We start from the raw sequence: 57671 nt of genomic DNA, 5'->3' as shown, positions 1-57671 counted from the left end.
GCACGCCACCCCCACCACCCTGGCCGGGCTGCGGCGGGGGCAGCCCAGCCGGCTCGCCACCGCGCTCGTGGTGCGGGAGGAGTCCCTCACCCTGTTCGGCTTCGCCAACGACGAGGAACGCGAGCTCTTCGGGCTGCTACAGACGGTCAGCGGCATCGGACCGCGCACGGCACTTGCCACCCTCGCCGTGCTCGCACCGGACGTGCTCCGCCGCGCGCTCGTCGACGGTGACCTGACCACGATCACCCGCGTCCCCGGCATCGGGCGCAAGGGTGCGGAGCGCCTGGTGCTGGAGCTGCGCGACAAGGTGGTGGCGTCGCCGGCCGCGCCGGCCGCGGTCGCCTCGGCGGCGCTGAACGGTGCGAACCCGCGTCGTGACCAGGTGGTGGAGGCCCTCGTCGGGCTCGGGTTCACCGCGAAGCCCGCGGAGCTGGCGGTGGACGCGGTGTTGGCCGGTGAGGCCGATGCCGACGCGAGCACGCTCCTGCGGGCGGCGCTGACCCGCCTGGGCAGGTCCCGATGAAGACAACGATATGGACACATATCGCTGATCGGCCCGCGCTCCGAACAGCGACACGTGTCCATGTCGCGCTCTCGGGCGGGAGGGTTCGGTGAACGACGTCGCGCTCACCCCGGGACCTGAGCCCGAAGACCTCGAGGTCGACGCCAGCCTGCGGCCTCGCACCCTCACCGAGTTCATCGGGCAGCCGCGGGTCCGCGAGCAGCTGGAGCTGGTGCTGGAGGGGGCGCGGCGGCGCGGTGACCCACCCGACCACATCCTGCTCTCGGGACCGCCCGGGCTGGGGAAGACGAGCCTCGCGCTGATCGTCGCTGCCGAGATGGGCGCCGCGATCCGGCTGACGTCGGGCCCGGCGCTGGAACGCGCTGGCGACCTCGCCGCCATGCTGTCCAACCTCGAGGCAGGCGACGTCCTCTTCATCGACGAGATCCACCGGATCGCCCGTCCTGCTGAGGAGATGCTCTACCTCGCGATGGAGGACTTCCGGGTCGACGTGGTGGTGGGGAAGGGCCCGGGCGCCACGTCCATCCCGCTGGAGATCGCACCGTTCACGCTGGTCGGGGCCACCACCCGGTCCGGGGCGCTCACCGGTCCGCTGCGCGACAGGTTCGGTTTCACCGCCCACATGGAGTTCTACGAGCCTGCGGAACTGGAGCTCGTGCTGCGCCGCGCCGCGGTGATCCTCGACGTCGACCTGCGCCCTGACGGCGCCCACGAGATCGCGGGCAGGTCCCGGGGCACCCCGCGTATCGCCAACCGCCTCCTACGGCGCGTGCGGGACTTCGCCCAGGTGCGCGCCGACGGTGCCGTCACCAGGGAGGTGGCCCAGGACGCCCTGGCCGTCTACGACGTCGACGAGCTGGGGCTCGACCGGCTGGACCGCGCCGTCCTCGGGGCGCTGGTCCGGTCGTTCGGCGGCGGGCCCGTGGGCGTTTCGACGCTTGCTGTCGCAGTCGGCGAGGAACCCGGTACCGTCGAAGAGGTCTGCGAGCCGTACCTGGTACGGGCCGGAATGCTGGCCCGCACCCCCCGGGGCCGGGTTGCCACGGCGGCGGCCTGGTCACATCTGGGCATCGCTGCGCCGCCGGACGTCACCCCGGGTGGCCCTCCCGCGTTGTTCTGAGCGGGGGCTGGCAGACTCTGGTGGCTCTCGACGTGCGGAGATACGGAGACCATGGACCTCTCGCTGCTGTTCCCACTACTCATCCTGCTGCTGTTCATCCCGATCTTCCTGTCCGGCAGGCGCCAGCGCCGGCAGGTCGCGGAGACGCAGGCGCTTCAGCAGTCGCTGGAGAACGGCGACGTGGTCGTGACCACGTCCGGTCTCCGCGGCACGGTCATCGACGCCTCCTACGAGGACACCGTCGACCTGGAGATCGCCGACGGCGTGGTCACCACCTGGCTGCGGGCCGCGATCCGGGAGAAGGTCACCCACCACGACCCGGTGGAGGAGCCGACCGTGATCGACGCTCCGCCGGCCCCGGTGGCCCCGGCCGATCCGGCGCCCGATGCGTCGCCGTCGCTGGACAAGGCGCCATCGCTGGAGAAGGACGACTCCGCGAACGGCTCCTCCCGCAACTGACGATGCGGACGCACTGACAGGAAGAGATCTGAAGCAGTGGCAACCACCCCGGGTCGAATTCGTCCTTGGCGCTACCTCGCAGCGTTCCTCGGCATCGTCGTCGTGCTCTACGCACTGGTGTTCTTCACCGGGGACGGCCGGGCCACACCAAAGCTCGGCATCGACCTGCAGGGTGGCACGCGTGTCACCCTGCAGGCGCGCACCGAGACCGGCGCCGAGCCGCCTCGGGAGCAGCTCCTGCAGGCCCAGTCGATCATCGAGGATCGCGTCAACGGCCTCGGCGTCAGCGGCGCCGAGGTGGTGCTCGACGGCAGCAACCTCACCATCACGGTCCCCGGCCAGGAGGGGGACCAGGCCCGCGACCTCGGTCAGACCGCGCAGCTGAGATTCCGCGAGGTCGTCGGTGGCCCGGTGGCGGCCACCCCGCCTGCGCCCCCCGGCGGAGCTCCCGCCGCGCCGGGCGGGGTCGCACCCGCACCGGGCGCCCCTGGCGCTCCTCCTCCCGCCGCACCTGCGCCGGGTAACCCTGCGGCTCCTCCGCCTGCCGCACCCCCGCCGAACCCTGCCCAGCAGCCGCAGGGCGCGGCCGACCCGTCGGCGCCCGTCGAGCGTGGCGTCGCTCCGGTCGCCTTCACACAGCCGCTGCAGAACCCCACGCCTCCGCCAACGCCCGCGCCGCCCCCTCCGCCCGCTACGGCACCCGCTGCGCCGGCCCCCGGATCGGCCACCCCGTCGGCCCCGGCCGACCCGCAGCTCGCGGCCGAGATCAACCAGGCCCGCCAACTCCGTCAGAGCACCGACCCTGCTGTCCAGCAGATGGCGCTGGCCAGCCTCAACTGCAACGTGCGTGACCCTCTGAAGGGTTACGACGACCCGACGCTCCCGCTGGTCGCCTGCAGCCAGGACCGCGCCGAGAAGTACGTCCTCGGCCCTGCCTTCCTCGAGGGCACCGAGATCGACAACGCCATCGCGCAGCAGAACACCCAGGGCGCCGGCTGGGTCATCAGCCTCACGTTCAAGAGCCAGGGTGCCGCGACCTGGGGCCAGTACACCTCGCAGAACATCGGCAAGAGCGCGGCGTTCGTGCTCGACGGCGAGGTCGTCTCGGCGCCCACGATCCAGAGCGCGATCTACGGCCCCACCGAGATCTCCGGACAGTTCAACCAGGAGTCCGCCCAGCGGCTCGCGGGCGTCCTGCGGTACGGCTCGCTGCCGCTGTCGTTCGCGTCGTCGGAGGCCCAGACGGTCTCGGCCACGCTCGGGCTGGCCTCGCTGGAGGCGGGTCTGATCGCAGGCGCACTGGGGCTCGCCCTGGTGTTCGTCTACTGCCTCTTCTACTACCGGATCCTCGGGGTGCTGACGATCCTGTCGCTGGTGCTCTCCGGAGTGATCGTCTACGGCGTGCTGGTGCTGCTCGGGCGGTGGATCGGGTTCACGCTCGACCTGGCCGGTGTCGCCGGGTTCATCGTCGCCATCGGCATCACCGCCGACTCGTTCGTGATCTTCTTCGAACGGCTCAAGGACGAGATGCGTGAGGGCCGCACCTTCCGGTCGGCGGTCCCACGCGGCTGGGTCCGGGCCCGGCGGACGATCCTGTCGGCCGACGCGGTGAGCTTCCTGGCTTCGGCCGTGCTGTACCTGCTCGCGCTGGGCCAGGTGAAGGGCTTCGCATTCACCCTGGGTCTGTCCACCGTGCTCGACCTGGTCGTCGTGTTCCTGGTGACCCATCCGCTGGTGGCGCTCGCGTCCAGCTCCCGGCTGTTCAGCAGTCCCACGCTGTCCGGCCTGGGCGCGGTGGCGCGGATCGGTGCCGATCGCAAGCGGGCCGCAGCCGCGGCCGGCGCATCGAAGGGAGCCTGAGGGATGGCCACCACCCCTTCCCGGAAGCGGGGCCGCCTGTCCGGCCTCTACACCGGCACCGGCTCGTTCGACATCGTCGGGCGCAGGCGCGTGTGGTACACCGTGTTCGGGCTGTTCATGCTCATCTGTATCGGGTCGATCATCTTCCGGGGCTTCAACCTCGGCATCGACTTCACCGGCGGCACGCAGATTCAGTTCTCCGCGTCTGGCACGGCCGTGCCGGCCGATGTACAAGCGGTCGGCGGGGTCTACGAGCGGGTCACCGGGCACGAGGCCGCCGCCGTGCAGACGGTCGGCACCGGCAACTCGGCCTCGGTGCTCATCCGCTCCGAGCCTCTGAACCCCACCCAGCTCGTGCAGCTCAAGCAGGCGCTGTTCGACACCTTCAAACCGATCGGGCCCACCGGGGCGCCCTCGCCGCAGGCGATCAGTGACAGCGACGTCAGCGGGAGCTGGGGCGGCCAGATCACCCGGCAGGCGATCATCGCGCTGGCGGTGTTCCTCGTGCTGGTGACGATCTTCCTGGCTTTCTACTTCGAACGCGCGATGGCGATCGCAGCGCTGATCGCCCTCGCGCACGACGTGATCGTCACGGCGGGCGTGTACTCGATCGTCGGGTTCGAGGTCAGCCCGGCCACGGTGATCGGCCTGCTGACGATCCTGGGCTTCTCGCTCTACGACACGGTGGTCGTGTTCGACAAGGTCAAGGAGAACACGCGTGGCCTGCTCGGGCTGACCAGGCGCACGTACCCCGAGGCGGCGAACCTCGCGCTCAACCAGACGCTGATGCGCTCGATCAACACGTCGCTGATCGCGGTGCTGCCGGTGGTCGGGCTGATGGTGGTCGGCGTGGGCCTGCTCGGCGTCGGCACGCTGGCCGACCTCGCGCTGGTGCAGATGGTCGGCATCATCGCGGGCGCGCTGTCGTCGCTGTTGCTCGCCACTCCGCTGCTGGTCGACATCAAGATGCGCGACCGCAGGTTCAAGCAGCAGGCGGCGCGGGTTGTGGCCCGTCGCCAGCGGGCGGCGTCCGCACTCGCCGGTGAGCCGGAGGGGCAGCCCGATGGTGACCCGGACCTGTCGGACGACGGGGTGCTCGCCACCGAGCTACGCCGGGAGCGGGCGATGGCCGCGGCGGCGAGCCGCCCGGCCCGGCCCGGCAAGTCGGTGGAGCAGCGCGGCGGACGCCCGGCCCGGCCCACAGGCAAGGCGTCGAGGCCCACTGGCAAGAGGCGGGGATGAGTGAGCCAGCTCGCGAGCGAAGGATCGATACGGTGCGAGCTTGCGAGTGGATCATTGATACCGCGCGAGGTTGTGAGCGAATCCGTCGGTACAGCGTCTGCGCGCAGCGCTGACCGAACGTAGCGAAGGACGGCGATGAGCCAGCTGGACGTGTCCGATGCGGAGGCGGAGGCCGCGCTCGAGCGCGTGGCTGCGCTCGTCCGTGACGTCCCTGATTACCCGGCACCCGGCGTCCTCTTCCGGGACATCACGCCTGTGCTGGCCGACCCGGAGGCGTTCGCGACGGTCACCACCGAGCTGGCGTCGCTGGTCGGTGATGCCGATGTCGTGGTCGGGGTGGAAGCTCGTGGGTTCCTGATCGGTGCGGCGGTGGCCGTCGTCGCCGGCACCGGTGTGGTGCCGGTCCGTAAGGCCGGGAAGCTGCCGCGGGTGGCGGCCTCACGCACCTACGACCTCGAGTACGGCACCGCCACTCTGGAGCTGTCGGCCGACACGGTGGCGCCGGGGGCGAAGGTCTTCATCGTCGACGACGTGCTGGCCACCGGGGGCACGGGGGTCGCGGCGTACAAGCTGCTGGCCGACGCGGGCGCCGACGTGATCGGGTTCGCCGTCCTGCTGGAGCTGGAGGCGCTCGGGGGCCGCGAGCAGCTCGCCCCGATCCCGGTGCACGCCCTGCTGAAGCTCTGAGCGGGCACCTGGTTCGAGCGCTACCGCCAGCAGGGGGATCAGCCCAGCCGCTCCGCCGGCACGGGACTATCCTCCATCGGGTGGAGCGCGATATCGCATGACGGAGGTTCAGCCGGTCGCGCCGCCGCTCCCTGGTCCGGAGAGCCCGGTGGCGACCACGTCGAGGCCGTCGGCCACGCGGAGGGTGCGCGCCCGGATCGCCCGCCGGATGACGCCGCAGCGCGTTGCCGTCGTCGCCCCCGTCCTCGAGCCGCTGGCCAGCGTGCACCGCGCGCTGCACCCCAAGGCCGACCTCGCCCTGCTGCAGCGCGCCTACGACGTGGCCGAATCGAAGCACGACGGCCAGAAGCGCAAGTCCGGTGACCCGTACATCACCCACCCGCTGGCCGTTGCCACCATCCTGGCCGAGCTGGGCATGGACACCACCACCCTCGTGGCGGCGCTACTGCACGACACGGTGGAGGACACCGACTATCCGCTCGACCGGTTGCGCGCCGACTTCGGCGAAGAGGTGGCGCATCTCGTCGACGGGGTGACGAAGCTCGACAGGGTCGAGCTGGGCACCGCCGCCGAGGCGGAGACGATCCGCAAGATGGTGGTCGCGATGGCCCGTGACCCCCGGGTGCTCGTGATCAAGCTGTCCGACCGGTTGCACAACATGCGCACGATGCGCTTCCTGCCGCCGGAGAAGCAGGCCAAGAAGGCCCGCGAGACGCTCGAGGTGCTCGCGCCGCTGGCCCACCGGCTCGGGATGGCCACGGTCAAGTGGGAGCTCGAGGACCTGTCCTTCGCGATCCTGCACCCGAAGAAGTACTCCGAGATCGTCCGGCTGGTCGCCACACGGGCGCCGTCCCGCGACACCTACCTCAAGCAGGTCATCGACGAGGTGATGCAGCAGCTCGACGCCGCCCGCATCGCCGCCACCGTCGAGGGCAGGCCGAAGCACTACTACTCGATCTACCGGAAGATGATCGTCAAGGGCCGGGACTTCGACGACATCCACGACCTGGTGGGCGTGCGTGTCCTGGTCGACGAGGTGCGCGACTGCTATGCCGCGATGGGCATGGTGCACGCGCTGTGGCAGCCGATGCCGGGACGGTTCAAGGACTACGTCGCCCAGCCGCGGTTCGGGGTGTACCAGTCGCTGCACACCACCGTGATCGGGCCGGACGGCAAGCCCCTCGAGGTGCAGATCCGCACCCACGACATGCACCGCACCGCGGAGTACGGCATCGCGGCGCACTGGCGCTACAAGGAGAGCCCCCGCAACCAGAACGGCGCGAACTGGTCCACGGCCGCCGTCGAGGTCGACGAGATGTCCTGGATGCGCCAGCTGCTCGACTGGCAGCGGGAGGCGGCGGACCCCGGCGACTTCCTGGAGTCGCTGCGCTTCGACCTCGCCTCGCAGGAGATCTTCGTCTTCACCCCCAAGGGCGACGTCATCACGTTGCCCACCGGATCCACTCCCGTCGACCTGGCGTACGCGGTGCACACCGAGGTCGGCAACCGGTGTATCGGGTCGCGCGTCAACGGCCGGCTCGTCGCGCTGGAGCGCAAGCTCGAGTCGGGCGACGTCGTCGAGATCTTCACGTCGAAGGCCGAGGGCGCGGGCCCGAGCCGCGACTGGCTCGCGTTCGTCGCGTCTCCGCGCGCCAAGACCAAGATCAAGCAGTGGTTCGCCAAGGAGCGCCGCGAGGAGGCGATCGAGGCGGGCAAGGAGGCGATCGCCCGGGAGGCGCGGCGCACCTCGATGCCGCTGCAGCGGCTCGTCTCCGCCGACGCGATGGCGGCGCTGTCGCGCGAGCTGCACTTCCCCGACCTCTCCGGGCTCTACGCCGCGGTCGGTGAGGGCCACGCGAGCGCACGTCACGTCGTCCAGCGTCTCGTCGCGCTGCTCGGCGGTGTGGAGCAGGCAGAGGAGGATCTCGCCGAGCGCGCCACGCCGTCCACCGTGCGGCAGCGGCGCACCGGTGGCGACGCCGGCGTGGTGGTGCGCGGCGACGACAGCATCACCGGCGGGGATCTCTCCGACCTGTACACCAAGCTCGCGCGCTGCTGCACCCCCGTGCCCGGCGACGACATCCTCGGGTTCGTCACGCGGGGCGGCGGCATCTCCGTGCACCGCACCGACTGCACCAACGCCTCCGACCTGCAGAACCGCTCGGAACGGCTGGTCGAGGTCACGTGGGCGGTCTCGCCGGGCTCGGTGTTCCTCGTGGCGATCCAGGTGGAGGCGCTGGACCGCCACCGCCTGCTCTCCGACATCACGAAGGTGCTGGCCGACGAGAAGGTCAACATCCTGTCGGCCTCGGTGACGACGTCGCGCGACCGTGTGGCGGTGTCGCGCTTCAGCTTCGAGATGGGCGACCCGAAGCATCTCGGCCACGTGTTGCGCGCAGTGCGCAACGTGGAGGGCGTCTACGACGTGTACCGGGTCACGAGCGCGAGCTAGCCGGGTCGCATGCGGCGGTGCCCGGGGAAGCGCATGCCGGGGATCAGCTCAGGTCCCAGAGGCCACAGTTGTGCGCCGCCGCGAACTCGGCGGCCGGGTGCACTTCGGTGCCGTGCCCGGCGCCGGTGATCGTCAGTATCGAGCCCGCGCCCGCCCACCGAGGCCAGACCGGGCCGCCGCCGCCGTTGGGATTGCCCGTTGCGGCGAACCGCGCCCACGCGGCCACCATCTCCTTGGCCAGTGCCTGCTGTTCTGGCGTGAGCGCGGGCTGAGCGGGCACGAGGTCGAACAGGTAGGGCATCTCGGCCCCGTGGGTGACGCCGGTGGCGAGGTGGGGCGGCAGCGCGACGAACGGTGAGGGCGCCGTGGGGTCGGCGAACTCGTAGGCGTAGAGCGGTGCCCGGGGACCGAGGATGCGCTGGGTGGCGAGCATCGTGCATGCATAGCCGCGGTCGGTGATGACGTCCGACCAGACCCGGCCCGGTGACCGGCCGGTGAGCGGGTAGGTGAGCATCGCGGCGGCGGTGCGCGTTCCGGCCGCCGCAGTGAGCAGCGTGCGGAAGCCGGCTGCGGTGAGCGGGGCGCCCGCCTGGTCGAAGAACACGGCGCTGAAGAGAGTGCCCTCGTCCCGCGTGATCCCGGCGAGCACCGGTACGGCACGCAGGTCGCGGTCCACCACGATGTCCGACGGGCGGCGCGGCAGCGCCGGGGTGCCCGTCGCAGGGCTCCAATACACGCCGGCTCCCGCGACGAGCCGGTCGGTGGACACGGCACGCAGGCAGGCGACGGTCGGGGCAGGGGTCCGGCCGCGGTCGGGGCACCCGAACTCGTTCGCGACGGCCTCCCCGGCGGCCTCCACCAGGGGAAGTGGCTTCCAGGTGTCGCCACCGGGCCCGCTGCCGGGCCGGATGACGTCGACGATGTTCGCGGTGCTGCAGCCGCCGCTCTGCAGGATCACGCGGTGGAACAGGCCCACCGCGCCGGGTGATGCGAGTTGTGCGCAGACGCTGTCGGCACCTGCAGACTCGCCGGCCAGCGTGACGGAACCGGGGTTGCCACCGAAGGCGGCGATGTTGCGACGCACCCATTGCAGGGCCGCCTGCTGGTCGAGGAGCCCGAACGTCCCGGAGCCGCTCAGCCCGGGCAGGCCGAAGAAGCCGAAGATGCCCAGCCGGTAGTTGACCGTGACGACCACCAGCGGCCCGGCCCTGACGAGGCGCCGCGGGTCGACGTCGGAGCCGGCACCGGCGTTGAAGCCGCCACCGTGGATCCAGACGAGCACCGGCAGCTGCGATCTCGGAGTGGTGCCGGCCGGAACCGTGACGTTGAGCGTGAGGCAGTCCTCGCTCGTGCTGCCGGCGGTGGCGAGGGGGGTGGCCGGGGCCGCCGCGAGCTGGGCGCACCGGCTGCCCGGGCTGGTGGCGTTCCGCGTGCCGGTCCAGGACGGCGGCGGCTGCGGAGGCTCCCAGCGCAGCTCCCCGACGGGCGGCTCCGCGTAGGGGATGCCCTGGTAGCGCAGCACGTTGCCGTCGGTGGTGCCGAGAAGCTCGCCCTGCTCGATCCTGACCTGGTCGCCGAGCGGGGCCGCCGAGGGCTCGGGGGCCGAGGAACAGCCGGTCAGCACGGCCGCCGCGGCCAGCACGACGACCGCTACGCGGCCCCCTCGGAACACCCGCCGGCTCAGCCGACGGTGACGGTCTGGATCTGGACGGGAGTGACGGGCTTGCCGTCACCGGTGCCGTTCGAGTTGTCCGACCCGGCCTTGGCCACGTTGTCCAGGGTGGCGAGACCGGGGGCGCCGATCGTGCCGAAGACGGTGTAGTCCGGCGGGAGGGTGGAGTCGGCGTAGACGAGGAAGAACTGGCTGCCCCCGGAGTTGGGAGCGGAGGTCTTCGCCATCGCCACGGTGCCCCGTGGGTAGACCACGGAGCCGCCGGCGGCCGGCGCCAGTCCGGTGGGCGGCTCGTCGTTGATCGTGTAACCGGGCCCGCCCGAGCCGGTGCCGGTGGGGTCACCGCACTGCAGCACCTTCAGGCCCTCGGTGGTGGTGAGCCGGTGGCACGGCGTGTTGTTGTAGAAGCCCGCCTTCGCGAGGCTCATGAAGTTCTCCACGGCGCACGGGCCAGTGGCGCGGTCCAGCGTCAGCGGGATCGGCCCCTTGTCGGTCTGGATCGTGGCCGGCACGGTGCCGCTGGTGCTCGCTTCGGTCAGGGTCGGGACGGGGACGGGCTTCGCGGCGGGATCCTGCGGCGTGGGCGTGAACGCGCAGTGGCCCAGCGCGGCGGGCGTGGCGGGAGCCGGGGTCGGAGTCGGAGGGGCGGCGGCCGGGGCCGGTGCGGAATCGCGGCCCATGGTGGAGAGCAGCACCACACCCACGACGACCACCACGACGACGGCGACCGATGTGATGATGGCGATCCGCTGACGACGTTTGGCCCGCGCGGCCCGTCGCTGCTGCTGGTTCGCCAGCTTCCGCTTGGCCGCATCGCGCCGCATCTGGTTCGTCGCCACTCGGTACTCCCTCGCCTTCGTTGCCCGGGCCGCAGGATAACGACTGTTCCTGTGAGGTTTCGGAGTGGTCACCAGCGCGTACGGGGAGCGAGGCTCCGTGCGGGGTAAACCGCGTGACCTGCGGTGTCGGACAGGTCCTAGTCTGGTGGCGTGCTCGTCGCAGGATTTCCCGCCGGTTCGTTCCAGACCAACTGCTATGTCGTGGCAGCGGCTGCGGGCGAGGCGTGCGTGGTGGTCGATCCCGGCCAGGACGCCGTCGAGCCCCTGGAGGAGCTGCTCGCCGAGCATCGCCTCACGCCGGTGGCCGTGCTGCTGACCCATGGCCACTTCGACCACACATACAGCGTCGCGCCCGTGTGCGACGGTCATGACATCCCGGCCTGGATCCACCCGGAGGACCGGGAGATGCTCGCCGACCCGATGAAGGGCATCTCGGCGGACGCGGCGGCGTTCTTCGGTGGCCGGTTGGAGCTGCGCGAACCCCGCGAGGTCCGCGAGCTCGCCGACGGCAGCGCCCTCGACATCGCCGGGCTCACGCTGCGCGTCGACCACACACCGGGCCACACCCGTGGCTCCGTCGTCTTCACCACCCCCACCGAGGAGGGGATCGAGGTGATCCTTGCCGGCGACACGCTCTTCGCGGGTTCGATCGGTCGCACCGATCTCCCCGGCGGAGACCACGCGCAGATGATGGCGAGCCTGCGCGACAAGCTCCTCACCCGTGACGACTCTGCCGTCGTCCTGCCCGGGCACGGGCCCACCACCACCGTCGGGCGGGAGCGGGCCTCCAACCCGTTCCTGCAGGGGCTGGACCTGCCGACCACGGGGCGCGGGCTGTGACGGCCGCGCGCAGCGAGGAACGGGCCGCCGCGGTGGAACAGCGTCCTGCCGCGTTCGCCGCACCCAAGGGCATCCCGGAGTACGTGCCGCCGGACTCGGCTGGTTTCGAGCACGTCCGCAACACGCTCGTCGCCGCTGCCGACCGTGCCGGGTACGGGCTCATCGAGCTTCCGGTGTTCGAGGAGACCGGTCTGTACGCCCGCGGGGTCGGCGAGTCCACCGACGTCGTGAGCAAGGAGATGTACACGTTCGCCGACCGCGGTGACCGGTCGGTGACACTGCGCCCGGAGGGCACGGCCGGTGTCGTGCGCTCGGTGATCGAGCACGGGCTCGACCGCGCAGGGCTACCGGTGAAGCTGCGCTACGCGGGCCCGTTCTTCCGCTACGAGCGTCCGCAGGCCGGGCGCTACCGGCAGCTGCAGCAGGTGGGCATCGAGGCGATCGGCGTGGACGACCCGGCGCTCGACGCCGAGGTCATCGCCATCGCCGACGAGGGGTTTCGCGCGCTCGGCCTCACCGGCTACCGCCTGGAGATCACCTCGCTCGGCGACGCCGAGTCCCGCCCGGCCTACCGGGCGTTGCTGCAGGAGTTCCTGGCCGGGCTCCCGCTCGACGAGGCCACCCGCAAGCGGGCGGCGATCAACCCGCTGCGAGTGCTCGACGACAAGCGCGCCGACGTGCGCGCTCTGCTGGCCGACGCCCCGTTGCTCGTCGACCACCTCTCGGCCGCCTCCGCCGAGCACCACGCCGCGGTCAAGCAGCACCTCGACGACCTCGGCGTGGCCTACGTCGAGACCCCGCGGATGGTGCGGGGCCTGGACTACTACACGAAGACGACCTTCGAGTTCGTGCACGACGGTCTCGGCGCCCAGTCCGGGATCGGCGGCGGCGGGCGCTACGACGGTCTGATGGCCACGCTCGGCGGGCAGCCGCTGTCGGGCGTCGGCTACGGCATCGGTGTGGACCGCACGCTTCTCGCCTGCCGCGCGGAGGGCGTCGCGCCGTGGTCCGAGGCACGCTGCGAGGTCTTCGGCGTGCCGCTGGGCGACGCGGCGAAGCGACGGCTAGTGGTGCTGGCCGCGCAGCTGCGCCGCGCCGGCGTCCGGGTCGACCTGGCCTACGGCGGCCGTGGGCTCAAGGGTGCGATGAAGGCCGCCGACCGGTCCGGCGCACGTTTTGCGCTGGTGCTCGGGGAACGCGACCTCGAGGCGGGCACCGTGGGTCTCAAGGACCTGCTGTCGGGGGAGCAGCAGGACGTCGAGCTGGCGGTCGCGACCGACGAGGTGCTCGCCCGGCTGCGCGCCTAGGCCCACGTCCGTGACCAGGGAAGATCGCGACCGGTGGGACGCGCGGCACCGGGCGGTCGCAGCAGCGGGTGCGCCGGCCGTGCCCACGCCGCCGGATGCGCTGCGTGGCCGTGAGCATCTGCTTCCGGCCGGAGGCCGCGCGCTCGATGTGGCCTGCGGCCGCGGCACGGTGGCCGTGTGGCTCGCGGAGCGTGGGTTCGGCGTCGACGCGGTCGACGTCTCGGAGCCGGCGCTGGCGGCGGGCGCAGCGCTCGCGGCCGACCGCGGGGTCGGCGAGCAGGTGCGCTGGTGGGCCCACGACCTCGACGAGGGGCTGCCCGACGGGTGCGCCGGGCCGTACGACGTGGTCGTGTGCCAGCGGTTTCGCGATCCCACCCTGTACCCGGTGCTCGCGCACCGCCTCGCTCCCGGCGGACTGCTCGTGGTGACGGTGTTGTCGGTGGTCGGGGACGAGGGTGGCCCGTTTCGCGCCGACGCCGGTGAGCTGCCCGCCGCCTTCGGCGGCCTGACCAGGCTGGATCACACCGAGCGCGACGGCGAGGCGAGCCTGCTGGCGCGCCGCCCCTGACGTGGGCGGCCGGCACCGCGCGGGCACTACGGCTCGACGTCGGCCTCCCGGCTGGCCACCACTGCCGCGAGCGCCGTGGTGATCGGAACGGAGGCCACCAGCCCGATGCTGCCCACCAGCGTGCGCACCACTTCGGTGGCCACGTCCTGCGTGGTCACCACGTCGCCGAGCGCGCGGCCGGACAGCGTGAACAGCAGCAGCAGCGGCAGTGACGCTCCCGCGTAGGCCAGCACCAGCGTGTTGACGGCGGAGGACACGTGGTCGCGCCCGATCCGCATCGCCGCCGCGAAGAGGCCGGGTGCCCCCAGCTCCGGGTTGGCGCGGCGCAGTTCCCACACCGCGCTGGTCTGGGTGACGGTGACGTCGTCGAGCACGCCGAGGGCGCCGATCACCACACCGGCGAGCAGGAGACCGCGCGCGTCGACGCCCGTGCCGAGCGTGGCGATCAGGTTGCTGGTCTGGTCGTCGAGTCCGGTGAGCCGGGCGGCCACGGAGAACGCGGCGCCCAGGCCGCCGATCACGGCGAGCGACAACAGCGTGCCGAGGACGGCCGTGGATGTGCGCGCCGACGGGCCGTGGGTGAGGTAGAGCACCACGAACATGATCAGGCAGGAACCGACGACGGCCACGGCGAGCGGGTTGTGGCCGTCCAGGATCGCAGGCAGGACGAACATCAGCAGCACCACGAAGCTCAGCGCGAGAGCCACGAGCGCGGCGAGCCCACGCCAGCGCCCGAGCAGGAGCACCGCGCCCGCGAAGATCGCTGCGAGCCAGACGAGCGGCGTTCCGCGCTGGAAGTCGACGACCTGGTAGGAGCCGGGGTCGTTCGGGTCGCCCCCCGAGAAGCCGAGCACCACCGGGTCGCCGACAGTGAACGTCGGCGAGCCGGGTTCGACCGGAACCACCTGCACGAGGTCGCGCCCGGGCAACGGTCCGTCGGCCATCTTGAGAACGAGCCCGAGGCACTGGCCGTCGCCCGAGCCCGGGCTGCAGTCGGCCTTGCTGGTGGCGGTGACCTCGGCGTGCACGGGCTGCTGGGCGACGGGCTGGGCCGTGGGCGGCGGTCCGCCGCTCGGCCACAGCAGCACGATGCCGACGAGCGTGGCCACTGCGCACGGGACGAGCAGCGCAGCGATGAAGATGCGTACCCGGCGTCCCGCCGGCGGGGCAGGCGAGTGGCCGTGGCCGTGGCCGTGCCCGCCGTGGTCCACGGGCACCGCGCGCCGCCGCGCGTGCGTCCTCGGGGCGGGGCCGGGATCCTCGTCCCCCCGCCGGTGTCCCACCGCCGGGATGCCGATGGGCGAGGTCGGGGCGTCGGCGTCGCGGTCGGCCGGCTCCTCGCGCTCCTGCGGCGAGGCGCGCGTGGCGGATCGGGACGGGCGGTCCGCGCGCTCCGACGGTCCGCGTCCGCCGGGCTCCGGTCGCGGGGAGTCAGGCGGAGATCCGGGTGGACGACCGATCAGCGGAGCAGGCTGTTGAGCGATCGGGATGCCGGATCGCCCGTGCCGGCGAGGCGCCCCCGACTGACCGCGCGCCCCGGGCTCGTCGATCGGCACGCGATCATCCTGTCTACGGTTCGGCGGTTGGTGTGGGCCCATTCACGCACATCACGAGGACGATGCCGGGCGGTCCGGCTTGTCGCCGGAGGGCCGGTCGGCAGGCAGCACGATGTCGTCGCCCAGTTGCGCCAGTACCCGTTCGGCGACGGCCGCGGGGTCGCCCGTGGTCTCGACCTCGATCCCCGGCTCGTCGGGCTGGAGGGGCTCCAGTGTTGCGAGCTGGCTCTCGAGCAGGGACGGCGGCATGTAGTGGTTGCGGCGGGCGGTGATCCTGGCCGAGATCAGCTCCGGCGGCGCGAGCAGATGCACGAACCGCTCGGAGGGGTGCCCGTCGCGCAGCAGGTCGCGGTACGCGCGCTTGAGGGCCGAGCAGGTGACCACGGCGTTGCGGCCCGCGGCCTCTTGCTCCCCGATCCACGCGGCAACCCGGCGCAGCCACGGCCGGCGGTCGTCGTCGTCGAGCGGAATGCCGCTGGCCATCTTCGCGCGGTTGCTCTCGGGATGCAGGTCGTCGCCCTCGACGAACACCCATCCCGTGCGCCCGACGAGCTCGGCGGCCACGGAACTCTTGCCGACGCCCGACACACCCATCACCACCAGCGTCATCGTCATGAGCGGATCCTGGTCATGGAGCCAGACTGGCGTATGCCCCCGACCCCGCCTTGCCCTGGGTGTCGAACACGTGTTCGAATGATGGCATGCGGTGGAGCGGACAGCAGGTGCTCGACGAGGGAATCGGGGCGGAGGCGGCGCTACCGGGGATGCGCGGGCTCCTGCGATCGGTGCGCACCCCGGAGTTCGCGGGCACGGTCTTCCACGAGGTCGAGGCCAAGTCGGTGCTCAACCGCGTGCCGGGCAGCTCGCCGGTTCCGTTCCGGTGGACGGTCAATCCGTACCGCGGGTGCTCACACGCCTGCGTGTACTGCCTGGCGGGCCCCACCCGCGTCCTGCTGGCCGACGGGCGCGTCCGGCCGATCGCGCAACTGCGCGTCGGCGACGCCGTGATGGGCACGGAGGTCGTCGGGGGGCAGCGACGGTACGTGCCCACCACCGTGCTGGCGCACTGGTCCACCAGCAAGCCCGCCTTTCGGGTCCGCCTCGCGGGAGGCACCGAGCTCGTCGCCAGTGGGGAGCACCGGTTCCTCAGTGATCGCGGCTGGCGCCATGTGAGCGGCGGCTGGTGTCGCTCCGGACTGCGGCCACGGCTACGCCCGGGTGCAGGCCTGCTCGGGCCCGGCCCGGAGACGACGGCCGGGTGGGGGCAGCGCCCGCACACCGCCGCCTACCGGCAGGGCTACCTGTGCGGGCTCGTCCGGGCCGACGGTCCGGTGGTCGGCGATGTCCCGGGGCGCGGGGTGGATCACTGCGACGTCGACCACTCCGGTGGCTTCCCGTCCCACCACCTGGAGCTCGAGGCCCTGGGCCGGGCCCACCACTTCCTCGCCGAGGCGGCCCAGCACGTCGTCGAGCTTCCGGTGGCGGTGCCGGCCGGAGGCTGGGAGCCGGGCCGCATCCCCGCACCCGCACGCCGCGGCGCAATCGCGCCGATCACCGACGTGGTGCGTTGGCCGGAGAACCCTGGCGTCGACTGGAACGCCGGGTTCCTCGCAGGGGTGATCGACGCCCGCGGCACGGTCGAGGGCGGGGAACTGCGGATCCGCCCCGTCGCCCCCGAGATCGTCGGGCGGGTCACGAGCGCACTGCGGCGCCTCGGTCTGCGGCACGCGGTCCACACCGAGTGCGGCGCGGAAGGCAGGCGGAGTGCGGTCCGGACGGTCCGACTGCTCGGTGGGGCCGGTGCGTTGCTGCGGCTGTTGCGGCTTGCCGACCCCGCGGTCAGCACGCTGCGCGATCTGGGCGGCGCGCCCGTCACCGGCGGGGCGGAGCTGGCGGTGGAGTCGGTGCAGGCGCTCGGTGTGGAGATGCCGATGTACGACATCACCACCGGCACCGGCGACTTCGTGGCGGAGGGTGTGATCAGCCACAACTGCTTCGCCCGCAACACCCACACCTATCTCGAGTTCGACGCCGGCGCCGATTTCGACAGCCAGATCGTCGTGAAGGTCAACGTCGCGCGTGTGCTGGAGCGTGAGCTGCGGTCGCCGCGGTGGGGTCGCGAGCCCGTTGCCATGGGCACCAACACCGACCCGTACCAACGCGCCGAAGGGCGCTACCAGCTCATGCCCGGCGTGATCCGGGCGCTGGCAGGCTCCGGCACCCCGTTCTCGCTGCTCACCAAGGGCACGGTGCTCACCCGCGACCTTCCGCTCATCGCAGCGGCGGCAGCCGACGTCCCGGTGGGGCTCGGCGTGTCCATCGCCCTCGTCGACCGATCCCTGCAGTCCCGGCTCGAGCCGGGCACCCCGTCACCGGCCGCGCGGCTCGACCTCGTCCGGCGGATCACCGACGCCGGGCTGTCCTGCGGCGTGATGGTGGCGCCGGTGCTGCCGTTGCTCACCGACTCGGCGGAGGCGCTCGACGCGCTGCTCACGCAGGTGAAGGAGGCTGGGGCCACGGGCGCCACGGTGCTGGCCCTTCATCTGCGGCCAGGCACTCGCGAGTGGTTCCTGGGCTGGCTGGCGCGCGAGCACCCGAAGCTGGTCGAGCCGTATGCGCGGTTGTACCGCCGGGGCGCCTACATCGACCCCGCGTACCGCCACGCCCTCGCCGAGCGCGTCGCACCGTTGCTGCGCCGCCACGGCCTGGCCGGTGCCGCCACCACCGTGCGCCGGCACGCTCGGTCCGCGGACCACGCCACAGCCACCCCGCCGTCGTCCGGGGAACAGCTCCGACTGCTGTGACAGGTTCGTCGTGGTCATCCCATTGCGCATCGCGAACTCTGCGATGGGCAGCGTGCCCTGATCGCTCGTGCGCTCAACACTATTGCTGCCGCATTCGGGCGGCGACCCGAAACATTTACGCCGGTGAAACAATTGCTGTGACAACGCGTTGAGCGCCGGTCGGGAAGAACCCATGGCGCGCCGTTTGGTTCGGCGCCGACGATCGTACCCGCAGGTAAAGAACGTGTATCGCTGCGGTATGCCGTTCCCCTGGCATCGCGTCGAGGCACTTCAGGGGAGCACGTACGGGAGGCCGATCGGGTTGAACCGAACGGCATGACGCTTGCCTCAGTGCTCCGGTTGACCACGCCACCCGATCCCGGCCGTGTGAGAAGTACAAGGCCAGTTTCAGGAGAGCGACCGCTCTCGGTCGGGAGGACGGAATGAATCGCATCATGGGTCGGCGGGTACTGGGAGCCGCCGCCGCCGGTATGGCGATCGTCGGTTTGGTATTTGTCGGAACGAACGGCGACGCGCTCGCCGCCCAGCCCGCCCCTGCGCCCGCTGCGCCGAACGGTGGCACGACGGCGAGCCCACCGATGTCGATGTCGATGCCGATGCCGATGAACATGGCGATGCCGACTGACTCGATCGGCAAGTACGACGTCAAGAACCAGAGCGATGCGATGTTCTTCGGCACGGTTATGCGAGGGAGCAACGAGGTTCCGAGCAAGATGCAGCCGGCAGGAGGCGACAAGAACGGCAGCGGCACCTCCCTGGTCCGCATCCAGGGCAACCAGGTGTCGTACGCCTTCACCTGGACCGGAATCGGAGCGCCGACCGAGGGGCACATCCACCAGGGCCCCGCCGGCGTGAACGGCGCTGTGAAGATCCCGTTCTTCGGCACGAAGCTGCCGGACGGCCGCACCTCCGTGGTCGGCACCGTGACGGTGAATGACCCCGACCTCCTGGCGAACATCAAGAGCCACCCGGAGCAGTTCTACGTCAACCTGCACACCGCCGACTTCCCCGACGGAGCCGTCCGCGGACAGCTGCACGCAATGCCGGTGCAGCTCAATCTGCAGAAGGCGATCAACCAGGACCAGAACCACCCGGTCGTCGAAGGTGACCAGATCTATTCCTGCACCAGGCAGGTATCCGACGGTTCGTTCAAGTTCACGCCGGTCAACGTCGACACCGTGCTCACCGGCGGTATCCAGCACACGTTCGTCAAGCCCGGCCCGGGAGGGTCGCCGCAATGGATCGCGCCCGACAACTCGGCGGTGACCGGCAAGGCCGTCGACACGATCTACAACGGCGCCAACAACATCCCTGAGCTCGTCCTCGCCGCAACGCAGTCGGGCGCACCCGACGGCCAGCTGTCGTCGACCCACGCCATCCTGCGCCTGGACACGATCGGTGGCGTCGCCCCGGCGGGCACCTGTGACCCGTCGACCCAGGCCGTCACCGCGGTGCCCTACTCGGCCGACTACCTGTTCATCAACTCCTAGCGGCGGGCTTCGAAACTGCGCCGGATCGACGCGCTCCTGATAGCGGCCCGAACGGGCGCGCTCAGGAGCGCATCGGTGTGGGCAGCGGCGAACGGCGGGGAAACCTGCTGGCAGGCCGACCGGGGGCGGCCGATAGCCTCGACACGTGATGCGTACCCACCCCGCCGGCACTCTGCGTGCCGAGCACGCCGGACAGTCCGTGACCCTCGCCGGGTGGGTGGCGCGCCGCCGTGATCACGGCGGGGTGATCTTCATCGATCTCCGCGACGCCTCCGGCTCCGCCCAGGTGGTGTTCCGCGAGGGAGAGATGGCCGAGCGCGCCCACCGGCTGCGCGGCGAGTTCTGCGTCCTGGTCACCGGCGATGTCGTCCGCCGCCCGGCGGGCAACGAGAATCCCGAGCTCGCCACGGGCGAGATCGAGGTGACCGCCACCGAGCTCACCGTGCTGTCCGAGTCCGCCCCGCTGCCGTTCCCGCTCGACGAGCACACGGAGGTCGGCGAGGAGGTTCGGCTCAAGTACCGCTACCTCGACCTGCGTCGCAGCGGCCCGGCGGCGGCGCTGCGACTGCGCAGCGAAGCCAACCGCATCGCGCGCACCGTGCTGCACGACCGCGACTTCGTGGAGGTCGAGACACCCACGCTCACCCGCTCGACCCCCGAGGGGGCCCGCGACTTCCTCGTGCCCGCCCGGCTCCGTCCAGGGTCGTGGTACGCCCTGCCGCAGAGCCCGCAGCTGTTCAAGCAGCTCCTGATGGTGGCCGGCGCCGAGCGCTACTACCAGATCGCGCGGTGCTACCGCGACGAGGACTTCCGGGCCGACCGCCAGCCCGAGTTCACCCAGCTCGACATCGAGATGAGCTTCGTCGAGCAGGACGACGTGATCGAGCTGGGCGAGACGATCATCTCCGCTCTGTGGTCGGAGCTCGCCGACTACGAGATTCCGCGCCCCATCGCGCGTCTCACCTACGCCGACGCGATGGCCCGCTTCGGCTCCGACAAGCCGGACATGCGGTTCGGCGTCGAGCTCACCGATCTCACCGAGTACTTCGCCGACACGTCGTTCCGCGTGTTCCAGGCTCCCTACGTCGGCGCGGTCGTGATGCCCGGCGGGGCGAGCCAGCCGCGCAAGCAGCTCGACGCCTGGCAGGAGTGGGCGAAGCAGCGCGGGGCCCGCGGCCTCGCGTACGTGCTGGTGGACGATGACGGCTCGGTGAGCGAGCGGGGCCCGGTCGTCAAGAACCTCTCCGATGCCGAGCGCGAGGGGCTGGCGAAGGCGGTGGGCGCCGAGCCGGGCGACGCCATCTTCTTCGCCGCCGGACACCCCTCCGACGCGCGCGAGCTGCTCGGCGCCGCCCGCGGCGAGATCGCGCGGCGCTGCGGCCTGGTGGACGAGAACGCGTGGTCGTTCGTCTGGGTCGTCGACGCGCCGATGTTCGAGCGCGTCCGCGACGACAAGGGCAACGAGATCGGCTGGACCGCGGTGCACCACCCGTTCACCTCGCCCAACGCGGAGTGGATGGATCGCTTCGAGGAGGCGCCCGACCAGGCGCTCGCCTACGCCTACGACATCGTCTGCAACGGCAACGAGATCGGTGGCGGCTCGATCCGTATCCACCGCTCCGACGTCCAGGAGCGGGTGTTCGCCCTGCTCGGCATGGACGAGGAGGAGCAGCGGGAGAAGTTCGGGTTCCTGCTCGATGCGTTTCAGTTCGGTCCTCCGCCGCACGGCGGCATCGCGTTCGGCTGGGACCGCACCTGCATGCTGCTGTCGCACGTCGACTCGATCCGTGACGTCATCGCCTTCCCGAAGTCGGGTGGCGGATTCGACCCGCTCACGGGGGCGCCCGCGCCGATCACGCCCGAGCAGCGCAAGGAGGCGGGGATCGACGCGAAGCCACCGGCAGCGCCTGCGGCCGCCGCACCGGTCGCCGACGAGCCGCCCACGAAGCTCTGAGCGCGCAGACTGCCCATCCGGTCGATCGCGGGAGCAGGCTGTCGCTGTGCTGCATATGAGAGTGATCTCGCCGGTGGGGCAGACCGAGGTGGTGCGGGACCTGCTGCTCGGCGAACCGGGTGCTGCCCATGTCACGGTCCTGCCCGGGATCGCGCTGAAGCCTCCGGGGGACGTCGTCGAGGCCGACGTGACTCGGGAATCGGTCGACGCGGTGCTCGGCGCGCTGCGCGATCTGGGTGTCGACCGCTCCGGGGGCGTAACGCTGGAGGCGATCGACACCACGCTCTCCGACGCGGCCGACGCCGCGGAGGCGGCCGCCCCTGGAGACCCGGCCGATGCCGTGATCTGGGACGAGCTGGTGGCACGCACCGGTGAGGAGTCGCGGCTGTCGGTGAGCTTCCAGGCGTTCCTGACGATCGCCTGCCTGCTGGCGGCGATCGGTGTCATCACGGACTCGGCGGTGACGGTGGTGGGGGCGATGGTGCTCGGCCCCGAGTTCGGGCCGCTCGCTGCGATCGCGGTCGGCGCGGTACTTCGCCGGGGGGATCTGGTGCGCCGGGGGGCGATGGCGCTCGCCGTCGGGTTTCCGCTCGCAATGCTGATCACGGCGCTCGCCGCCCTGGTACTCGACGTGACCGGACTGCTTTCCACCGCGACCCTGGACAACGTCGATCAGGTCGACTTCATCTACAAGGTGGGTCCGTTCTCCTTCATCGTGGCGCTGCTCGCCGGGGCGGCCGGGATGCTCGCGCTGACGTCGGCGAAGTCCGCCTCACTGGTTGGTGTGTTCATCTCCGTCACCACCGTCCCGGCCGCAGCGTTCGCGTCGACCGCCCTCGTGGAGGGGCGCTATGCCCAGGCGGGCGGATCCGCCCTTCAGCTCCTGGTGAATCTCGTGGGCATCGTCGTGGCCGCCGTCGCCGTGCTCATCGTGTCGCGGCGGACGGGTATGAGTGAGGGGCGGCTTCGTTGGTTGTCGGCGGGGTAGGGTCACAGACGATGGTTCACGACCTGGGTAGCTTCCCCAGGCCGGTACTTGCTGCGCTCACTGCTGCCGAGCGGCTCCTCACCCGCCGGTCGGGGGCCGGCATCGTACTGGCCGACCCCGAGGATCTCGGGGGCAGTGATCGGTCGGTGGTTGCCCGCGCGCGCGTGGCTCGCAACCCCTTCTCGCTGCCGCGCACGCTCGTCGTCAAGCACTACCTGGGACGGCCGGACCCTGATCGGCCCGACCCGTTCCACTACGAGGTGGCGAGCTGCCAGCTCTTCACGGCGCTACCGACGGATGCGCGCCCCAGCCCGGTGCTGATCGCGCACGACCCGCAGAGCCGGTTGCTGGTGCTGGAGGACCTCGGCCGCAGCTCCACGCTCGCCGACAAGCTGTTCGGTCCCGACCCTGCCGCCGCGCAGCGCTGCCTGCTGAGCTGGGCCCGGGCACTCGGGCGGATGCAGGCCGCCACGGCGGGCCGCGAGAACGACTTCGGGGCGCTGTTGCGCCGGCTGGGGGAGCGGGCCTGGCGCGACCCCATGGCCGAGGACGCGCGTGTGGCGCTGGCCGGCGTCGCGGGGCTGCTGGAGCAGGAGCTCGGGGTCACGGTGCCGCCCGCGGCCACGCTGGAGGCCCACGAGACCGCGCGGCTACTGGGGGGCACCCGCTACCGCGCGTTCAGCCCGTCGGACACCTGCCCGGACAACAACCTCGTCACCAGCCGGGGGGTCCGGTTCGTCGACTTCGAATGGGGCTGCTTCCGCGACGTCGCGCTCGACGCGGCCTACTTCCGTGTCCCCTTCCCCGGCTGTGAGGCGAGCTTCGCCCTGCCTCCGGGGCTGGCCGACACGATGCTCGAGGCGTGGCGCAACGAGATCGCCGCGGTCTGGCCGGATCTCGACGAGCCCGATCGGCTCGAGCACAGGCTGCTGCACGCACAGCTGCTGTGGGTGTGGTTGTGCACGTGGTGGCTGCTGCCTCGCATCCGCGTGCGTGACATGCCCGTCGGACAGGACCCCACCCGGTCCCCGCGGATCAGCACCGCGCTCGCTCACTACTGGCGGGAGATGTCCGGCACCGCTGCCGCTGGTGGGCTGCCGGCCACGGCCGAGCTCGGCACGCTGGTGGCGGACGCGCTGGTAAAGCGCTTCCCCGATGCCCCCGGCTCGCTGCCGGTGTACCCGGCATTCCGGTCGGTGGCCTGAGACCCTGCTGGTCAGAGCACCGATCGTTCCTTAATCCGCCCACGGCCGGTCATCCGACGCACACCCGAGGTGAGTCGACGTCGGTGATGGTGTCGGCGTGACTGTGCAGCCGCTGCTCGCGTCCGCCACGTCCGTGTCGATCATACCGCCGGTGTCAGGCCCAAGGTCGGTCGCAACCTTGGTGACACTCGGCGACTCCACAGCTGTGGGGCTGGGCGATCCACTGCCCGGCGGGGGCTGGCGGGGCTTCCCGATGCTGCTGCGCGATGCCCTGGGCGCCTCGACACTGCTCAACCTCGGGTGTACCGGGGCCCGCATGTCCTGGGTGCGCGACGACCAGCTGCCCGAGGCACTGACCGCGAGCCCGGACGTCGTGGTGCTGTCGGTCGGGATGAACGACACGCTGCGCTCCGACTTCGACCCCGAGCAACTGCACGACGACTGTGCCGCGATCGTCGGTGCGCTGCGGGCCGAGGGCACCTACGTCCTGATGGTGCGCTACCACGACCACACCCGGGTGTTCCGGCTGCCGGCGCCGCTGCGCCGGGCCCTGTACCGGCGGATCGTGGCGCTCAACGGCGTGATCGACGCGGTGGCGGCCACCGACCCGGCGGGGATCGGTGTGCTGGATCTGGACCTGCTGCCTGGTGGCTACGAGCGCTCGGCGTGGTCGGTCGACCGGCTGCACCCCTCGGAGCGCGGACACCGGATGCTCGCGGCGGGGTTCGCGGAGTTGCTCTCCGACGCGGGGTTCGCCGTGCCGTATCCGGTGAGCCTGGAGTGCGCGGGCGGGCGTGAGGTGACGGCTGTGCAGCGGACGGCCTGGCTGGTGGTGAAGGGCGTGCCCTGGCTGGCCCGGCGCGGACGCGACCTCGGCCCGGTGATCGTGCAGAGCCTCGTGGGCGAGTTGGTGCGCCGGCCCGCCACCGTCGTCATCCGCCGCGATCCGACAGCCGATTGCTGATCCGCGCATTGTTCGCATTGTTCGGTCAGTCTGATTATTTCGAGCGCGATCAGCGTCACTAATCGTCGACCAGATGTGCGATTAAGCTCGAATTTCGTCGGCGTCAGGCGCTGCCGACTCCGGAGTCCTCTGTGCGGCCCCGCTCCCGAGGAAGGGGCTGTGATGACGTCCCAGGTCGCCGTCCCGGCGAACGCCCGCACCGGCCACCGATGGGTCACCCTGGCCGTCGTGCTGGCGGGCCAGTTCATGGCGTCGCTCGACACCACCGTCGGCAACGTCGCGGCCCCGGACATCGGCACGGAGCTGCAGGTACCGACGGGAACGGTCCAGCTCGCGATCGTGGCGTACACCCTGCTGTACGCCAGCCTGCTGATCACCGGGGCCCGCATCGGTGCCGACCGCGGCCGGCGCCGGGTGTTCCTCACAGGGGTGGTCGTCTTCACGATTGCTTCGGCGGCAGCGGGCGCGGCTCCCTCCGCCGCGGTGCTGGTGGGAGCGCGGGCCGTGCAGGGAATCGGCGCTGCACTGATGATTCCGCAGATCGTGTCGGTCATTCAGATCAGTTTCACCGGTTCTGCGCGGGCCCGGGCATTGTCGGCATACAGCGCGATGATCTCGATCGGAGGAGCCGTCGGGCTGGCCGCCGGAGGTGGTCTGATCGACCTCGATCTCCTGGGGCTGGGCTGGCGCTCGGTGTTCCTCGTCAATGTGCCCATCGGCGTCGGGCTCTTCGTCGTCGCAGCGCTGGTGCTGCCTCGCGTGCCGGTGGTCGAGCGGCGCCTCGACGTTCCCGGTGTGGTGTTGTTGACCTGCGGCGGGGTCCTCGTGATCTCGGCGTTGACGCTCGGCACCGAGAGCGGCTGGCCACCGTGGAGCATCGCCGCCGCGGCGGTTGGCATCGCCGTGCTTGCCGTGTTCGTCGTCCATCAGCGGCGTACCAGTAGCCGAGGACGGCCGGTGCTGGTGGACCCGGTGCTGTTCACCACCAGAGGTGTCCGTCCCGGCCTGCTCGGGCTGCTCCTCGTCGGCACCCCCTACACCGGCATCCTGTTCTGCGTGGCGGCGGACCTCCAGGTCCGGCACGGGAGCACAGCCGGGGTCGCGGGAGACGCACTCCTACCGCTCGCGGTCGGCTTCGGCATCGGCGGGGTGATCCCGTCGCTCGTCCGGCCAGGGCGTCAGCGAGAGCTCCTCATCGGCGGGGTGGTCCTCGCCGGTGCAGCGCTTCTCCTTCTGGCCTGGCTCACCAGAGGTGAGCGCTGGCCCGTTGCGGCCGCAGCGGTGGTGCTCGGCGTGTGCGGCCTGGGCTTCGGGATGGCGTTCTCCCCGCTGTTCGCGCTCACCGTGGCCCACGTCCGGCCCGTCAACATCCCGGACGCGAGCGGGATGGCGACGACGGTGATCCAGTTCAGCTTCGTCGCCGGAGTGGCGGTCTTCGGCACCGTCTACCAGTCCACCGGGCACATCGCCACGGCCTTCGTCGTGATGGCGGTCGTGATGCTGGTGGCTCCGGTCCTCGCGCGCCTGCACACGTTGCGCGAGGCCGGTTCGCCGGAGTGACCGTCCCGGTCAGGCCGCGGGGCGCAGCGGAAGCGGGGCGAGCGGCGCGGTCGGCGAGGCCACGGCGAGCATCGCCTCGATCCGCCACAGCTGCGCACGGGTGCACGTGGGGCAGATGAAGGTGATCGAGCCGTCGGCCTCGTGCTGACTGCTCCAGGTGAGGCCGGCGGCATCGGCCGGCGTCCGTGGGCGGCTGCACAAGGGGCAAGGGCGTGTGTCCATGCCTCCGAAGTCTGGCGGTGCGGCTTTGCGGGGCTGTGAACCCGACGCAAAGGTTACGGTGCGTGGACGTCCGACTACTGGAGGTCCGTCAGAGCGAACCGAGGAAGCGGTCGATCCGTACGAGAGCCTCCTCGAGCAGGGGCAACGCGGTGGCGTAGGAGCAGCGCACGTGTCCTTCTCCGGACGGGCCGAACACGCTGCCGGGCACCACGGCCACGTGCTCTGTACGCAACAGCTGCTCGGCGAAGGTCTCCGAGTCGAGGCCGGAGCGGCGGATCGACGGGAACGCGTAGAAGGCGCCCTGGGGCTCGGGAGTGTCGAGGCCGATCTCACGAAGGCCCTTCACGAACACCCGCCGCCGCCGGTCGTAGTCGGCGACCATCGACTGCACCGCGTCGTCCGGTCCGGACAAGGCCTCCACGGCCGCGAGCTGGGAGACGTGCGGTGCGCACAGCATCGTGTACTGGTGCACGCGCACGCACAGCTCGGCGACGGGCCGGGGCGCGCAGATCCAGCCGACCCGCCAGCCCGTCATCGCGTGGGCCTTCGAGAACCCCCCGAGCAGCACCGTGCGCTCACGCGCGCCGGGCACGGTGCCCAGGCAGGTGTGGGTGCCCGTGTAGGTGAGGCGGTCGTAGATCTCGTCGGAGACGATGTAGAGGTCGTGTTGCTCGGCGAGCCGGACCAGGGCTTCGAGCGCCTTGCGGGGCTGTACGGCACCGGTGGGGTTGGCGGGGGAGCCGAGGACGATCGCCTTCGTGCGGGGTGTGATCGCTGCGGCGACGACCTCGGCGTCGATCGCGAAGTCGTCCTCCCAGCGGGTCGGAACCCGCACCGGCACGCCGCCGGCGAAGGCGACGCACGGCTCGTACGCGACGTAGCAGGGCTCGGGAACGATCACCTCGTCGCCGGGGTTGAGCAGCACGCGCAGGGTGAGGTCGAGCCCTTCGGAGACGCCGGTGGTGATGAGGCATTCGCCGTCGGGGGAGTAGTCGGCGCCGTACCGCGCCGCGAGATCGGCGCAGATCAGCTCGCGCAGGCGCGGCAACCCGGCGTTCGAGGTGTAGGTGGTGTAGCCGTTCTCCAGCGCGTAGATCCCCGCCTCGCGCACGTGCCACGGCGTCACGAAATCGGGCTCGCCCACCCCGAGTGAGATCACGTCGTCCATCTCGGAGGCGATGTCGAAGAACCGCCGGATCCCCGACGGGGGACACGCGGTGATCACGGCGTTGAGTTCCTTCATCAGGGCGTCACCGGAAGCCGGTGGTCCTGCTCGGCCGGGGTGAACGAGTCGCCGTCGCGCTTGTAGGTCTTGAGCACGAAGTACGTGGCGGTGGCCCGCACCCGGTCGATCGTGGAGAGTTTCTGGGAGACGAAGTCCGACACGGCCCGGATGCTGCGGCCGGTGACGGTGCAGCGCAGGTCGTGGCCGCCGGAGACGAGGTGGACGCTGCGCACCTCGTCGAAGCGGGCGATCCTGGCGGCGACGTCGTCGAAGCCGACGCCGCGGGCCGGGGCGAGGGACACATCGATGAACGCGATGACGATCTCGCTCGTCGGGTCCTCGTCCACGGCGTCCCAGTCGATGACCGCCTTGTAGCGCCGGATCGCGCCGGACGCCTCCCATTCCGCGATCGCCTTGCTCACCTCGGCCACGGGCAGGCCGGTCATGGTCGCGATGGTGTCATGGGAGAGCTGGGCGTCACGCTCCAGCAGTTCGAGGATTTGCCGCACGGCTCGACATTACGTCGCAAGTGTCGGTGCTCGCGCCATGCGGTGGCCAGCCGGGACACGGCAGTGTGCAGTACCGGGGCCGGATTCGACGCGAAGCAGAGGCGTGCCGCCTCGTCGAGCGGCCGGTTCACGGCGAAAGCGTCGCCCGGCACGAACCCGACGCCGGTGCGGAGGGCGTGGGGGAGCAGTTCGGCAGGGCGTGTCCCGTCGGTGAACTCCAGCCAGCAGAACATGCCCCCCGTGGGAACGGAGCAGGTGACGGCGTCCCCGAACGCCTCGCGGACGGCCTCGGTGAGTGCGCCGGCCCGGTCGCGCAGCGCGGCGCGCAGCATGCCCAGGTGTCCCTCGAACCAGGGCACGTCGGACAGCAGTTCGGCGGCGACGGCCTGGGTGAGCGTGGAGCCGCAGAGGTCGCTGCACTGCTTGAGCCGCTCCACCGCGGTCAGCAGCGCCGCGGGCCCGGTCAACCAGCCGACCCGCAGAGCAGGCGCGACGACCTTCGACACACTCCCCAGGCGGACGACGCGATCGCCATGGGCGGCCACCGGCACCGGCGGCGGGCCGTCGAAGGAGAGCAGGCCGTAAGGGTCGTCCTCCACCACGAGGAAGCCGTACCGATCGGCGAGTGCGGCGAGCATCGCCCGGCGCCGGTCGTCGAGCGTCGCCCCGCGCGGGTTGTGGAAGCTGCTGACGGTGTGGACGAGCCGGGGGCGCAGTCCTGCGGCCAGCCGGTCGGCGAGCGCGTCGACGTCCATGCCGTCGGCGTCGACGGCCACTGCGTGCAGTGCCGCGCCTGCGGCCTGGAACACCTGGAGAGCGCCGACGTACACCGGGTCCTCGACCACCACCACGTCACCTGGGTCGATCATCGTGCGGGCGACGAGGTCGAGGGCCTGCTGCGAGCCGGTGGTCACCACCACCTCGGTGGCGGTGAGGGCCCGCCCGAGCCGGGCGCCCTCCGTCGCCGCGAGCACCTCCCGCAGCTGTCGTAGCCCGATGGTCTCGCCGTACTGGAGGTTCGCCGGGTCTGCGGCCGCGGTCGCGAGCGCGGCGGCGATCCGCTCCCGGGGCAGCAGCTCGGTGCCGGGCAGGCCACCCGCGAGAGAGATGACGTCGTCGCGAGCAGTGAGGGCGAGCAGGTCGCGGATGGCCGAACCGCGCACGTCGCGCAGCCGGCTGGAGAGGTGGACGGTCACGGAGGTCTCGCCTTCGGGCGTCGATACAGGGACGGATTGGTCGTCCTGGATCGACAGGGCGAGACGGCGACGGACCCGGTTGGGGCTCCGACCTTTCACAGCTTGCCCTACATTCCTGCGATGCGGAACCTGATTCCCATTAGCTGGGAGATGAAGTCGGACGATCGACAGAAGGCCGTCGGGATACGGTCAAACGCATGCTGCTGTGGATCAACGGCCCGTTCGGCGGTGGCAAGACCCAAACGGCGTACGAGCTGCGCCGGCGGCTGCCGGGCAGCATCGTGTGCGATCCCGAGCACGTCGGTTTCGGGCTGCACCGCACGATGCCGCCCGTGCTGCGCGGCGACTTCCAGGATCTCTCCGCCTGGCGCCAGGGCGTGCGCGAGGTGCTCGACATCGTGCTCCGCAAGCACGACGGCCCGGTCATCGCGCCGATGACCCTCGTGCACCCGCTCTACTTCGCCGAGGTCGTCGGCCGGCTGCGCGAGGACGGCCACGAGGTGCGCCATTTCGCGCTGCTCGCCGAGCGGGGCACCGTGCTGAGGCGCCTGCGGGAGCGGGGGTTCGGCCGAGGGCTCAAGCGCGAGAGCTTCGCGGTGCGTCGGCTCGACGACTGCCTGGAGCGGCTCCGGGAGCCGGAGTTCGCGGAGCACATCCGTACCGACCACCTCCCGATTCCGCAGGTCGCCGAGCACATTGCGCGCTCCGTGGGGCTGTCGATCGGACCGAACACCGACAGCCCCCTGCGCGGGCGGCTCCGTCGGTACGCCACGGGCTTGCGGCACATCCGCTTCGACTGACGACGGCCGGGTGCCTGCGCGAGCGTCTCGACCACTGCGCCACGGGCAGCCTGTAGGGGACCTCTCCACGACCCGAGGCGGGACTTCTTCCCCGATTTCTCGTCGGCGCATGTCGAGAACGGGCGGTCGGCTCCGACTGATGGGCACCGGCGGCCAAGGGTGCCGCCAACACGAGAGGAGCACGAACGATGACCAAGGTGACCGCCCAGATGTCGGTGTCCCTCGACGGCTTCTACACCGGACCGCGGGACACGCGGGGCCCCGAGGACATGAGTGGCTGGATGCGGGGCCCCGAAGCGCCCGGTTTCTTCCGGGTCACCCGCTGGGCCGTCGACGCCATGGCCTGGCGCGAGCGGCAGGGCTTCGCCGGCGGCGAGCAGTCGATCAACTCGGAGATCATCAAGGAGACGTTCGCGGCGGCCGGTGCCTATGTCATGGGCCGGCGCATGTTCGACGCCGGCGAGGTCCCCTGGGGCGAGGAACCGCCGTTCCGCGCCCCGGTGTTCGTCGTCACCCACCGTCCCCGGGGCGTGCTCGAACGCCAGGGTGGCACCTCCTTCACCTTTGTCACCGAAGGAGTCGAGCGGGCCGTCGAGCTGGCCCGGGACGCCGCCGGTGGCAAGGACGTGGCGGTGTCCGGCGGCGGGGAGCTCCTGCGCCAGGTGCTGACCGCCGGGCTGCTCGACCAGCTCGAGTTGCACATCGCCCCGGTGCTGCTGGGCGACGGCCAGCGTCTGTTCGACCCCAGCCTCGGTCTCGGCGCCGACGACGGCATCGAGCTGGTTCCGACGCGGGTCGTCGAGGCGCCGGATGCCACCCACGTTCGCTACACCGTCACCGGGCGGTCGAAGCTGGTGCTGGACGATCGCGGCGCCAGTGGCGACCTGGTCGGACCGGCCCAGCCGGTGCACTGAGAGAGGAACGAGCCGTGAAGTACATGCTGCTGATCTACGGCAACGAGGAAGCCTTCAGTTCGGTGGGTGCGGAGACCCTCACCGAGATCATCCGCGAGACCGATGCCCTCAACCAGGAGCTGTTCGAGTCGGGTGAGCTGGTCGGCGGCTATGGCGTGGCCGACCAGGTGAACGCCAAGGTGGTCCGGGTCACCGGCGGGACGCCGGTGGTGACCGACGGCCCCTACGCCGAGGCCAAGGAGTACCTGGGCAGCTTCACGATCCTCGACTGCGACAGCCTGGAACGGGCCCTGGAGATCGCGGCCCGCAACCCGTCGGCGCGCTACTGGGGTGTCGAGGTCCGGCCACTCATGCACGAGGCCAACGTCGAGCCGTGACCGACTGGCGGGCCGTCCGGCGGCTGGTCCCGGAGGTGCTCGGTGCGCTGGTGCGCCGCTGCGGCCATTTCGACGCCTGCGAGGACGCCGTCCAGGAGGCGGTGGTGGCGGCCACGGCCCAGTGGCCGGTGCAGGGGTGGCCGGAGAATCCCCAGGGGTGGTTGGTGACAAGAGGCGCCACCTCCTGACCCGCGCCGCGCGGCTGGGGTGACCGACCGCGGGGTGGCACGTCCGGGCCCCAGCGCCCGGCGCCGGGCCAATCAGGGTGAGCAGGTCGTTCGGCTACGGCAGGGTCATCGCCGTCCCCTTCCGACCGCGGGATGATTCCAGGCGGCACCGACAACTCGGGCGGACTCCGAACTCGTCGTACCGGGATGGCAGGCTGCATGCGATGAGCGCGGAAATGAGCGGAGGGGCGGAAGGTCTCTTCGAGCTGCACGAACCGGAGCCGGCGACCCCCACGGACGACGTCGGCGGCGATCCGGCACGCAGCACCGCGCCCCTGGCGGTGCGGATGCGCCCGCGCTCGCTCGACGAGGTGGTCGGCCAGGCCCACCTGCTGCGGCCCGGTGCGCCGCTGCGGCGGCTCGTCGAAGGCGGCGCGGCGGCGTCCGTGCTGCTCTACGGCCCCCCCGGCACCGGCAAGACCACGATCGCGCGGCTACTGGCCGGTGTGGGCAGCCGGCATTTCGTCGCGCTCTCGGCGCTCTCCTCGGGGGTCAAGGAGCTGCGCGCCGTGATCGACGACGCCCGCAGGCGTCGCGACCGGCTCGACCAACAGACGGTGCTGTTCATCGACGAGGTGCACCGGTTCTCCAAGACCCAGCAGGACGCGCTGCTCGGTGCCGTGGAGGACCGGCTGGTGCTGCTCGTCGCCGCCACCACGGAGAACCCGTCGTTCTCGGTGGTGTCCCCGCTGCTCTCCCGCTCGCTGGTGCTGCAGCTGCAGTCGCTCACCGAGGACGACGTGCGGTCGCTCCTGCGCCGGGCCGTCGCCGACCCGCGCGGCCTCGGCGGCGCCGTCGAGCTCACGTCCGACGCCGAGAACGCGCTGGTACGGCTCGCGTCCGGTGACGCCCGCCGCGCCCTCACCGCGCTCGAGGCGGCCGCCGACGGCGTCACGGGCACCGGCGCCACCGAGATCGACGTGCCCGCCGTCGAGCGGGCGGTCACCGAGGCGACCGTGCGCTACGACCGCCAGGGCGACCAGCACTACGACGTGATCAGCGCGTTCATCAAGTCGATCCGCGGCTCCGACGCCGACGCCGCGCTCCACTACCTCGCCCGGATGCTGGTGGCGGGGGAGGACCCACGGTTCATCGCGCGGCGGCTGATGGTGCACGCGAGTGAGGACGTCGGCCTCGCCGACCCCACCGCGCTGCAGGCGGCCGTCGCCGCGGCGCAGGTCGTGCAGCTCGTGGGGCTTCCGGAGTGCCGCATCGCGCTGGCCCAGGTCACCGTGCACCTGGCCACCGCCCCGAAGTCCAATGCGGTGATCACCAGCATCGACGAGGCGATGGCCGACGTGCGGGCCGGCGCCACCGGCGCCGTCCCACCGCATCTGCGCGACGGCCATTACGCCGGGGCGGAGAAGCTCGGCAACGCCGTGGGCTACCGCTACCCCCACAGCACGCCCGAGGGGGTACTGGAGCAGCAGTACCCGCCCGACGCACTGGTCGGCCGCGACTACTACCGCCCCACCGGCCGGGGCGGCGAGCGGCTGCTGGCCGAGCGCCTCCCGAAGCTGCGCCGGGCGATCCGCGGCGAGAACTGAGCCCCGGACGACCGGCACATCCGTACGCACCTATCGCACGAACATGCCGCTCGTCCAAGCCGAGGGATCGTCCCGCGGGTCTGGGTTCGCCGCTGATTGAACGAGCGGCCCGGTGGTGCGGGCTTTTTGGGCGGACGGGCCGTTCGTTCGCGTGGTGGGTTCGGGCTGCGCGATGGGATACCGGGTGGTTCTGAGCGAGTGGCCCGGCAGTGCGGTCCTTTTGGACGGACGGGCCGCTCGTCCAGGTCCAGGGGTGGTACCGCGGGTCTGGGTTCGCCGCTGATTGAGCGAGCGGCTCGGTGGTGCGGTCTTTTTGGACGGACGGGCCGCTCGTCCGCGTCGGGCTTGGTTCCGGCTTTGCCAGGTTTCCGGGGTCGGTGTGTCGGTGATGGGGTGAGTGGCCCGGCAGTGCTGTCCTATTGGACGGACGGGCCGCTCGTCCACTCCCTGGATCTGCTCCGCGGGGCAGGGTTCGCCGCTGATTGAGCGAGCGGCTCGGTGGTGCGGTCCTATTGGGCGGTCGGGCCGTTCGTTGCGTCGCGGGTTGCCCCGGTGGGCCGGGATTCCCGCTGGTGGGTTGCGCCGCTGATTGAGCGAGAGGCCCCCTCGTGCGGTCCTATTGGGCGGGCGGGCCGTTCGTGCGGTGGGTTGGGCCGAGCGGCTACCGGGTGGGAGTGGCGGTTGTGCGGGTGGGGGTCCAGAGCGGGTTGCGTCCCAGCAGGGTCAGGGTGCGCTCCCAGCGGTCTGATCCGCTCGCCTCCAGGGCCGGGGCGAACGGTGATTCGGGCAGTTCCCGGAAGGCACCGGTCGGCACGCGTTCGGCCACCGTGAGGCCGGCGGCGATGAGGTCGTCGTCGTAGTCGACGGCGAGTCCGAGCGTGACAGCCACGTCCCAGCCGTGCACGAGCGTGTCGATCAGGTGGAAGCCGGCGACCTGTTCCAGTGGGAGCCGCTGCCGGAACTCCGCCAGCCAGACCGTGCGGGCCGGGTCGGTGGCGGCCTCGGTGAAGGCGGCCCCGGCTGCGGCCGACGACGTGGTGGCGGCCGCGGCGGGGTCGTCTTCGAGCGGGCGTGGGGCGAATGCGGCGATATCGACGTCGGTCTCGTCTCCGGCGCGCACAGCCGCCGCGAAGCCGTGGTCTTGGCCGGTCATGTGCTCCAGCAGGACTCGCAGGTCCCAGCCGGTGCAGGGAGTGGGAAGTCCGAGGTCGATCGGGCGGACCCGGGCGAGGATCGGTGCGACGGCGGCGACGGCCCGGTGATGCAAGGCGATAATCTCCATGTGAAGACTATCTACCGTGGTAGACGATTGGTCAACCACTATCGTCGCGCCACATGGAGCAGCGCCACGACCTCGGGGCCGCGTTCGCCCGCCTGACGCGGATGATGATCGAGGCGGAGACTCCGGTGTTGCGGGCTCACGACGTCGAGATGTGGGACTACGCCGTGCTCAGCGCCCTCGAGGAGGGGGCGGTGCCGACGCAGTCGGAGCTCGCGGCCGCCGTCGGGCGGGACAAGACGCGGCTGATCCCGATCCTCGATCGCCTGGAGGCGCGCGGCCTGCTCCGCCGCACCCCGGACCCTGCCGACCGTCGTAACCGGGTCGTCGCGCTCACCGAGGAGGGCCGGGAGCTGGTGCGGTCCTGCCGGGCGGGGATTCGCGGCGTCGAGGCCGAGGTGCTCGCCGTCATCGACCCCGACGAGCGGGCCGTGTTCGTGGCCGTGCTCGATCGCCTGACCGACACCGCTCGCTGAGTCGCGTCTGCCGCGGGACTCGGAGAACGGTCGCCGTTGACCTCTATTAACTTCTGTCGTAAAACATATCCGCGATCAGCGTTACGACGACGTCCGGAGCGGCCATGCCCCCCACCCCTGTCGGCCCCGTCCACCTCAGGGCAGCGGGGGTGAGCGTGGTCCTCGGCACGGACGGGCGGCGCTTGCCTGCGGTGCTGCACTGGGGGCCCGATCTCAGCGAGCTGGACGCCTCCGACCTCGCGGGGCTGGCCGCCGCTTCGGTCCCCGGCAGCGTGCCCAACGATCTCGACGAGGGGTCGCGCGTCGGCGTCCTGCCCGAGCAGGCGAGCGGGTGGCTCGGCCGGCCAGGGCTCGCGGGCCACCGCGCGGGGGGTGCCTGGTCGCCGCTCTTCACCCTCGTCGCGCTCGACGTCGAGCCCGGTCCGCACGGTGGTGGCCAGGTCCGCGCGGTCGGCCGGGATGACGAGGCAGGTCTCGAGGTCCGGCTCGACATCGAGTTGCTGGCGTCCGGGCTGCTGCGCCAGCGGGCCACGGTCGTGGTTGCGGAGGGAGCGGCCGCGGAGCCGTTCGTCGTCGACGGCCTCGCCGTCGCGCTCCCGGTGCCGCCGGAGGCCACCGAGCTGTTCGACATGGCCGGGCGCTGGGGCCGGGAGCGGGCTCCGCAGCGCGCGCCGTTCGTCGTCGGGGTGCACGCGCGGGAGAACAGGCGCGGTCGCACCGGACCGGATGCGCCGCTGATCCTCGCCGCCGGCACCGCGGGCTTCGGCTTCCGCGACGGCGACGTGTGGGCGGTGCACGTCGCGTGGAGCGGCAACCACGTCTCCTATGCCGAGCGTCTGTCGACCGGGGCCGCGGTGCTCGGCGGTGGTGAGCTGCTGCTTCCCGGTGAGATGGCGCTGGCTCCCGGCGAGCAGTACGCGGGCCCGTGGATCTACGCCGCGTACGGCCGGGGCCTCGACGGCGTCGCCGCGCGTTTCCACACGCACCTGCGCTCCCGGCCGCAGCACCCGCGCGCCCCGCGCCCGGTCGTGCTCAACACCTGGGAGGCCGTTTACTTCGACCACGACCTCGACCGGCTCGTCGAGCTCGCCCGGGCCGGCGCCGATGTCGGTGCCGAGCGCTATGTGCTCGACGACGGCTGGTTCCGCCACCGCCGTGACGACACGGCCGGCCTGGGCGATTGGTACGTCGACGAGGACGTCTGGCCCCGGGGTCTGCACCCGCTGGTCGAGGAGGTGCGGCGGCTGGGCATGCAGTTCGGGTTGTGGGTCGAGCCGGAGATGGTCAACCCCGACTCCGATCTCGCGCGCGCCCACCCGGAGTGGATCCTCGCGACCGGTGGGCGTCAACCTCCGCTCTCCCGGTCGCAGCAGGTGCTCGACCTCGCCCGGCCCGAGGCGTTCGCCTACGTCCTGGAGCGGCTCGACACTCTCCTCACCGAGTACCCGATCGCCTACCTCAAGTGGGACCACAACCGCGACCTGCTCGACGCCGGCCACGGACCGCTCGGCACGCCCGGCGTCCACGCGCAGACCAGTGCTGTGTACCGGCTGATCGACGAGCTGCGCGTCCGGCATCCCGACGTCGAGATCGAGTCCTGCTCGTCGGGGGGCCTGCGCGTCGACCTGGAAATTCTGGAGCGCACCGACCGGATCTGGGCCAGCGACAACATCGACCCGCTCGAACGTCAGCAGATCCAGCGCTACACCGCCCAGCTGCTGCCGCCCGAGCTCGTCGGTTCGCACGTCGGGTCGCCGCGTTCGCACTCCACGGCCCGTACCCACGACCTGTCGTTCCGGGCCGGGACGGCTCTGTTCGGCTCGTTCGGCATCGAGTGGGACATCACCACCGCGAGTCCGGAGGAGCGCAAGGAGCTGGCCGCGTGGGTGCAGCTCTACAAGGACGTCCGCGGTCTGCTGCACACCGGCACCGTGGTGCGAGCCGACCAGCACGACCCGTCGTTCGCCCTGCACGGAGTGGTGTCGGCCGATCGGTCCGCCGCCCTGTTCGCGCTGGTCCAGCTGGCCACGCCGCTGACCGCAGTGCCCGGCGCCCTACGCCTGCCCGGCCTCGACCCCGAGCAGCGCTACCGGGTGCGGACACAGCCGCCGGGCGATGCGCCCGCGCTGCGGCAGCGTCGGCCCCCCGCGTGGCTTGCCGACGGGGTGGAGCTGCCCGGCCGCGTGCTCGGTGCGGTCGGACTGCGGGCTCCGGCGCTCAACCCGGAGCAGCTGCTGTTGCTGCGGGCGGAGGCGGTGCGGACCCGCTGACGGCGTTCGACGCCGAGGGGAACGCCGTGGTCAGCGCGGCGTGCGGCGTCACACGGGCGCGGCGGGCCCCAGCACGTGCGCCTGCACCGCCACCGCGGCCGCCCCGCGTGCCCACTCGGTGAACGGGAACGGCTGCACATCGACCCGGACCGGCGGTCCCGCCGGGTCGCGGCTCTCCTCCAGGGCGGCGTCCAGCTCGGCCCTGGCGATGTCGACCGCGCCGACGCCCTCGCCGGTGAGGATCACGAGGTCCGGGTCGACGAGGCCAGCGATGTCGGCGACGAGCAGCCCGAGGGCCCGGCCGGCGTCCGCGACGGCGCGGCGGGCCGCGGGCTGCCCGGCGCCGGCGAGTTCCAGCACCTCGTCGTAGGTCACGGACCTGCCCAGCGCCTGGCCGACCGCGGCGGTGATCGCCCCCGACGTCAGCACCCCCTCCGCGCATCCGCGGTGCCCCTCGCCGCAGATCGCCCAGCCCGTCAGCGGCCGGTGCCCGACCGACCCACCCGTCCCGTGCGCGCCCTCGACGAGCCGGTCGTGGACGACGATCCCGCATCCCACGCCGACGCCGATCGTCACGACCACCAGCGACTGCAGCCCCCGGCCGGCGCCGAACCAGTGTTCGGCCACGGTGAGCGCCCGCACGTCGTTCTCCACGACGGTGGGAAGGCCGGTGGCCGACTGCAGCCGCGCCGCCAGCGGCACCGTCTCCTGCCAGCCGAGGAACTGCGCTTTCGTGACGTCGCGGCGCTCCGAGACCCGCCCGCCGATGCCGACGCCGAGCCCGGCCATCTCTCCGTGCTCCTCGCGCATCCTTGCGACGGCGACGGTGACCGCGTCCACCACGGCTTCCGACTCGCGCCCGGGGAGTGACACCTCGTGCTCGGCGAGGACGGCGGCGCGCAGGTCGGTGACCACGGTGAACAGGGCGTCCCCGGTGATCTTGACGCCGATGAACCGGCGGGAGGAGGGCTGCACGTCCAACGGGAGCGAGGGTCGCCCCGTTCGGGTGTGGATGTCGGCGGTGCCCTCGATCAGCAGGCCGGAGTCGACCAGCGGGCGGGTGAGCCGCGTGAGTGAGCCGGGGGAGAGCCCGAGCCGGCGCGCGAGCTCGGCGCGGGGGAGTGGGCCGTGGCGCAGGACCTCCACCGCGACGCGCTGCTGGCTGCCGTCGAGCGCGGTCCAGTCGCCGGCGACCTCAGTTTCTTCCGCGACGGAACTCACGGGCGAACACTACCGCTCGCGTCCTCGTCAGACCGTCGATATCACCGGGTCGCGTACGCCGAGCAGCAGGTCGGCGAGCCGATCGAGCTGGTCCCGCTGCCCGTCGAGGCCGGGCGCCGCGATGCGCAGGACGATGTGACGGGCGCCGGCCTCGACGAAACGGGCGAGCCCCGCGGCCACGTGCTCGGGCGGTCCCGCCACGATCGTCTGGATCCGCTCGACCACCTCGAGCGGAAGCCCGTAGTTCTCCCGGCAGAACTCGTCGACGGCGCGCTGCCCCGACGGCACGTCGGACGCCAGCAGTACCGTGGCGAACAGCGCCGGTGTGATGGCGTCCTGCGCTCGCCCCGCCGTGAGAGCGGCAGTGCGGATGTCGGTGAGGCCGGCGGCGTAGGTCGCCGGCTCCGGCGGGTAGGGCAGCCAGCCGTCGTAGTGGCGTCCGGTCCGGGCCAGCGCGGCGGGGGTGGCCCCGGCGAGCCAGACGGGCGGGCCGCCGCTGCGGTACGGGCGGGTGCCCGCCGGGATGTCGGAGAAGCGCAGCACGTCGCCGGTGAACGAGGTGGGTCCCTCCGCGGCCCACAGTCGCCGCCAGAGCGCCACCGTGTCGTCGAGCCGGGCGAACCGGTGTGGCCACGGCACCTCGGACGCCGCGTACTCCGGCTCGGAACGCCCGGGGAAACCGGCTCCGACGCCGAGCACCAGGCGTCCGCCCGCCAGGAGATCGAGCGAGGCGATCGCCTTGGCGGCCTGCACCGGCCGCCGGAACGCGGGCAGCAGCGCCGCGGTGCCGAGAGTCACCCGCTCGGTCGCCGCCGCGACCGCGGCGAGGACCGTCAGCGGGTCGATGTGGGCGCCGAGGAGCGTGTCGTTGGCCCAGACCGAGTCGTAGCCCGCCCGCTCCGCCCGGACCGCCAGATCCACCAGCTCTCGCGGGTCAGCACCCGCCCACTGCTCCGCCTTGAGCGGGAGCAGCACACCTGTCCGAACGAGATCCATGCCGCAGAGGCTCGTTCGGCCGGTGCGCTGCGGCAATTCCCCCGGGGGAATGGCCGCACGGCGCACCCGAGGGCTAGGAACACCCTGTGAACTTTCCGGCCGCGCTCCGCGAGCGCCGTACCCGGCTGCGGGTCAGCCAGCTGGACCTGGCCCTGCGCGCAGGGACGACGCAACGGCACGTCAGCTTCATGGAGAGCGGCCGCTCGGCGCCCGGCCGCGCGATGGTCGTGCGGCTCGCGGAGTCGATGGAACTGCCCCTGCGCGACCGCAACGCGCTGCTGCTCGCGGCCGGATTCGCACCCGCCTACCCCGAGACCGGCCTCGACGAGCCCGGCCTCGCCCCGGTGCGCGACGCCCTGCGGTCCGTGCTCGACGGCCACCGCCCCTACCCGGCGATCGTCGTGGACCGCCACGGCGACCTGGTCGCGGCGAACGCGCCGTTCGGGCTGCTCACCGAGGGGGTCTCCGCCGACCTGCTGGCTGCGCCCGCCAACGCCTATCGCGTTGCCCTGCACCCCGAGGGGCTCGCCCCACGGATCGTCAACCTCGCCGAATGGGCCCGTCACGTCCTCGAGCGGCTGGACCAGGCACTGGAACGCGGGCCGGACGAACGGCTGGCCGCACTGCGCGCGGAGCTCGGATCGTATGTGCCGCCTGCCGCCATCGGACCGGACCACCTGGGCTTCGCCGTGCCGCTGCGGCTGCGATCCGAACGCGGCGAACTGCGGCTCATCACGACCGTGACGACCTTCGCGACCGCCGTGGACGTCACGCTCGCGGAGCTGAAGCTCGAGGCGTTCCTGCCCGCGGACGCGGCGACCGCCCAGGCGCTGGCCGTGTGGGGGCCGCCGGCTGGATGAGCGGCACGGTGGCGCGGACCTATCGGACGGCCGTGCCGTTCGTTCGCCCGCGTCACGCAGCGATCATGCAGCGTCGCGCACGATCGGGCAGCTCATGCACCGCGGGCCGCCCCGTCCCCGGCCCAGCTCCCCGCCGGGGATGTCGAGCACCTCGATCCCGTGCCTGCGCAGGAACGTGTTCGTCGTGACGTTGCGCTCGTAGGTCACCACCACCCCAGGCGCCACGGCGAGCGCGTTGCACCCGTCGTCCCACTGCTCGCGGGCTGCGGCGTGCACGTCCTGCTCAGGGGTCAGGACCCGGACCGACGGGAGCCCGAGCACCGCGGCGATCGCCTCGTGCATCTGCTCCGGCGGGTGGTCGGTGACGTCGAGCTCCTTCTCCGAGTCGCCGGGTCGAACGGTGTAAGCGGGCAGCTTGCCCAGCCCCGCGTACTCCACGAACGTCTCCGGGTCGACCATTGTCATCACGGTGTCGAGGTGCATGAACGCCCGTTGCTGCGGCATCCGCAGCGCGACGATCCGGTCGATCTCGCCGCCGGCGAACAGACGCGTGGCCAGCCGCTCGACGCCTGCGGGGGTGGTGCGCTCCGACAGCCCGATCAGCACGGCCCCGCCGCCGAGCACGTGCATGTCGCCGCCCTCGGTGGTCGCCGGTCCGTTCACCGAGCCCTCGGACCAGATCGCGTAGTCGGAACGGGCGAAGAGGGGATGCCAGCGGTAGACCGCCTCGTAGTGCACGGTCTCGCGCATCCTGGCCTTCTTGCGCATGCTGTTGATCGCCACACCGCCGTAGAGCCACGCCGACGTGTCGCGGGTGTAGAGGTGGTTGGGGAGCGGCTCCAGCACGAAGTCGTCGGGAGCGAGCACGTGGAAGGCGATCGAGCGCGGCTCCGGGATGCGGTCGAGCACCTCGCGCTTCGTGATCCCGCCGATGAGGTGGTCGGTGAGGGTGTCGACGTCCATCGCGTCGAAGCAGTTGCGCAGCGCGTCGATGGCGAGCGGCCCGTAGACGCGGTCGTCGAAGATCCGGTCGAGGACGTACTTGCGCGCCTCGGGGATCTCCACCGTGGTCCGCAGCAGCTCGCCGAACAGGTGCACGGTGATCCCGCGCTCGCGCAGCAGCGCCGCGAAACGGTCGTGCTCCTCCTGGGCCCTGGCCACCCACAGCACGTCGTCGAACAGCAGGCGGTCCTTGTTGGCCGGGGTCAGCCGCTTCAGCTCCAGCCCGGGGCGGTGCAGGATCACCTGGCGGAGCGGCCCGACCTCGGAATCCACGCGGTACATGCCGGTCATCCTGCACGTGCTTCGCCCGCTCGGCGTGCAGGATGAGCGCGTGCAACTCGATCGGCTCGACGAGGACCTCATCGCGCTGCTCGTGGACGACGCGCGCCGCAGTTACGCCGACCTCGGCACGAGCGTCGGACTGTCGGCGTCGGCGGTGAAGCGGCGGGTCGACCGCCTGCGGGCAGGCGGGGCGATCACCGGGTTCACCGTGCGGCTCGACCCCGGTGCGCTGGGCTGGTCGGTGGAGGGCTACGTGGAGCTGTACTGCCGCATCAGCACCGCACCCGCCACCATCCGCTCCGCCGTCGCCAAGTTCCCCGAGGTGGTGGACGCCAGCACCGTCTCGGGCGACGCCGACGCCGTGCTGCGCATCCTCGCCGCCGACATGCGCCACTTCGAGCAGGTGCTCGAGCAGATCGGCGCCCAGCCGTTCGTCGCGCGCACCCGCTCGGTGCTCGTGCTCTCCCCGCTGCTCCGCCGCCCGGCTGCGCCACTCCCGCACTGATTCGCGCCCGACCCGGACCGCCGGACGAGCGGCGTCCGGCGCCACGCAATGAACCTGCGCCGGCTGCGATCAACGCGCAACGTTCCGCCATGTACGGGCAACGCTTCGTAATTGTCCGGCGTCCTCGCCGTTCCTAACCTGATGAACGTCCCGGTCCCGACGCCGCGGCCACCCCCGCACACCTCGTGGAGCGAGCCCGTGACCAGCGTCCTGCCCCGCGCGAGCGAAGCCGCCGAGCGCACCGCCACCCGCCGCCACTACCTCATGTGCGCTCCGGTGCACTTCGCCGTCGAGTACGCGATCAACCCGTGGATGCAGCCCGGTGTCCGGGTCGACCGTGACCTGGCGATGGCCCAGTGGGACGCCCTGCGTCGCACCTACCTCGACCTCGGCCACCGCGTCGACCTGCTCGATCCCGTCCCGGGCCTGCCCGACATGGTGTACGCCGCCAACGGCGCCACCGTCGTCGGCGGTGTCGTGCTGGGCGCACGGTTCCGCCACCGCGAGCGGGCCGCGGAGGCCGTCGCGCACCGCGAATGGTTCCGGGCGGCCGGCTTCACGCGTGTCGTCGAGCCGGAGTTCGTGAACGAGGGGGAGGGCGATCTGCTCGTGCTGGGCAACCGAGCAGGCGCCGTGGTGTTCGCCGGCACCGGGTTCCGCACCGACCCGCGCGCCCATGCCGAGGCAGCAGCCGTGCTGGGCAGGCCCGTGGTGTCGCTCGAGCTGGTCGATCCCTGCTACTACCACCTCGACACGGCGATGGCGGTGCTCGACGAGGACACGATCGCCTGGCTGCCGGAGGCGTTCACCCCGGAGTCCCAGGCGGTGCTGCGCGAGCGGTTCCCCGGTGCGCTCGTCGCCGACCCGGCCGACGCCGCGGTGCTGGGGCTCAACGCAGTGAGCGACGGTCGGCACGTCGTCCTGCCCGCGGAGGCGACCCGACTCGCCGCCGAGCTCGCCGCGCGCGGGTTCGTCCCTGTCCCGGTCGAGATGTCCGAGCTGCTCAAGGGCGGCGGCGGACCCAAGTGCTGCACGCTGGAGGTACGGGCATGACGATCATCGAGGACGGCACGGCGACCGGCGCCGCGGGCGGGAACGCCACCGCACACCACGAGCTCCTCATGCAGGAGCACTCGGCGCACAACTACCACCCCCTGCCGGTCGTGGTCGCACACGCCGAAGGCGCCTGGGTCACCGACGTGGAGGGCCGCCGGTACCTCGACTGCCTGGCCGGCTACTCCGCATTGAACTTCGGCCACCGCCACCCCGCGCTGGTGGCAGCAGCCCATCGCCAGCTCGACCGCGTGACCCTCACCAGTCGTGCGTTCGGTAGCGACCAGATCGGCCCGTTCTGCGCGGAGCTCGCCGCGCTCGTCGGCAAGCAGCTCGTCCTGCCGATGAACACCGGCGCCGAGGCGGTCGAGAGCGGGCTCAAGGTCGCGCGCAAGTGGGGCTACGAGGTGAAGGGCGTACCTCCCGGGCGCGCGCGGATCGTCGTCGCGGACGGCGGCTTCCACGGGCGCACCATCAGCATCGTCAGCTTCTCCACCGACCCGGACGCCCGTGGCGGGTTCGGGCCGTTCACCCCCGGCTTCGACGTCGTCCCCTACGGCGATCCGGACGCGCTGAGCGCCGCGATCACGCCCGACACGGTCGCGGTGCTGATCGAGCCCGTGCAGGGCGAGGCGGGCGTGGTCGTTCCGCCTGCCGGATACCTGGCGGCGGTCCGCGAGATCTGCGACGAGACGGGCGTCCTCTTCGTCGCGGACGAGGTGCAGTCCGGCCTCGGACGCACCGGGCACGTACTGGCCACCCGCGGCGCGGGGACCGACGCCGACGTCTACCTGCTCGGCAAGGCCCTCGGCGGCGGGATCGTGCCGCTGTCGGCCGTGGTCGCCGACTCCGCGGTGCTCGGGGTGCTGCAGCCGGGGCAGCACGGCAGCACGTTCGGCGGCAATCCCCTCGCGTGTGCGGTCGGCCGGGCCGTGGTCGAACTGCTGAGCGACACCGGTCCTGAGGGGATGCTCGCCAGGGCGGCCCACCTGGGCGATGTGCTCCACGGACGGCTGGCGGGGCTCGTGGGCGACGGCGTGGTCGCCGTGCGTGGGTGCGGGCTGTGGGCCGGTGTCGACATCGACCCTCGGCTGGGGAGCGGGCGCGACGTCGGCGAGGCACTCGTCCGGCGCGGCGTGCTGGTCAAGGACACACATGGCTCGACGATCCGGCTCTCGCCGCCGCTGGTGATCACCGAGGCCGAGGTGGAGTTCGCGGTCGATGCGTTGGCCGGTGTGCTGGCCGAGCTGAGCTGAGCCCGCCGATCGGCGTTGGCGCTCATCTCCTCGCCAAACCGGCGTGGCAGACGACACGGGCATGCCGGGCGCCGGCCGTGAGTCACGTCCGGCGGCCCGATGCGACGTTAAGATCCACAGGCGTGGGTCGGCACGGCGGCGGATGGTGGCTGCACCCCTGGCGTGCCACCGAGCTTCCCGGACGCCGCCGGGCCTCGGCGTGGTCAGTGCGCCGGTGCCGCGGGTGAGGAGAAGCCTGGTGAGGTTGACGTTGACGGGGTACCTGTCGCTGGACGGCGTCTCGCAGAGTCCTGGGTCTCCCGACGAGGACAGCAGCGACGGGTTCACGCGCGGCGGCTGGCTCATGCCCTACCTGGACGAGGACTTCTTTCAGGTGGCCGGGGCGTGGTTCGACGAGGCGGATGCGTGCTTGTTCGGCGCCCGTACCTACGCCGGCTTCTCAAGCTTCTGGCCGCTCTCCGATCCGGACGACCCGTTCGCCGGCAAGATGAACAGCTTGCCCAAGTACGTGGCATCCCAGAGTCTGCGCCAGGCCGATTGGGCGCACACGACGATCCTGTCCGGAGATGTCGTGGCGCAGGTCGCCGAGCTGAAGCGGCAGCCCGGTCGGGAGCTTCAGATCCATGGCAGCGCGCTGCTTGCCCAGTCGTTGCTGGGGGCCGGGCTGATCGACACGATCCGGTTGATGGTCGCCCCCCTGGTGGTGGGCTCGGGCAGGCGGCTGTTCCCGGAGGGCACGGCGCGAACCGGCCTGCGACTGATCAGCAACGGGACCACAGCGGCAGGGCTCACCGTGCACACGTACGAATCGGCGGAGCTGCCCGACTACGGCACGTACCGAACCGAGGAGTAGTCGCGCCCCCTGCCGCCGCTGGGCCACCACGGGGAGAAGCGCTCAACGGGACCGCTCCGTCGCCGAGCGGTGCACGAGGACGGAATCACGGTCGGAACCGGTTGCGGAACGGCCTGCCGTCGTTGCCCGCGTCGACGAGCAACTCCGGGCGCAGCATGCCGAACATTACGGTCAGTAACATCTCGCAGGTGAACTCCGGCAACTCCTGTGGCCGGTTGACGCTCCGGATCAACGCCATGTTGACAATCAGTCCGCTCACTTCGAGAGCACTCGGGAATGGTCGCAGCTCTCCGGTTCCCTGCCCGTGCTCGATGAGCATCTGAATAGGGACGGGGACGGGCGCCAGGATTCGGGGATCGATCTCGTCGGCGGGGTCGGCGGGCCCTGCCACCCTGATCGTGTACTCCTGCACGGCCGACCAGAAGGCGGCGGTGAGCGACCGGAACCGGAAGGTGATCCGGGTCAGGCTGCTGACCTGGTCACACAGGGCGTCAACCATGGATCGGGCCGCCGCGATGTCCTGCTCTGCCTCCGTCAGGAGGGGCAGGACAACCGGACGGAAGATGTGTCCGACGAGCGCATGCTTCGTCGGAAAATGGTTATAGGCGGTGGCGGCACTCACACCCGCAGCGGCGGCGATGTCTTCCATCCTCGCGTTCGCCCAGCCGTGTGAGGCGAACGCCGCGTCGGCGGCATCGAGTAACGCTCGGCGTGTGCGATCGCGCTTCGTTTGTGCCGCTCGGGCGCGGGGGTCCCGCGGACGGGGTTGATCGATCGCAGACATTGACCGGAGAGTAACTAACCGTCCGTCGAACTTCTCTTGACTCCAACTTGGGGTGTCACCCAAACTGCGTACTTGAAGGTAGAACGACTTCGATCACCTTGCTGGGCACGGCAGGTGTGCGAAGGCACGAGGCGACATCGGACGTCGGCCCTGCCGTCGGGGGATCGCAGGTATCTGTCGGCCGTCCGGTTTCTCCTGAGTACGACGGCACGACCCGCCACCACGCCCAATGAAGGGCAGGCGGCTGACGCGTCACACCGGTGAGGCGCCGGTGCAGGGAGGGGACCCAGCATGTTGTCTGTTGAGCGTCACGTCGTTGCAATCACAGGTGAAACCCAATGAGCGCCCTCGCGGTGGCGGTCGACACGGGGGGATCATCCGGCCTGGTCCCGGCCCAGCGCGGGCCGGCAGAGCCGTATCGCGCCGTCCGACTACGGGCAGCAACGGAAAGCTCCACACAGGACACGCAGGAGGATGCGACAGAGCCGGCACTGCTGGACTTCCTGGTCGCAGAGGCCGTGGCGGGAGAGCCGCGGGCGAAGGACCGGCTGCTCACGGCCATCCATCCCCTTGTGCTCCGCTACTGCCGCGGACGGCTCGGCCGCCAGGAGACCGTCATCGGCTCTGCCGACGACATCGCCCAGGAGGTCTGCCTGGCCGTCGTCAACGCGCTGCCCGGCTACACGATCAGGGGGCTGTCGTTCCGGGCGTTCGTCTACGGGATCGCAGCGCACAAGGTGACCGACGCGTTCCGGGCCATCAGCCGCAACCGCTCGGAGCCGATGGCCGACCTGCCGGACGTTCCGGCCGTGCACGACGGGCCGGAACAGCACCTGCTCGCAGCCGAGCTCACCGAGCGTCTCGTCGGTCTTCTATGTCATCTCACGCCGCGCCAGCGCGAAGTACTGGTGCTGCGCATCGCCGTCGGGATGAGCGCCGAGGAGACGGCCCACGCTGTCGGCTCGACGCCGGGGGCCGTGCGCGTCACCCAGCACCGCGCGCTCAACCGGCTGCGCCGAATCCTGGCCGGCTTCTTCGTGGAGGACGGGGAGGAGGAACCGGACGAGGAGTGAGCCGCGGGATACGCCGGGCCTCCAGCTCGTCCGTGACGGCCGGGGAGTAACCTGTCCGCGATCAACTTCCGGTCGGACGGGTATGGGGGAGGCGTCGTGTCAGCAGGCCAGATCGCGGCACTGATCGCGGCTGGGGCCTTCGTGGTGCTCGTCCTGCTGCTGGCCGTTCCGTTGCTGAAGCTGTCCCGCACGCTCGACGAGGCCACGATCGCCATCCGCAAGGCCCACGAGGGCAGCGCCCCGCTGCTGGACAACGCGCAGACCACGCTGCATCAGGTCAACACGCAGCTCGAGCGCGTCGACGGCATCACCTCCAGCGCCCGCACGGTCACGAGCAACATCTCCGTGCTCACGTCGCTGTTCACCGCCACGCTGGGCGGTCCGCTCGTCCGCGCCGCCGCGTTCTCCTACGGCCTGAACAAGGCCGTCAAGGCGCGGCGGGCGGGGCGCGACGCCGGTGCCCACTCGCGGCGCAGCCGCCCTGGACGTCGGAGGGGACGTCGGTGAGCAGGCTGTTCTGGCTCGGGCTCGGGATCGCGGCAGGCGCGTACGTCACTCGGCGGGCCACCGCCGCGGCCCACAACCTCACCCCCGCCGGGGTCGGGGCCAACATCGCCGACGGGCTGCGCGAGGTCGGTGCCGGCCTCGGCGCGTTCGGCGCGGAGGTGCGGGCCGGGATGGTCGCGCGCGAGCAGGAGCTCACCGACCTCGTCGAACGCCGCACCGGTGGCGGCCTGCCGACGATGAGGGAAGCCATCTACGAGCCGTATCCTGTGGTGCGGCCGGGCGCGCGAGCGCGCAGGGCAGGGGAGTAGCGGCGCCGCTGCGCCCTCCCCCTGCCGATCCGCGTCCCCGCCCCTGAGGGAGACTGGAGACGGCCTCCCTCGTCGTACCCACCAGGAAGCACCGCCGTGCAGACCCACGAGATCACCCGTCGCTTCACCGACCACTTCGTCGCCGCCGGGCACACCAAGGTGTCCAGCGCGTCGTTGATCCTCGACGACCCCAACCTGCTGTTCGTCAACGCAGGCATGGTGCAGTTCAAGCCGTACTTCCTCGGCGAGGTGCCGCCGCCCTACGCGCGCGCCACCTCCATCCAGAAGTGCGTGCGCACCGGCGACATCGACGAGGTCGGCCGCACCACCCGGCACAACACGTTCTTCCAGATGGCCGGCAACTTCTCGTTCGGCGACTACTTCAAGGCCGGCGCGATCGAGCACGCCTGGAACCTGATCACGAGCAGCCAGGACGCCGGGGGCTACGGGTTCGAGCCCGACCGCATCTGGGTCACCGTCTACCGCGACGACGACGAGGCCATCGAGCTCTGGCGGAAGATCGCCGGGCTGCCGCTGGAGCGCATCCAGCGTCGCGGCGGCAAGGACAACTACTGGGACATGGGCGTGCCCGGTCCGGGCGGTCCCTCGTCCGAGATCTACTACGACCGGGGGCCCGAGCACGGCCGTGAGGGCGGCCCCGAGGCCGACGAGGACCGGTACCTGGAGATCTGGAACCTCGTCTTCATGCAGGATGTCCGCGGCGAGCTCAGCCCGAAGGACGGACATCCGCCCATCGGAACGCTGCCGCACAAGAACATCGACACCGGCATGGGAGTCGAGCGGGTCGCGTACCTGCTCCAGGGTGTCGACAACGTCTACGAGACCGACCTCGTGCGCCCCGTCATCACCCGCGCCGAGGAGTTCTCCGGCCGTCGCTACGGCGTCGACGCCACCGACGATGTCCGGTTCCGGGTGATCGCCGACCACGCGCGGTCCGGCGTGATGATCATCGGCGACGGCGTCACGCCGTCCAACGAGGGCCGTGGGTACGTGCTGCGGCGGCTGCTGCGGCGCATCGTGCGCTCGTCGCGGCTGCTGGGGGTGAACGAGCCGGTGCTCCGGTCGTTCGCCGAGGTCGTTCGCGACGAGATGGCGCCGACCTACCCGGAGCTCGTCAGCGGCTTCGAGCGGATCTCCGCGGTCGTCGAGGCCGAGGAGGAGGCGTTCCTCGCCACGCTCAGCGCGGGATCGCGCATCTTCGACACCGCCGTGGCGGAGACGAAGAGCAGCGGCGGACTCGTGCTGCCCGGTGACCGGGCGTTCCAGCTGCACGACACCTACGGATTCCCCATCGACCTCACCCTCGAGATGGCTTCCGAGGCGGGCCTCGAGGTCGACCAGGACCGCTTCCGCGCGTTGATGAACGAGCAGCGCTCGCGGGCCAAGGCCGACGCCGCCACGCGCAAGGTCGGCCACGGCGACGGTTCCATCTACCGCACTGTGCTCGACACCCACGGCGTCACCGAGTTCCTCGGCTACACCGACCTCAGCGCGGAGGCCACGATCGTCGGCCTGCTCGTCGACGGCGTGCCGGTGGCGGCCGCGCGGGAGGGCGAGCACGTGGAGGTCGTGCTCGACCGCACCCCGTTCTACGCCGAGGCGGGCGGTCAGCAGGCAGACACCGGCGAGCTGCGCGGGGCGTCGTTCACCGTCCGCGTCGACGACGTGCAGTCGCCGGTCGCCGGGCTGCGGGTGCACCGCGGCGTCGTCGTCGCCGGTGAGGTGTCGCTCGACGCCGCCGTCGTGGCCGAGGTCGACCGGTCACGCCGTGCTTCGGTGTCGCGGGCGCACACCGCCACGCACCTCGTGCACGCCGGCGTACGTGGTGCGCTGGGCACCGCCGCCGCACAGGCCGGCTCGCTCAACGCTCCCGGCCGGCTGCGGTTCGACTTCACCTCGCCCACCGGTGCCGTCCAACCGGCCGCGCTCGCCGAGATCGAGGACGAGGTCAATACGGTCCTGCAGCAGAACCGTGAGGTCGAGGCCTACGAGACCACGATGGACGAGGCCAAGCGCCTCGGCGCGATGATGCTCTTCGGTGAGAAGTACGGCGACCGCGTCCGGGTGGTCGACATGGGCGACTACTCGCGCGAGCTGTGCGGTGGCACCCACGTCGGGCGCACCGGTGAGATCGGCATGATCAAGGTGCTGTCGGAGGCCTCGATCGGTTCCGGCGTGCGACGGGTGGAGGCGCTCGTCGGGCTCGACGCGTTCCGCCACCTGTCGAAGGAGCACCTGCTCGTCTCCACGCTGGCCGACCAGCTGAAGGCGCGCCCCGAAGAGCTCCCGGAGCGGATCAACGGCCTGATCGAGCGGCTGCGCACGGCCGAGCGCGACCTCGAGAAGGTGCGTGCCGACGCGGTGCTGGCCTCGGCCGGGGCCCTCGCCGCCGGCGCCGAGGACATCGACGGGGTCTCGCTCGTCGCGGTGGCTGCACCCGACGGGGTGAACGGCAACGACCTCCGCGCGCTGGCCTCCGACGTCCGAGGCCGGCTCGGTTCGCAGCCCGGCGTCGTCGCGTTGTTCTCCGGCGACGGGGAGAAGGTCTCGTTCGTGGTGGCCACCACGGCCGCCGCCCGCGACCGTGGCCTGGCTGCGGGCGCGTTGATCCCCACGTTCGCTCCCGCCGTCGGTGGCCGAGGCGGCGGCAAGGCGGACCTTGCGCAGGGCGGTGGCACCGACCCGGCCGGCATTCCGGACGCCGTGCGGGCTCTGCGCTCGGCCCTGCGCAACTGACCAGCGGCTCTCGGACGTGACGGTGGCGGTGTGAGGGGACGTCGGCTCGGCATCGACGTCGGAGCGGTGCGCGTGGGGGTTGCTCTGTCCGATCCGGACGGTGTGCTGGCCACGCCGCTCGTCACCGTCCCGCGCGACGTCGCGGGCGGCAGCGACCTGACGGTGATCGCCGGGCTGGTCGCCGAGCACGAGGTCGTCGGCATCGTCCTGGGGCTGCCACGCACGCTGGCCGGGCGGGAGGGGCCTGCTGCCGAAGCAGCACGCGACTTCGCCGCCGGGCTGGCGTCGGTCGTCGATGTGCCGATCGAGCTGTCCGACGAGCGGCTCACCACGGTGGTCGCCACCCAGCAGTTGCGTGAGCGTGGCGTGAAGGGCCGCAAGCAGCGCGCGGTGGTCGACCAGGCCGCGGCCGTGGCGATTCTGCAGGGCTGGCTGGACGCCGCGCGCCGTCGCTGACCCGGCTCTGCAGGTTCCTCGGAGCCATCGATACTGTCGGAACCGTGACCTCGGACGGTTGGGACCAGGGAGTACCGCCTCACCACAGTGGTGCAGCGGACGACTCGGTGGCAACCGGACCCATCGATGTGTACCCCGGCCCGCAGGACGAGCCGCCGTCCCGACGGGGGCGGCAGCGGACCCGCACCCGCCGGCGCCGGAGCGGCGGCATCCTGCTGCTCGCGGTGCTCCTGCTGCTCGGCGCCATCGCGGGCGGCGGCTACTACGTGTTCTCGTCGGTGTTCTCCACACCCGACTTCGACGGTGACGGCACCGGTTCGGTCATCGTTCAGGTGAAACCGGGCGACTCGACCACCCAGATCGGCAGCACCCTGACCCAGCGCGGCGTGGTCGCGGGCGTCCAGGCGTTCAACGAGGCCGCGGCGGAGGACAGCCGGATCCGGTCGGTCCAGCCGGGCTACTACCAGATGCGGTCGCGGATGTCGGGAGCGTCCGCCGTGGCGCTGCTGCTCGACCCGGTCGCGCGGGTGGGCCAGCTGGAGATCCGGGGCGGGGTGCAGCTCGACGACACGAGCGCGCCCGACGGCACGGTCGCCCTGGGCGTGCTCAGCCTGATCTCGAAGGCCAGCTGCTACACGGTGGACGGCAACCAACAGTGCGTCTCGGTCGACGCGCTGCGCGCAGCGATGGTCGACACCGACCCAGCTGCCCTCGGCGTTCCGGCGTGGGCGCTCGAAGGCGTCGCGAAGGCCGACCCGGCCCGCCGGCTGGAAGGCCTGCTGATGCCGGGCATCTACAGCGTCGAGCCCGGCGCATCGGCCGTGGACGTGCTGCGCAGCCTGCTCGCTGCCTCGGACACGCGCCTCGAGGCCTCCGGTCTGGTGTCGGGCGCGCAGGCCATCGGATCCAGCCCGTACGACGTGCTGACCATCGCCTCGCTCGTGGAGAAGGAGGCCATCACCCCGGACATGCCCAGGGTGGCGCGGGTGATCTACAACCGGCTCGGGGCCGGTCAGCGACTCGAGCTCGACTCGATGGTGAACTACCCGCTCGACCTGCAGGCCCTGCGCACCACCCCCGAGGACAGGGCGCGCCCCGGCCCCTACAACAGCTACGTCGTGGCCGGCCTGCCGCCCACCCCGATCGCCGCGCCCGGTGCCGAAGCGATCAAGGCGGCTCTGGAGCCGACCCCCGGACCCTGGCACTTCTTCGTTCGCTGCCAGAAGGACGGCACCTCGTGCTTCGCTGCGACCTTCGCCGAGCACGCGGCCAACGTGGCGGAGGCACGCGCCAACGGCGCGTTCTGACGCCGACCCGTCAGGCCGGTGGGCGGCCGAAGAACCCCGGCGGGGGGAGCGGCGACGGGGTCGCCGCGCGGTCGGAGGGCGGGCAGGCGTCCGCAGCGAACCGCCGGACGTCATCGCCGGCGAGCACTGTGGCCGGGAACGGGTCGCCCGCGGCTCGCCGCACCAGTCCGTCCACGGGGAGCTCGGCCGGGCTGCCGACGAGCACGAGGTTGCCGAACCGCCGCCCGTGCAGCACGTCCGGAGAGGCGAGGACGGCCACGTCGGCGAACCGCGCGACGGCGGCGGCCACCTGGCTCCGTGCGAACCGGAGATCCCCGCCGTCGGCGACGTTGGCCGCGTACACACCCTCGGGCGCGAGCGCGGCCGCCGCCGACTCGAGGAACTGCGTGGACGTCAGGTGGGCCGGCGTGCGGGCGCCGGCGAAGACGTCGAGTACGAGCAGGTCGACAGAGCCGGGCACCGCCCGGGTGAGCATGGCCCGCGCGTCGCCGACGACCACGTCGATGCCGAGCCCGTCAGCCGGCAGCCGGGAGGACACGAGATCCACGAGGGCGGCGTCGACCTCGATGACCTGCTGCGGGGACCGCGGCCTCGTGGTGGCGACGTAGCGGGCCAGGGTCCACGCTCCGCCGCCGAGGTGCAGCACCCGCTGTGGCATCGCCTGCGGCGCCATCAGGTCGACGACGTGGCCGAGGCGGCGTACGTACTCGAACTCCAGGTGCGTCGGATCCTCGAGGTCGACGTGCGACTGCGCGGTGCCGTCGAGGAGCAACGTCCAACCCTGCGGCCGATCGGGGTCGCCCAGTAGTTGGGCGTAGCCGTGGTCCACCTCGGCGTCCACCACCGCGCGCGCCACGCGCTCCCTTCGTTCCGCCCGCCCGCTCACCCCTCGATCCTGCTCCCTCGGCCCGTCAGCCCGTGGGCCGGGCCCAGCCGTAGGCGTGGTCGAGCCGCAAGGTGAGCATCACCCGGCCCTCGGCGACCATGGCCGCGCGGTACTCGTCCCAGTCGGGGTGCTCGCCGCGCAGATCGCGGTAGTAGCGCACCAGAGCCTCGACCGTGTCGTCGTGGGGTTCGGTGGCCACGGGGCTGAGCGCCGCGATGCCCTCGCCGACGACGTAGCCGCCGTAGTCGGCCCGGCTCACGTGATAGCTGGCGCGAGGGTCGCGGCGGAGGTTGCGCGTCTTCGCGCGGCCGTCGGTGATGGAGACGCGCAGCGTCCTCGATTCGGGGTCGAAGGCGTGGGTGACGACGGACGACTGCGGCCGGCCATCCCGCTTCAAGGTGATGAGGATGCCGTTGGGCTGCTCGGTGAACAGCTCGAGCAGTGCGGGGTCGATGGTCGTGCTCGCCGACATGCTTCTCCTCGGATCTGCGGACGGGACCACCGGATCATGCCAACGTTCTGGGATCACGTCGCCATGCGTGGAGTGTGGTTGTCCACCTCGTGGGTCGTTCATCCACAGATCCGAGCGGGCGGTGGTGGGCGTACCCGGCCACCCCGACGATCGCGGTGTGGCGAGCGACGAGCGATGCGGCAGCGGTGTCGCCACCCGGCCGGTGGTGCCGGGTGTGAGGCGGTGCTTGCGGCGATGGCGCGGTTCTGGGCACCGGCCGCGTCCGGCCCGGTCCTGGTCGGCGCTGGGGCGCTGTGAAGGCGGCGGTTCGAGCTGGGCGCTGCGGGGGAAGGGAGGCCCCGGTGGCTCGCAGTGCGGTGAAGGTGCTGGGGGCGGTCGTCGGGGTGCGCGTGGTCAGTCCGTGGCGGCCTGCTGGGGTTGCGCGGTCAGCGTCGGGTGCATTCGACGTGGCGGGGGACAGGGCGAGGCAGGTCCGGTGTGTGGCGTTGCTGCCGGAGCTGTTGGGGTCGGGAGTCGGGGGTCGGGGTGCGCGGGTCAGTCCGTGGTGGCCCGCTGGGGTTCCGGGAGCAGCGTTGAGTGCATTCGACGCGGCGGGTGTCACGGCAAGGCCGGTCCCGTGCGCGGCGGTGCGTGGGGCGGTGTGGGAAGCCGTGTCCCCGGAGGGCCGTGGCAATCAAGGGCCGGCCCGGTGTGTGCGATGGCGCCTGAGAGCGGCGGCGCGGTGAGTCGGCTGTCGGTGGGTGCGTCGGTAGTCGGCCTGGTGGCGTCGGTGGTGTGCTGCGGGCGCTCAACGTGGTGACCGAGGGGGCGGCGATGATCTGTGCCGGGATCGCCGGTGCAGCGGCCGGCGCCGTGGCGCGGCATCTGCTCGGGCGGCTGCGGCGTGGCGCACGGATTCCGCCGCCGTGGTGCGAGATCGCGGTGGGTGTGTTGTGGGCGGCCGTCGCCGCGGCCTGGGCGGCCGGGGTGGTCCCGGCGGTGTGGGTGCCCGTGCTCCTTGCACTCGCGTGGTTCGGCGTCGCGGCCGGTGCGGTCGACTTCGCGCACCGCAGACTGCCCGATGCGCTGACGCTGCCGGCGCTCCCGGCCGCTTTGCTGCTCCTGCTCCCGTTGGGTCCCACAGCGGTCCTGCACGGGCTCGCCGGTGCCGCCCTGGCCGTGGGGGCGCACGGGGCCGTCCATCTGGCGGTCCCGCGCGCGATGGGCGCGGGTGACGTGAAGCTCGCCGCCCCGCTGGGTGCCGTCCTGGCGGCCGCCGGATGGCCCGCGCTGGTTCTGGCGGCGTTCCTGGCCGCGGTGCTCACGGCGGTGCTGGGCGTCGCCGGTCTGGCCACCCGCAGACTCGGGCGTCGAGCGGCGCTGCCGCACGGACCGTCGATGCTCGCGGCCACCTGGCTGGTCACGTCGTGGCTGGCGGCCGTGGGTGCGGTACCGGCTGCCGATGGAGGGGGGTGAGAGAATCGGCAGCGTGTTGCGTTGGATCACCGCAGGGGAGTCCCACGGTCCCGCGCTGGTCGCCGTGCTCGAGGGCATGGTCGCCGGTGTCGAGATCACCACCAAGGAGCTGGCCGCCGAGCTGGCCCGCCGCCGCCTCGGTTATGGCCGAGGGGCGCGGATGAAGTTCGAGGCCGACGAGCTGGAGGTGATCGGCGGGCTGCGCCACGGGGTCACCCAGGGCGGCCCTGTCGCGGTGCGGATCGGCAACACCGAGTGGCCTAAATGGGAGACGGTGATGGCCGCCGACCCCGTCGACCCCGAGCTGATCGCGGGCCGGGCCCGCAACGCGCCGCTCACCCGGCCGCGCCCGGGGCACGCCGACCTGGCCGGAATGATCAAGTACGGCTTCGACGACGCCCGTCCCGTACTCGAGCGCGCCAGCGCCCGGGAGACGGCGTCGCGGGTGGTGCTGGGCACCGTGGCCAAGGCGTTCCTCGAGCAGGCGTTCGGTGTCGCCATCGTCTCCCACGTCGTTGCGCTCGGGGCCGCGGAAGCGCCCGACGACGAGCAGCCCGGCCCCGACGACCTGGAGCGCGTGGACGCCAGCCCGGTCCGGGCATACTCGGAGGCCGCCACCGCGGCGATGGTGGCCGAGGTCGACGCCGCGCAACGCGACGGCGACACCCTCGGCGGCGTGGTGGAGGTCATCGCCTACGGGCTGCCCGTCGGGCTCGGCTCGTACGCGCAGTCCGACCGCAGGCTCGACGCCCGGCTCGCCGGTGCGCTCATGGGCATCCAGGCGATGAAGGGTGTCGAGATCGGCGACGGGTTCCGCACCGCGCGCCGCCGGGGCAGCGCTGCGCACGACGAGATGATCCCCGGCGACCCGGTGAAGCGGCTGTCGAACCGGGCCGGAGGCATCGAGGGCGGCATGTCCAACGGCGAGCCCGTCCGGGTGCGGGTGGCGATGAAGCCGATCTCCACGGTGCCCCGTGCCCTGCAGACCGTGGACATCGCCACCGGGGAGCCCGCTGAGGCCATCCACCAGCGCTCCGACGTGTGTGCGGTGCCTGCGGCGGGTGTGGTGGCCGAGGCGATGGTCGCCCTGGTGCTGGCCGACGCGGCGCTGGAGAAGTTCGGCGGCGACTCGCTCGCCGAGACCCGCCGCAACCTCCGCGCCTACCGGGACGCCGACCACCACTGACCGCTGACGTGCTCGTGCCTCGGGGCCGGGGAGTCACCTCGGCTCCCGCAGCCCCGAGTACCCGGCCTTGATCATCGATGAGGGACCGGCAACCGCGCCATATGCGGCTGGGGGTCCCGCTTTGGTGATCTTCGCCGGTGGGCGGCGTTGGATCGGCCCCGCGGGTGGTGGGTGTTTCCAGCGGCTGCGGAGGCCGGTCCGGTCCGCAGTTCGAGCTGTCCGGGGCTTGATCATCGGCTGGGGACCGGCAATCGCGTCAGAAGCGGCTGCGTGTCCCAATTGATGATCTTCACCGGCCGGTGGCCCGGTCTCTTGTTCTTGATCATCGGTTGGGGACCGGCGACCGTATTGAGCGCGGTTGGGCGTCCCAAATCGGTGATCATGGTTGGCTGCGGGTTTGGTCCGCGGGCCACGACGCGAGTGTTCAGTCCTGAGCGCTGGGCCCGGGACCGATGACCGTGCCGTCGCTCAGTGGTGGGGTCGCGTCGGCGGTGGGTTGCGAGGCTTGTGTGGGCTGGCGGGCCTGTGAGTCTGGTAGCGATCCTGGCTGGTCCTGGTGGCCCGGTCCCCACACCTCAGCCCGAGTGCCGACCTTGATCATTGGTTGGGGACCAGCAATCGCGCCATGGGCGGCTGCGCGTCCCGAAATGGTGATCTTCGCCTGCGCTTGGCCGAGCGCTCGCTCTTGATCGCCGGTTGTGGACCGGCGACCGTGTTCAGTGCGGTTGTGCGTCCCAGATCGGTGATCATGGTTGGCTGCGGGTTTGGTCCGCGCGCTGCGACGCGGGTGTTCGGCCGTGAGCGCTGAGCCCGGGACCGGCGACCGTGCCGAAGCGCCCGCAGGCCCTGGCGCTGCCGCCCGGCCGCGGCTCTGGTCGTGTCCCGGCCACCCAATGTCGTGATTTCACCCGATCCAGCGATCATCAGGCCGCCGCACCGCACCGAACCACACGCCGGACGGGACCTCGATCGGCCCTACGACGGGGACAGGTCCCGGGGCTTACCGCGCCGGGTCCTCCGGAGCCGTCCGTCCGCCTCTGCCCTCGAAGAAGTGTGGGCGCCGGTGCAGCCGCCCGCGCCGGGTGGCGGAGTGGAATGCGGCAGCCACGTCGGAGCCGGCGGGTGGCGTGCTGGGCTCCGACGGAGCGTCTTCCCGGGGGGCTTCCTCCGGGGCAGGCGCCTGCGTGGTGAACGCGGCGAAGGGCGTGCCTGCCTCGTTGTTTCCCGGGTTGCGCAGCTGTGGCTCCAGATGGGCCTGTCGGCGCCGTCGGGGGAGGGGGAGCTGCTCGCGGGCGGGTGGTGGTGGGTCATCCCCGGTAC

52 protein-coding genes and 1 pseudogene (2 of these 53 cut by a window edge) are annotated in these 57671 nt (G+C 71.8%); 37 read left to right on the top strand and 16 right to left on the bottom strand.

What is annotated here, in order from left to right:
- The 7 genes from ruvA to ABD743_RS36810 all read left to right on the top strand — a co-directional run.
- Positions 1-523, top strand: the 3' portion of a protein-coding gene (ruvA, locus tag ABD743_RS36840) for a Holliday junction branch migration protein RuvA (protein ID WP_344728042.1). Its footprint begins 83 nt before the window's first position; only the last 523 of its 606 coding nucleotides appear in the window; the start codon falls outside the window, past its left edge; the stop codon is at positions 521-523.
- An 88-nt stretch (positions 524-611) separates the two neighbouring features.
- Positions 612-1643 (top strand): Holliday junction branch migration DNA helicase RuvB, encoded by a 1032-nt coding sequence (ruvB, locus tag ABD743_RS36835; RefSeq protein WP_344728040.1) that lies wholly within the window; start codon positions 612-614, stop codon positions 1641-1643.
- 51 nt (positions 1644-1694) lie between these two features.
- A complete protein-coding gene (gene yajC, locus ABD743_RS36830; protein WP_344728039.1) occupies positions 1695-2102 on the top strand; it encodes a preprotein translocase subunit YajC in 408 nt (135 codons plus the stop codon).
- 36 nt (positions 2103-2138) lie between these two features.
- Positions 2139-3962, top strand: a complete 1824-nt coding sequence (secD, locus tag ABD743_RS36825) for a protein translocase subunit SecD (RefSeq protein WP_344728038.1) — start codon at positions 2139-2141, stop codon at positions 3960-3962.
- A gap of 3 nt (positions 3963-3965) precedes the next feature.
- Positions 3966-5204 (top strand): protein translocase subunit SecF, encoded by a 1239-nt coding sequence (gene secF / locus ABD743_RS36820; protein WP_344728037.1) that lies wholly within the window; start codon positions 3966-3968, stop codon positions 5202-5204.
- Between the two features lie 135 nt (positions 5205-5339).
- On the top strand, positions 5340-5891 hold the full coding sequence (locus ABD743_RS36815; RefSeq protein WP_344728035.1) for an adenine phosphoribosyltransferase: 552 nt from the start codon (positions 5340-5342) through the stop codon (positions 5889-5891).
- 97 nt (positions 5892-5988) lie between these two features.
- Positions 5989-8343 (top strand): RelA/SpoT family protein, encoded by a 2355-nt coding sequence (locus ABD743_RS36810; RefSeq protein WP_344728034.1) that lies wholly within the window; start codon positions 5989-5991, stop codon positions 8341-8343.
- Positions 8344-8386: 43 nt separating this feature from the next.
- On the opposite strand, the gene ABD743_RS36805 is transcribed toward ABD743_RS36810, so the two are convergent.
- Both ABD743_RS36805 and ABD743_RS36800 read right to left on the bottom strand, forming a co-directional pair.
- Entirely contained in the window at positions 8387-10015 is a 1629-nt protein-coding gene (locus ABD743_RS36805) for a carboxylesterase/lipase family protein (RefSeq protein WP_344728032.1), read from the bottom strand.
- 8 nt (positions 10016-10023) lie between these two features.
- On the bottom strand, positions 10024-10854 hold the full coding sequence (locus ABD743_RS36800; RefSeq protein ID WP_344728030.1) for a peptidylprolyl isomerase: 831 nt from the start codon (positions 10852-10854) through the stop codon (positions 10024-10026).
- Positions 10855-11004: 150 nt separating this feature from the next.
- Here ABD743_RS36800 and ABD743_RS36795 point away from each other — a divergent pair, with 150 nt between their 5' ends.
- The 3 genes from ABD743_RS36795 to ABD743_RS36785 are packed head-to-tail and all read left to right on the top strand — an operon-like array spanning position 11005 to position 13569.
- Entirely contained in the window at positions 11005-11694 is a 690-nt protein-coding gene (locus ABD743_RS36795) for an MBL fold metallo-hydrolase (RefSeq protein WP_344728029.1), read from the top strand.
- A gap of 32 nt (positions 11695-11726) precedes the next feature.
- Positions 11727-13001: a histidine--tRNA ligase gene (gene hisS / locus ABD743_RS36790; protein ID WP_344728101.1), complete on the top strand. Its 1275-nt coding sequence runs from the start codon at positions 11727-11729 to the stop codon at positions 12999-13001.
- Positions 13002-13011: 10 nt separating this feature from the next.
- Positions 13012-13569 (top strand): class I SAM-dependent methyltransferase, encoded by a 558-nt coding sequence (locus ABD743_RS36785; protein WP_344728027.1) that lies wholly within the window; start codon positions 13012-13014, stop codon positions 13567-13569.
- 26 nt (positions 13570-13595) lie between these two features.
- Here ABD743_RS36785 and ABD743_RS36780 read toward each other — a convergent pair whose 3' ends face one another.
- A complete protein-coding gene (locus tag ABD743_RS36780) occupies positions 13596-15125 on the bottom strand; it encodes a YibE/F family protein (protein WP_344728026.1) in 1530 nt (509 codons plus the stop codon).
- Positions 15126-15176: 51 nt separating this feature from the next.
- Complete coding sequence (locus ABD743_RS36775) at positions 15177-15740, bottom strand: gluconokinase (protein WP_344728024.1); 564 nt, start codon at positions 15738-15740, stop codon at positions 15177-15179.
- Between the two features lie 86 nt (positions 15741-15826).
- On the opposite strand from ABD743_RS36775, the gene ABD743_RS36770 reads away from it, so the two are divergent.
- The 7 genes from ABD743_RS36770 (at position 15827) to ABD743_RS36740 (ending at position 26090) form a co-directional block, all read left to right on the top strand.
- Positions 15827-17929, top strand: a complete 2103-nt coding sequence (locus tag ABD743_RS36770) for an intein-containing Rv2578c family radical SAM protein (RefSeq protein WP_344728023.1) — start codon at positions 15827-15829, stop codon at positions 17927-17929.
- A 422-nt stretch (positions 17930-18351) separates the two neighbouring features.
- Complete coding sequence (locus tag ABD743_RS36765) at positions 18352-19419, top strand: CHRD domain-containing protein (protein WP_344728022.1); 1068 nt, start codon at positions 18352-18354, stop codon at positions 19417-19419.
- Positions 19420-19564: 145 nt separating this feature from the next.
- Positions 19565-21373, top strand: coding sequence for an aspartate--tRNA ligase (gene aspS / locus ABD743_RS36760; RefSeq protein WP_344728020.1), 1809 nt, complete (start codon positions 19565-19567; stop codon positions 21371-21373).
- A gap of 46 nt (positions 21374-21419) precedes the next feature.
- Entirely contained in the window at positions 21420-22361 is a 942-nt protein-coding gene (locus ABD743_RS36755; protein ID WP_344728019.1) for a DUF389 domain-containing protein, read from the top strand.
- Between the two features lie 11 nt (positions 22362-22372).
- Positions 22373-23566, top strand: coding sequence for a hypothetical protein (locus ABD743_RS36750; protein WP_344728018.1), 1194 nt, complete (start codon positions 22373-22375; stop codon positions 23564-23566).
- A gap of 181 nt (positions 23567-23747) precedes the next feature.
- Positions 23748-24530, top strand: a complete 783-nt coding sequence (locus tag ABD743_RS36745; protein WP_344728016.1) for an SGNH/GDSL hydrolase family protein — start codon at positions 23748-23750, stop codon at positions 24528-24530.
- Positions 24531-24692: 162 nt separating this feature from the next.
- Positions 24693-26090 carry an MFS transporter gene (locus tag ABD743_RS36740; protein ID WP_344728015.1) on the top strand — a complete coding sequence of 466 codons (1398 nt, stop codon included), beginning with the start codon at positions 24693-24695 and terminating at the stop codon, positions 26088-26090.
- A 9-nt stretch (positions 26091-26099) separates the two neighbouring features.
- On the opposite strand, the gene ABD743_RS36735 is transcribed toward ABD743_RS36740, so the two are convergent.
- From ABD743_RS36735 to ABD743_RS36720, 4 genes are all read right to left on the bottom strand, one after another.
- Positions 26100-26312, bottom strand: coding sequence for a hypothetical protein (locus tag ABD743_RS36735; RefSeq protein ID WP_344728013.1), 213 nt, complete (start codon positions 26310-26312; stop codon positions 26100-26102).
- 88 nt (positions 26313-26400) lie between these two features.
- On the bottom strand, positions 26401-27555 hold the full coding sequence (locus tag ABD743_RS36730; protein WP_344728012.1) for an aminotransferase class I/II-fold pyridoxal phosphate-dependent enzyme: 1155 nt from the start codon (positions 27553-27555) through the stop codon (positions 26401-26403).
- Positions 27555-27983 carry an Lrp/AsnC family transcriptional regulator gene (locus tag ABD743_RS36725; protein ID WP_344728010.1) on the bottom strand — a complete coding sequence of 143 codons (429 nt, stop codon included), beginning with the start codon at positions 27981-27983 and terminating at the stop codon, positions 27555-27557. Before ABD743_RS36725 ends, ABD743_RS36730 begins: the two co-directional genes overlap by 1 nt.
- On the bottom strand, positions 27980-29242 hold the full coding sequence (locus ABD743_RS36720; protein WP_344728008.1) for an aminotransferase-like domain-containing protein: 1263 nt from the start codon (positions 29240-29242) through the stop codon (positions 27980-27982). The genes ABD743_RS36725 and ABD743_RS36720 overlap by 4 nt, the downstream gene beginning before the upstream one ends.
- A gap of 197 nt (positions 29243-29439) precedes the next feature.
- Here ABD743_RS36720 and ABD743_RS36715 point away from each other — a divergent pair, with 197 nt between their 5' ends.
- The 5 genes and pseudogenes from ABD743_RS36715 (at position 29440) to ABD743_RS36695 (ending at position 33107) form a co-directional block, all read left to right on the top strand.
- The gene (locus tag ABD743_RS36715; RefSeq protein WP_344728006.1) at positions 29440-30042 is read left to right on the top strand and encodes an AAA family ATPase; all 603 of its coding nucleotides are present in this window, start codon (positions 29440-29442) and stop codon (positions 30040-30042) included.
- A 188-nt stretch (positions 30043-30230) separates the two neighbouring features.
- Positions 30231-30956, top strand: coding sequence for a dihydrofolate reductase family protein (locus ABD743_RS36710; protein ID WP_344728004.1), 726 nt, complete (start codon positions 30231-30233; stop codon positions 30954-30956).
- A gap of 23 nt (positions 30957-30979) precedes the next feature.
- Positions 30980-31333 (top strand): YciI family protein, encoded by a 354-nt coding sequence (locus ABD743_RS36705; protein WP_379659297.1) that lies wholly within the window; start codon positions 30980-30982, stop codon positions 31331-31333.
- Positions 31330-31503: pseudogene (locus tag ABD743_RS36700) on the top strand (RNA polymerase sigma factor); the annotation flags it as partial. The gene ABD743_RS36705 and the pseudogene ABD743_RS36700, both read left to right, overlap by 4 nt.
- A 221-nt stretch (positions 31504-31724) precedes the next feature.
- On the top strand, positions 31725-33107 hold the full coding sequence (locus ABD743_RS36695) for a replication-associated recombination protein A (RefSeq protein WP_344728001.1): 1383 nt from the start codon (positions 31725-31727) through the stop codon (positions 33105-33107).
- Positions 33108-33768: 661 nt separating this feature from the next.
- On the opposite strand, the gene ABD743_RS36690 is transcribed toward ABD743_RS36695, so the two are convergent.
- Positions 33769-34389 carry a TIGR03086 family metal-binding protein gene (locus ABD743_RS36690; protein WP_344728000.1) on the bottom strand — a complete coding sequence of 207 codons (621 nt, stop codon included), beginning with the start codon at positions 34387-34389 and terminating at the stop codon, positions 33769-33771.
- Between the two features lie 53 nt (positions 34390-34442).
- Here ABD743_RS36690 and ABD743_RS36685 point away from each other — a divergent pair, with 53 nt between their 5' ends.
- On the top strand, positions 34443-34862 hold the full coding sequence (locus tag ABD743_RS36685; RefSeq protein ID WP_344727998.1) for a MarR family winged helix-turn-helix transcriptional regulator: 420 nt from the start codon (positions 34443-34445) through the stop codon (positions 34860-34862).
- A 104-nt stretch (positions 34863-34966) separates the two neighbouring features.
- Positions 34967-37132, top strand: coding sequence for an alpha-galactosidase (locus ABD743_RS36680; protein WP_344727997.1), 2166 nt, complete (start codon positions 34967-34969; stop codon positions 37130-37132).
- A 48-nt stretch (positions 37133-37180) separates the two neighbouring features.
- Here the strand turns inward: ABD743_RS36680 and ABD743_RS36675 are convergent, their stop codons facing one another.
- Both ABD743_RS36675 and ABD743_RS36670 read right to left on the bottom strand, forming a co-directional pair.
- Positions 37181-38353 (bottom strand): ROK family protein, encoded by a 1173-nt coding sequence (locus tag ABD743_RS36675; RefSeq protein ID WP_344727996.1) that lies wholly within the window; start codon positions 38351-38353, stop codon positions 37181-37183.
- Between the two features lie 27 nt (positions 38354-38380).
- Positions 38381-39349, bottom strand: coding sequence for an LLM class flavin-dependent oxidoreductase (locus ABD743_RS36670; protein ID WP_344727995.1), 969 nt, complete (start codon positions 39347-39349; stop codon positions 38381-38383).
- An 86-nt stretch (positions 39350-39435) separates the two neighbouring features.
- On the opposite strand from ABD743_RS36670, the gene ABD743_RS36665 reads away from it, so the two are divergent.
- Positions 39436-40209, top strand: coding sequence for an MmyB family transcriptional regulator (locus tag ABD743_RS36665; RefSeq protein WP_344727993.1), 774 nt, complete (start codon positions 39436-39438; stop codon positions 40207-40209).
- A 63-nt stretch (positions 40210-40272) separates the two neighbouring features.
- Here ABD743_RS36665 and ABD743_RS36660 read toward each other — a convergent pair whose 3' ends face one another.
- Positions 40273-41493 (bottom strand): arginine deiminase, encoded by a 1221-nt coding sequence (locus ABD743_RS36660; RefSeq protein ID WP_344727992.1) that lies wholly within the window; start codon positions 41491-41493, stop codon positions 40273-40275.
- 49 nt (positions 41494-41542) lie between these two features.
- Between ABD743_RS36660 and ABD743_RS36655 the strand changes: the two genes are divergently transcribed.
- The 4 genes from ABD743_RS36655 to ABD743_RS36640 all read left to right on the top strand — a co-directional run bounded on the left by ABD743_RS36655 (position 41543) and on the right by ABD743_RS36640 (position 45160).
- Positions 41543-41998 carry an Lrp/AsnC family transcriptional regulator gene (locus ABD743_RS36655; protein WP_344727991.1) on the top strand — a complete coding sequence of 152 codons (456 nt, stop codon included), beginning with the start codon at positions 41543-41545 and terminating at the stop codon, positions 41996-41998.
- Positions 41999-42262: 264 nt separating this feature from the next.
- A complete protein-coding gene (gene ddaH / locus ABD743_RS36650; protein WP_379659298.1) occupies positions 42263-43051 on the top strand; it encodes a dimethylargininase in 789 nt (262 codons plus the stop codon).
- Entirely contained in the window at positions 43048-44307 is a 1260-nt protein-coding gene (rocD, locus tag ABD743_RS36645) for an ornithine--oxo-acid transaminase (protein ID WP_379659294.1), read from the top strand. Before ddaH ends, rocD begins: the two co-directional genes overlap by 4 nt.
- 238 nt (positions 44308-44545) lie before the next feature.
- Entirely contained in the window at positions 44546-45160 is a 615-nt protein-coding gene (locus ABD743_RS36640) for a dihydrofolate reductase family protein (protein WP_344727988.1), read from the top strand.
- Positions 45161-45245: 85 nt separating this feature from the next.
- On the opposite strand, the gene ABD743_RS36635 is transcribed toward ABD743_RS36640, so the two are convergent.
- On the bottom strand, positions 45246-46007 hold the full coding sequence (locus tag ABD743_RS36635; RefSeq protein ID WP_344727987.1) for a TetR family transcriptional regulator: 762 nt from the start codon (positions 46005-46007) through the stop codon (positions 45246-45248).
- Positions 46008-46282: 275 nt separating this feature from the next.
- Between ABD743_RS36635 and shbA the strand changes: the two genes are divergently transcribed.
- The 6 genes from shbA (at position 46283) to ABD743_RS36605 (ending at position 52352) form a co-directional block, all read left to right on the top strand.
- A complete protein-coding gene (gene shbA, locus ABD743_RS36630; protein ID WP_344727985.1) occupies positions 46283-47017 on the top strand; it encodes an RNA polymerase sigma factor ShbA in 735 nt (244 codons plus the stop codon).
- A 96-nt stretch (positions 47018-47113) separates the two neighbouring features.
- Positions 47114-47524 carry a DUF948 domain-containing protein gene (locus tag ABD743_RS36625; protein ID WP_344727984.1) on the top strand — a complete coding sequence of 137 codons (411 nt, stop codon included), beginning with the start codon at positions 47114-47116 and terminating at the stop codon, positions 47522-47524.
- On the top strand, positions 47521-47832 hold the full coding sequence (locus tag ABD743_RS36620) for a hypothetical protein (RefSeq protein WP_344727983.1): 312 nt from the start codon (positions 47521-47523) through the stop codon (positions 47830-47832). The genes ABD743_RS36625 and ABD743_RS36620 overlap by 4 nt, the downstream gene beginning before the upstream one ends.
- A gap of 96 nt (positions 47833-47928) precedes the next feature.
- Positions 47929-50589 (top strand): alanine--tRNA ligase, encoded by a 2661-nt coding sequence (gene alaS / locus ABD743_RS36615; RefSeq protein WP_344727982.1) that lies wholly within the window; start codon positions 47929-47931, stop codon positions 50587-50589.
- A gap of 30 nt (positions 50590-50619) precedes the next feature.
- Entirely contained in the window at positions 50620-51045 is a 426-nt protein-coding gene (gene ruvX / locus ABD743_RS36610; RefSeq protein ID WP_344727980.1) for a Holliday junction resolvase RuvX, read from the top strand.
- 107 nt (positions 51046-51152) lie between these two features.
- The gene (locus ABD743_RS36605) at positions 51153-52352 is read left to right on the top strand and encodes an endolytic transglycosylase MltG (RefSeq protein WP_344727979.1); all 1200 of its coding nucleotides are present in this window, start codon (positions 51153-51155) and stop codon (positions 52350-52352) included.
- 10 nt (positions 52353-52362) lie between these two features.
- Here ABD743_RS36605 and ABD743_RS36600 read toward each other — a convergent pair whose 3' ends face one another.
- Both ABD743_RS36600 and ABD743_RS36595 read right to left on the bottom strand, forming a co-directional pair.
- A complete protein-coding gene (locus ABD743_RS36600) occupies positions 52363-53238 on the bottom strand; it encodes a spermidine synthase (RefSeq protein ID WP_344727978.1) in 876 nt (291 codons plus the stop codon).
- A gap of 25 nt (positions 53239-53263) precedes the next feature.
- Entirely contained in the window at positions 53264-53710 is a 447-nt protein-coding gene (locus ABD743_RS36595) for a PPOX class F420-dependent oxidoreductase (protein ID WP_344727977.1), read from the bottom strand.
- Between the two features lie 774 nt (positions 53711-54484).
- On the opposite strand from ABD743_RS36595, the gene ABD743_RS36590 reads away from it, so the two are divergent.
- Positions 54485-55165, top strand: a complete 681-nt coding sequence (locus ABD743_RS36590) for a prepilin peptidase (protein ID WP_344727975.1) — start codon at positions 54485-54487, stop codon at positions 55163-55165.
- 13 nt (positions 55166-55178) lie between these two features.
- Positions 55179-56351 (top strand): chorismate synthase, encoded by a 1173-nt coding sequence (gene aroC, locus ABD743_RS36585; RefSeq protein WP_344727974.1) that lies wholly within the window; start codon positions 55179-55181, stop codon positions 56349-56351.
- Positions 56352-57351: 1000 nt separating this feature from the next.
- On the opposite strand, the gene ABD743_RS36580 is transcribed toward aroC, so the two are convergent.
- Positions 57352-57671: the 3' portion of a hypothetical protein gene (locus ABD743_RS36580; protein WP_344727973.1), read on the bottom strand. The gene runs 115 nt beyond the window's last position; 320 of the gene's 435 nt are visible here — the last part of the coding sequence; its start codon lies off the right edge, out of view — the gene reads right to left on this strand; it ends in the stop codon at positions 57352-57354.

Source organism: Pseudonocardia yunnanensis (assembly GCF_039534065.1).
GTDB lineage: Bacteria > Actinomycetota > Actinomycetes > Mycobacteriales > Pseudonocardiaceae > Pseudonocardia > Pseudonocardia yunnanensis.
This window is presented reverse-complemented; position numbering and strand designations above follow the sequence as displayed.

Excerpts from the sequence above, each read along its gene's own strand:
- ABD743_RS36680 (WP_344727997.1), top strand. The coding sequence starts at position 34,967 with ATGCCCCCCACCCCTGTCGGCCCCGTCCACCTCAGGGCAGCGGGGGTG.
- ABD743_RS36750 (WP_344728018.1), top strand. The coding sequence starts at position 22,373 with ATGGTTCACGACCTGGGTAGCTTCCCCAGGCCGGTACTTGCTGCGCTC.
- ABD743_RS36710 (WP_344728004.1), top strand. The coding sequence starts at position 30,231 with ATGACCAAGGTGACCGCCCAGATGTCGGTGTCCCTCGACGGCTTCTAC.
- ABD743_RS36740 (WP_344728015.1), top strand. The coding sequence starts at position 24,693 with ATGACGTCCCAGGTCGCCGTCCCGGCGAACGCCCGCACCGGCCACCGA.
- ABD743_RS36705 (WP_379659297.1), top strand. The coding sequence starts at position 30,980 with ATGCTGCTGATCTACGGCAACGAGGAAGCCTTCAGTTCGGTGGGTGCG.
- ABD743_RS36815 (WP_344728035.1), top strand. The coding sequence starts at position 5,340 with ATGAGCCAGCTGGACGTGTCCGATGCGGAGGCGGAGGCCGCGCTCGAG.
- ABD743_RS36685 (WP_344727998.1), top strand. The coding sequence starts at position 34,443 with ATGGAGCAGCGCCACGACCTCGGGGCCGCGTTCGCCCGCCTGACGCGG.
- ABD743_RS36735 (WP_344728013.1), bottom strand. The coding sequence starts at position 26,312 with ATGGACACACGCCCTTGCCCCTTGTGCAGCCGCCCACGGACGCCGGCC.
- ABD743_RS36690 (WP_344728000.1), bottom strand. The coding sequence starts at position 34,389 with ATGGAGATTATCGCCTTGCATCACCGGGCCGTCGCCGCCGTCGCACCG.
- ABD743_RS36765 (WP_344728022.1), top strand. The coding sequence starts at position 18,352 with ATGAATCGCATCATGGGTCGGCGGGTACTGGGAGCCGCCGCCGCCGGT.
- ABD743_RS36715 (WP_344728006.1), top strand. The coding sequence starts at position 29,440 with ATGCTGCTGTGGATCAACGGCCCGTTCGGCGGTGGCAAGACCCAAACG.
- ABD743_RS36670 (WP_344727995.1), bottom strand. The coding sequence starts at position 39,349 with ATGGATCTCGTTCGGACAGGTGTGCTGCTCCCGCTCAAGGCGGAGCAG.
- ABD743_RS36775 (WP_344728024.1), bottom strand. The coding sequence starts at position 15,740 with ATGACGATGACGCTGGTGGTGATGGGTGTGTCGGGCGTCGGCAAGAGT.
- ABD743_RS36730 (WP_344728012.1), bottom strand. The coding sequence starts at position 27,555 with ATGAAGGAACTCAACGCCGTGATCACCGCGTGTCCCCCGTCGGGGATC.
- shbA (WP_344727985.1), top strand. The coding sequence starts at position 46,283 with ATGAGCGCCCTCGCGGTGGCGGTCGACACGGGGGGATCATCCGGCCTG.
- ABD743_RS36695 (WP_344728001.1), top strand. The coding sequence starts at position 31,725 with ATGAGCGCGGAAATGAGCGGAGGGGCGGAAGGTCTCTTCGAGCTGCAC.
- secF (WP_344728037.1), top strand. The coding sequence starts at position 3,966 with ATGGCCACCACCCCTTCCCGGAAGCGGGGCCGCCTGTCCGGCCTCTAC.
- rocD (WP_379659294.1), top strand. The coding sequence starts at position 43,048 with ATGACGATCATCGAGGACGGCACGGCGACCGGCGCCGCGGGCGGGAAC.
- ddaH (WP_379659298.1), top strand. The coding sequence starts at position 42,263 with ATGTGCGCTCCGGTGCACTTCGCCGTCGAGTACGCGATCAACCCGTGG.
- ABD743_RS36595 (WP_344727977.1), bottom strand. The coding sequence starts at position 53,710 with ATGTCGGCGAGCACGACCATCGACCCCGCACTGCTCGAGCTGTTCACC.
- ABD743_RS36770 (WP_344728023.1), top strand. The coding sequence starts at position 15,827 with ATGCGGTGGAGCGGACAGCAGGTGCTCGACGAGGGAATCGGGGCGGAG.
- ABD743_RS36810 (WP_344728034.1), top strand. The coding sequence starts at position 5,989 with ATGACGGAGGTTCAGCCGGTCGCGCCGCCGCTCCCTGGTCCGGAGAGC.
- ABD743_RS36660 (WP_344727992.1), bottom strand. The coding sequence starts at position 41,493 with ATGTACCGCGTGGATTCCGAGGTCGGGCCGCTCCGCCAGGTGATCCTG.
- ABD743_RS36725 (WP_344728010.1), bottom strand. The coding sequence starts at position 27,983 with ATGACCGGCCTGCCCGTGGCCGAGGTGAGCAAGGCGATCGCGGAATGG.
- yajC (WP_344728039.1), top strand. The coding sequence starts at position 1,695 with ATGGACCTCTCGCTGCTGTTCCCACTACTCATCCTGCTGCTGTTCATC.